This window comes from Pseudomonas sp. RIT623, from assembly GCF_004519305.1.
GTDB lineage: Bacteria > Pseudomonadota > Gammaproteobacteria > Pseudomonadales > Pseudomonadaceae > Aquipseudomonas.
The window spans coordinates 1-57,671 of record NZ_SOZA01000026.1 but is presented as its reverse complement, the minus strand read 5'-3'; the positions used below and the strand labels follow the sequence as shown (position 1 = coordinate 57,671).

The 57,671-nt window shown below is 64.6% G+C and carries 49 protein-coding genes and 1 pseudogene; 20 read left to right on the top strand and 30 right to left on the bottom strand.

Translation table 11 applies throughout. The annotated features are described in order from the left end of the window. Positions 1-70: 70 nt before the first annotated feature. Positions 71-811, bottom strand: coding sequence for a two-component system response regulator OmpR (ompR, locus tag E3U47_RS17345; protein WP_134692901.1), 741 nt, complete (start codon positions 809-811; stop codon positions 71-73). 229 nt (positions 812-1,040) lie between these two features. On the opposite strand from ompR, the gene E3U47_RS17340 reads away from it, so the two are divergent. The 4 genes from E3U47_RS17340 to E3U47_RS17325 all read left to right on the top strand — a co-directional run bounded on the left by E3U47_RS17340 (position 1,041) and on the right by E3U47_RS17325 (position 6,160). Beyond that, positions 1,041-3,365, top strand: coding sequence for a Tex family protein (locus E3U47_RS17340; protein WP_134692900.1), 2,325 nt, complete (start codon positions 1,041-1,043; stop codon positions 3,363-3,365). After that, positions 3,365-3,748, top strand: coding sequence for a PaaI family thioesterase (locus E3U47_RS17335; protein WP_134692899.1), 384 nt, complete (start codon positions 3,365-3,367; stop codon positions 3,746-3,748). The genes E3U47_RS17340 and E3U47_RS17335 overlap by 1 nt, the downstream gene beginning before the upstream one ends. Before the next feature lie 202 nt (positions 3,749-3,950). After that, positions 3,951-5,528, top strand: a complete 1,578-nt coding sequence (gene gshA, locus E3U47_RS17330) for a glutamate--cysteine ligase (protein WP_372239519.1) — start codon at positions 3,951-3,953, stop codon at positions 5,526-5,528. Next, positions 5,528-6,160: a TetR/AcrR family transcriptional regulator gene (locus E3U47_RS17325; protein WP_134692897.1), complete on the top strand. Its 633-nt coding sequence runs from the start codon at positions 5,528-5,530 to the stop codon at positions 6,158-6,160. The genes gshA and E3U47_RS17325 overlap by 1 nt, the downstream gene beginning before the upstream one ends. A 123-nt stretch (positions 6,161-6,283) precedes the next feature. Here E3U47_RS17325 and E3U47_RS17320 read toward each other — a convergent pair whose 3' ends face one another. The 8 genes from E3U47_RS17320 to E3U47_RS17280 form a co-directional block, all read right to left on the bottom strand. After that, on the bottom strand, positions 6,284-6,499 hold the full coding sequence (locus tag E3U47_RS17320) for a molybdopterin-binding protein (RefSeq protein ID WP_008095172.1): 216 nt from the start codon (positions 6,497-6,499) through the stop codon (positions 6,284-6,286). A gap of 30 nt (positions 6,500-6,529) precedes the next feature. Then, entirely contained in the window at positions 6,530-7,342 is an 813-nt protein-coding gene (ssuB, locus tag E3U47_RS17315) for an aliphatic sulfonates ABC transporter ATP-binding protein (RefSeq protein ID WP_134692896.1), read from the bottom strand. Next, positions 7,342-8,139, bottom strand: coding sequence for an aliphatic sulfonate ABC transporter permease SsuC (gene ssuC, locus E3U47_RS17310; RefSeq protein ID WP_134692895.1), 798 nt, complete (start codon positions 8,137-8,139; stop codon positions 7,342-7,344). The genes ssuB and ssuC overlap by 1 nt, the downstream gene beginning before the upstream one ends. A gap of 10 nt (positions 8,140-8,149) precedes the next feature. Next, the gene (gene ssuD / locus E3U47_RS17305) at positions 8,150-9,298 is read right to left on the bottom strand and encodes an FMNH2-dependent alkanesulfonate monooxygenase (RefSeq protein ID WP_134692894.1); all 1,149 of its coding nucleotides are present in this window, start codon (positions 9,296-9,298) and stop codon (positions 8,150-8,152) included. 59 nt (positions 9,299-9,357) lie between these two features. After that, positions 9,358-10,323 carry a sulfonate ABC transporter substrate-binding protein gene (locus E3U47_RS17300; RefSeq protein WP_134692893.1) on the bottom strand — a complete coding sequence of 322 codons (966 nt, stop codon included), beginning with the start codon at positions 10,321-10,323 and terminating at the stop codon, positions 9,358-9,360. A gap of 92 nt (positions 10,324-10,415) precedes the next feature. Next, entirely contained in the window at positions 10,416-11,009 is a 594-nt protein-coding gene (ssuE, locus tag E3U47_RS17295) for an NADPH-dependent FMN reductase (RefSeq protein WP_134692892.1), read from the bottom strand. A gap of 344 nt (positions 11,010-11,353) precedes the next feature. Next, positions 11,354-11,992: a peroxiredoxin gene (locus E3U47_RS17285; protein ID WP_134692890.1), complete on the bottom strand. Its 639-nt coding sequence runs from the start codon at positions 11,990-11,992 to the stop codon at positions 11,354-11,356. A 165-nt stretch (positions 11,993-12,157) separates the two neighbouring features. Next, positions 12,158-13,498 (bottom strand): OprD family porin, encoded by a 1,341-nt coding sequence (locus E3U47_RS17280; protein WP_134692889.1) that lies wholly within the window; start codon positions 13,496-13,498, stop codon positions 12,158-12,160. 564 nt (positions 13,499-14,062) lie between these two features. Between E3U47_RS17280 and tauA the strand changes: the two genes are divergently transcribed. The 4 genes from tauA to tauD are packed head-to-tail and all read left to right on the top strand — an operon-like array spanning position 14,063 to position 17,559. Further along, positions 14,063-15,034, top strand: a complete 972-nt coding sequence (gene tauA / locus E3U47_RS17275; protein ID WP_134692888.1) for a taurine ABC transporter substrate-binding protein — start codon at positions 14,063-14,065, stop codon at positions 15,032-15,034. Positions 15,035-15,052: 18 nt separating this feature from the next. Next, positions 15,053-15,847, top strand: coding sequence for a taurine ABC transporter ATP-binding subunit (gene tauB, locus E3U47_RS17270; RefSeq protein ID WP_134692887.1), 795 nt, complete (start codon positions 15,053-15,055; stop codon positions 15,845-15,847). Beyond that, the gene (tauC, locus tag E3U47_RS17265) at positions 15,844-16,680 is read left to right on the top strand and encodes a taurine ABC transporter permease TauC (RefSeq protein ID WP_134692886.1); all 837 of its coding nucleotides are present in this window, start codon (positions 15,844-15,846) and stop codon (positions 16,678-16,680) included. The genes tauB and tauC overlap by 4 nt, the downstream gene beginning before the upstream one ends. A gap of 45 nt (positions 16,681-16,725) precedes the next feature. Then, entirely contained in the window at positions 16,726-17,559 is an 834-nt protein-coding gene (gene tauD, locus E3U47_RS17260) for a taurine dioxygenase (RefSeq protein ID WP_134692885.1), read from the top strand. 120 nt (positions 17,560-17,679) lie between these two features. Here the strand turns inward: tauD and betT are convergent, their stop codons facing one another. Beyond that, positions 17,680-19,641, bottom strand: a complete 1,962-nt coding sequence (gene betT, locus E3U47_RS17255; protein ID WP_167659503.1) for a choline transporter BetT — start codon at positions 19,639-19,641, stop codon at positions 17,680-17,682. 330 nt (positions 19,642-19,971) lie between these two features. After that, positions 19,972-20,904, bottom strand: coding sequence for a serine O-acetyltransferase EpsC (gene epsC / locus E3U47_RS17250; RefSeq protein ID WP_134692925.1), 933 nt, complete (start codon positions 20,902-20,904; stop codon positions 19,972-19,974). A 294-nt stretch (positions 20,905-21,198) separates the two neighbouring features. Here epsC and tcyJ point away from each other — a divergent pair, with 294 nt between their 5' ends. The 3 genes from tcyJ to tcyN are packed head-to-tail and all read left to right on the top strand — an operon-like array spanning position 21,199 to position 23,434. Further along, positions 21,199-22,005, top strand: a complete 807-nt coding sequence (gene tcyJ / locus E3U47_RS17245) for a cystine ABC transporter substrate-binding protein (RefSeq protein WP_134692883.1) — start codon at positions 21,199-21,201, stop codon at positions 22,003-22,005. Beyond that, positions 22,002-22,670 carry a cystine ABC transporter permease gene (gene tcyL / locus E3U47_RS17240; protein ID WP_134692882.1) on the top strand — a complete coding sequence of 223 codons (669 nt, stop codon included), beginning with the start codon at positions 22,002-22,004 and terminating at the stop codon, positions 22,668-22,670. The genes tcyJ and tcyL overlap by 4 nt, the downstream gene beginning before the upstream one ends. Positions 22,671-22,672: 2 nt before the next feature. Further along, entirely contained in the window at positions 22,673-23,434 is a 762-nt protein-coding gene (gene tcyN / locus E3U47_RS17235; protein WP_134692881.1) for an L-cystine ABC transporter ATP-binding protein TcyN, read from the top strand. 18 nt (positions 23,435-23,452) lie between these two features. On the opposite strand, the gene E3U47_RS17230 is transcribed toward tcyN, so the two are convergent. The 5 genes from E3U47_RS17230 to trxA all read right to left on the bottom strand — a co-directional run bounded on the left by E3U47_RS17230 (position 23,453) and on the right by trxA (position 28,930). Then, positions 23,453-24,103, bottom strand: coding sequence for a gamma-glutamylcyclotransferase (locus E3U47_RS17230; protein ID WP_134692880.1), 651 nt, complete (start codon positions 24,101-24,103; stop codon positions 23,453-23,455). A 298-nt stretch (positions 24,104-24,401) separates the two neighbouring features. Then, positions 24,402-25,370, bottom strand: coding sequence for a CDP-6-deoxy-delta-3,4-glucoseen reductase (locus E3U47_RS17225; RefSeq protein WP_134692879.1), 969 nt, complete (start codon positions 25,368-25,370; stop codon positions 24,402-24,404). Further along, positions 25,370-26,836, bottom strand: coding sequence for a 4-hydroxy-3-polyprenylbenzoate decarboxylase (gene ubiD / locus E3U47_RS17220; protein WP_134692878.1), 1,467 nt, complete (start codon positions 26,834-26,836; stop codon positions 25,370-25,372). The genes E3U47_RS17225 and ubiD overlap by 1 nt, the downstream gene beginning before the upstream one ends. Before the next feature lie 194 nt (positions 26,837-27,030). After that, the gene (rho, locus tag E3U47_RS17215; protein WP_011536308.1) at positions 27,031-28,290 is read right to left on the bottom strand and encodes a transcription termination factor Rho; all 1,260 of its coding nucleotides are present in this window, start codon (positions 28,288-28,290) and stop codon (positions 27,031-27,033) included. A 310-nt stretch (positions 28,291-28,600) separates the two neighbouring features. Next, complete coding sequence (gene trxA, locus E3U47_RS17210) at positions 28,601-28,930, bottom strand: thioredoxin TrxA (RefSeq protein ID WP_046857535.1); 330 nt, start codon at positions 28,928-28,930, stop codon at positions 28,601-28,603. 242 nt (positions 28,931-29,172) lie between these two features. Here trxA and ppx point away from each other — a divergent pair, with 242 nt between their 5' ends. After that, positions 29,173-30,675 carry an exopolyphosphatase gene (gene ppx, locus E3U47_RS17205; protein WP_134692924.1) on the top strand — a complete coding sequence of 501 codons (1,503 nt, stop codon included), beginning with the start codon at positions 29,173-29,175 and terminating at the stop codon, positions 30,673-30,675. A 123-nt stretch (positions 30,676-30,798) separates the two neighbouring features. Here the strand turns inward: ppx and ppk1 are convergent, their stop codons facing one another. Beyond that, entirely contained in the window at positions 30,799-33,030 is a 2,232-nt protein-coding gene (gene ppk1 / locus E3U47_RS17200; RefSeq protein WP_134692877.1) for a polyphosphate kinase 1, read from the bottom strand. Between the two features lie 19 nt (positions 33,031-33,049). Continuing rightward, positions 33,050-34,060, bottom strand: coding sequence for a porphobilinogen synthase (gene hemB / locus E3U47_RS17195; RefSeq protein WP_134692876.1), 1,011 nt, complete (start codon positions 34,058-34,060; stop codon positions 33,050-33,052). 208 nt (positions 34,061-34,268) lie between these two features. Here hemB and E3U47_RS17190 point away from each other — a divergent pair, with 208 nt between their 5' ends. After that, on the top strand, positions 34,269-34,913 hold the full coding sequence (locus tag E3U47_RS17190) for a DedA family protein (protein ID WP_167659502.1): 645 nt from the start codon (positions 34,269-34,271) through the stop codon (positions 34,911-34,913). A gap of 501 nt (positions 34,914-35,414) precedes the next feature. Here E3U47_RS17190 and E3U47_RS25260 read toward each other — a convergent pair. Continuing rightward, positions 35,415-35,972, bottom strand: a pseudogene (locus E3U47_RS25260) (sterol desaturase family protein); the annotation flags it as partial. Between the two features lie 182 nt (positions 35,973-36,154). Here E3U47_RS25260 and elbB point away from each other — a divergent pair. Then, positions 36,155-36,820, top strand: coding sequence for an isoprenoid biosynthesis glyoxalase ElbB (gene elbB / locus E3U47_RS17180; protein WP_134692874.1), 666 nt, complete (start codon positions 36,155-36,157; stop codon positions 36,818-36,820). A gap of 155 nt (positions 36,821-36,975) precedes the next feature. Here the strand turns inward: elbB and E3U47_RS17175 are convergent, their stop codons facing one another. Both E3U47_RS17175 and E3U47_RS17170 read right to left on the bottom strand, forming a co-directional pair. Continuing rightward, the gene (locus E3U47_RS17175; RefSeq protein WP_134692873.1) at positions 36,976-37,428 is read right to left on the bottom strand and encodes a YaiI/YqxD family protein; all 453 of its coding nucleotides are present in this window, start codon (positions 37,426-37,428) and stop codon (positions 36,976-36,978) included. A gap of 137 nt (positions 37,429-37,565) precedes the next feature. Then, positions 37,566-39,497 (bottom strand): cytochrome c/FTR1 family iron permease, encoded by a 1,932-nt coding sequence (locus E3U47_RS17170; protein WP_134692872.1) that lies wholly within the window; start codon positions 39,495-39,497, stop codon positions 37,566-37,568. A 289-nt stretch (positions 39,498-39,786) separates the two neighbouring features. On the opposite strand from E3U47_RS17170, the gene E3U47_RS17165 reads away from it, so the two are divergent. Genes E3U47_RS17165 through E3U47_RS17150 form a run of 4 tightly spaced genes read left to right on the top strand, consistent with a single transcriptional unit; the run spans position 39,787 to position 42,918 of the window. Continuing rightward, entirely contained in the window at positions 39,787-41,178 is a 1,392-nt protein-coding gene (locus E3U47_RS17165; protein WP_134692871.1) for a COG3014 family protein, read from the top strand. Between the two features lie 15 nt (positions 41,179-41,193). Continuing rightward, complete coding sequence (locus E3U47_RS17160) at positions 41,194-41,562, top strand: YcfL family protein (RefSeq protein ID WP_134692870.1); 369 nt, start codon at positions 41,194-41,196, stop codon at positions 41,560-41,562. Between the two features lie 21 nt (positions 41,563-41,583). Continuing rightward, a complete protein-coding gene (gene lpoB / locus E3U47_RS17155) occupies positions 41,584-42,171 on the top strand; it encodes a penicillin-binding protein activator LpoB (protein ID WP_134692869.1) in 588 nt (195 codons plus the stop codon). Positions 42,172-42,174: 3 nt separating this feature from the next. Next, entirely contained in the window at positions 42,175-42,918 is a 744-nt protein-coding gene (locus E3U47_RS17150; RefSeq protein ID WP_134692868.1) for a penicillin-binding protein activator LpoB, read from the top strand. A 138-nt stretch (positions 42,919-43,056) separates the two neighbouring features. Here E3U47_RS17150 and E3U47_RS17145 read toward each other — a convergent pair whose 3' ends face one another. The 6 genes from E3U47_RS17145 to E3U47_RS17120 form a co-directional block, all read right to left on the bottom strand. Continuing rightward, a complete protein-coding gene (locus E3U47_RS17145; protein WP_134692867.1) occupies positions 43,057-44,475 on the bottom strand; it encodes an efflux transporter outer membrane subunit in 1,419 nt (472 codons plus the stop codon). Beyond that, complete coding sequence (locus tag E3U47_RS17140) at positions 44,472-45,347, bottom strand: HlyD family secretion protein (protein ID WP_134692866.1); 876 nt, start codon at positions 45,345-45,347, stop codon at positions 44,472-44,474. The genes E3U47_RS17145 and E3U47_RS17140 overlap by 4 nt, the downstream gene beginning before the upstream one ends. Continuing rightward, the gene (locus E3U47_RS17135) at positions 45,344-45,556 is read right to left on the bottom strand and encodes a DUF1656 domain-containing protein (RefSeq protein ID WP_016392395.1); all 213 of its coding nucleotides are present in this window, start codon (positions 45,554-45,556) and stop codon (positions 45,344-45,346) included. The genes E3U47_RS17140 and E3U47_RS17135 overlap by 4 nt, the downstream gene beginning before the upstream one ends. Continuing rightward, on the bottom strand, positions 45,553-47,640 hold the full coding sequence (locus tag E3U47_RS17130; protein ID WP_134692865.1) for an FUSC family protein: 2,088 nt from the start codon (positions 47,638-47,640) through the stop codon (positions 45,553-45,555). The genes E3U47_RS17135 and E3U47_RS17130 overlap by 4 nt, the downstream gene beginning before the upstream one ends. Next, a complete protein-coding gene (locus tag E3U47_RS17125; RefSeq protein ID WP_134692864.1) occupies positions 47,637-48,074 on the bottom strand; it encodes a MarR family winged helix-turn-helix transcriptional regulator in 438 nt (145 codons plus the stop codon). The genes E3U47_RS17130 and E3U47_RS17125 overlap by 4 nt, the downstream gene beginning before the upstream one ends. Positions 48,075-48,332: 258 nt before the next feature. After that, positions 48,333-49,145 carry a tetratricopeptide repeat protein gene (locus E3U47_RS17120; protein WP_134692863.1) on the bottom strand — a complete coding sequence of 271 codons (813 nt, stop codon included), beginning with the start codon at positions 49,143-49,145 and terminating at the stop codon, positions 48,333-48,335. Positions 49,146-49,352: 207 nt separating this feature from the next. Here E3U47_RS17120 and E3U47_RS17115 point away from each other — a divergent pair, with 207 nt between their 5' ends. After that, a complete protein-coding gene (locus E3U47_RS17115; RefSeq protein ID WP_134692862.1) occupies positions 49,353-49,910 on the top strand; it encodes a WYL domain-containing protein in 558 nt (185 codons plus the stop codon). A gap of 133 nt (positions 49,911-50,043) precedes the next feature. Here E3U47_RS17115 and E3U47_RS17110 read toward each other — a convergent pair whose 3' ends face one another. The 3 genes from E3U47_RS17110 to E3U47_RS17100 are packed head-to-tail and all read right to left on the bottom strand — an operon-like array spanning position 50,044 to position 54,947. Then, positions 50,044-51,402 carry an HlyD family type I secretion periplasmic adaptor subunit gene (locus E3U47_RS17110; protein WP_177414250.1) on the bottom strand — a complete coding sequence of 453 codons (1,359 nt, stop codon included), beginning with the start codon at positions 51,400-51,402 and terminating at the stop codon, positions 50,044-50,046. A 7-nt stretch (positions 51,403-51,409) separates the two neighbouring features. Beyond that, positions 51,410-53,566: a type I secretion system permease/ATPase gene (locus E3U47_RS17105; RefSeq protein ID WP_134692860.1), complete on the bottom strand. Its 2,157-nt coding sequence runs from the start codon at positions 53,564-53,566 to the stop codon at positions 51,410-51,412. Positions 53,567-53,609: 43 nt separating this feature from the next. Next, positions 53,610-54,947 carry a TolC family outer membrane protein gene (locus E3U47_RS17100; RefSeq protein WP_134692859.1) on the bottom strand — a complete coding sequence of 446 codons (1,338 nt, stop codon included), beginning with the start codon at positions 54,945-54,947 and terminating at the stop codon, positions 53,610-53,612. 348 nt (positions 54,948-55,295) lie between these two features. On the opposite strand from E3U47_RS17100, the gene E3U47_RS17095 reads away from it, so the two are divergent. Continuing rightward, positions 55,296-57,671: retention module-containing protein (locus E3U47_RS17095; RefSeq protein ID WP_134692858.1), on the top strand; the 2,376-nt coding region annotated here is incomplete at its 3' end.

Below are 57,671 nucleotides of genomic sequence, written 5' to 3'. Positions count from 1 at the left end.
CCGGCCGCCACAGACGAAAACAGGGCGACTCGCATGAGCCGCCCTGCTGCACCCGGACGCACCGACAGACTCATTTGCCGGCGTTTCCGTCCGGCACGAAGACGTAGCCCACACCCCAGACGGTCTGGATATAGCGGGGTTTGGACGGGTCGGGCTCGATCATCCGGCGCAGGCGCGAGATCTGCACGTCGATGGAGCGCTCCAGGGCGTCCCACTCGCGGCCACGGGCCAGGTTCATCAGCTTGTCGCGGGTCAGCGGTTCGCGGGCATGCATGACCAACGCCTTGAGCACGGCGAACTCGCCGGTGGTCAGCATGTGCACTTCACTGCCGCGCTTGAGTTCGCGGGTGGCCAGCGACAGTTCGTAGTCGCCGAAGGTGACGGTCTCGTCCTCGCTGCCCGGCGCACCCGGCACGGCCGGGGCCTGGCGGCGCAGCACGGCCTTGACCCGGGCCACCAGCTCGTCGGGGTTGAACGGCTTGGCCAGGTAGTCGTCGGCACCCAGCTCCAGGCCCTTGATGCGGCTGAGCTCATCGCCCTTGGCGGTGAGCATGATGATCGGGATCTGGTTGTTCGAGGCGCGCAGGCGCTTGCACGCGGACAGGCCGTCCTCGCCCGGCAGCATCAGGTCGAGCACGACCAGGTTGAACACCTCACGGGCCAGCAGGCGATCCATCTGTTCGACATTGGGCACGGTACGGACACGGAAGCCCTTGCTGGTGAAGAAACGGTCCAGCAGGCTGCTCAGGCCCGGGTCGTCGTCGACGATGAGAATCTTGTCGCCATCTGCGGCGTTTGCGGTGCTGGTCATGAATTACTCCTCTGATATCGCTGCGCATTATGGCGTAGCCATTGCCGCGCGTGCCGTGTGCATTGTTAGCAGATTTTTCCCGGGGCGCCACTGCCGCGCCATCGACGGCTGGCGCCAGGCCATCACCGCAAGCCCGGCACGATGGGTATAATGCGCGCCTTTCACCCAGCGCCGCCGGGGCCGAACGCCCGCCTGCGGCCTTGCATTCACTATTTTTCAGGTGGTTTTCATGGACAGCATCAACAGCCGTATCGCCGAGGAACTGGGCGTGCGCCCACAACAGGTCGAAGCGGCCGTGGGCCTGTTGGACGAAGGATCGACCGTGCCCTTCATCGCCCGTTACCGCAAGGAAGTGACCGGCAGCCTGGACGACACCCAACTGCGCCACCTGGAAGAGCGCCTGCGCTACCTGCGTGAACTCGACGAGCGCCGTGCCAGCATCCTGGCCAGCATCGAGGAGCAGGGCAAGCTGACCCCGGAGCTGGCCCGCGAGATCAAGCTGGCCGACACCAAGACCCGCCTCGAAGACCTCTACCTGCCGTACAAGCAGAAGCGCCGCACCAAGGGCCAGATCGCCCTGGAGGCCGGCCTCGGCGAGCTGGCCGACGGCCTGTTCAACGACCCGCAACTGAACCCGGAAAGCGAAGCCGCGCGCTTCGTCGACGCCGAAAAGGGCGTGGCTGACGTCAAGGCCGCCCTGGAAGGCGCCAAGTACATCCTCATGGAGCGCTTCGCCGAAGACGCCGGCCTGCTGGACAAGCTGCGCAACTTCCTCAAGCAGGAAGCGGTACTCACTGCCCGCGTAGTCGCCGGCAAGGAAGACGAAGGCGCCAAGTTCCGCGATTACTTCGCCCACGACGAACTGCTGCGCAGCGCGCCCTCGCACCGTGCCCTGGCGATCTTCCGTGGGCGCAACGAAGGCGTACTGAGCGCATCCTTGAAGGTCGGCGAAGAGCTGCCGGGCACCCTGCACCCGTGCGAGGTGATGATCGGCAACCATGTCGGCATCGAGAACCGCAGCCGCCCCGCTGACAAGTGGCTGGGCGAAGTGGTGCGCTGGACCTGGAAGGTCAAGCTCTACACTCACCTGGAAACCGACCTGTTCGGTGAGCTGCGCGACAACGCCGAAGGCGAGGCGATCAACGTCTTCGCCCACAACCTGCACGACCTGCTGCTGGCCGCCCCGGCCGGCCCACGCGCCACCCTGGGCTTCGACCCGGGCCTGCGCACCGGCTGCAAGATCGCCGTGGTCGATGCCACCGGCAAGCTGCTCGACCACACCACGGTCTACCCGCACGCGCCGAAGAACGACTGGGACCGCACCATTGCCATCATGGCCGCGCTGTGCGCCAAGCACTCGGTGGAGCTGATCGCCATCGGCAACGGCACCGCCAGCCGCGAGAGCGACAAGCTGGTGGCCGAGCTGGTCAAGAAGTATCCAGCGTTGAAGATCACCAAGATCATGGTCTCCGAGGCTGGCGCCTCGGTGTATTCGGCCTCGGAGCTGGCCGCTCGCGAGTTCCCCGACCTGGACGTGTCGATCCGTGGTGCGGTGTCGATCGCCCGTCGCCTGCAAGACCCGCTGGCCGAGCTGGTGAAGATCGACCCGAAATCCATCGGCGTCGGCCAGTACCAGCACGATGTGTCGCAAGTGAAGCTGGCCCGGGGCCTGGACGCCGTGGTCGAGGACTGCGTGAACGCCGTGGGCGTGGACGTCAACACCGCCTCGGTGGCGCTGCTGACCCGCATCTCGGGTCTCAACGCGACCCTGGCGCAGAACATCGTCGCCCACCGCGACGCCAACGGCCCGTTCGCCACCCGCGCCGCGCTGAAAAAAGTCAGCCGCCTGGGCGAGAAAACCTTCGAGCAGGCCGCCGGCTTCCTGCGTGTGATGAACGGCGACAACCCGCTGGACGCCTCGGCAGTGCACCCGGAAGCCTACCCACTGGTGCAGCGCATCGCCGCCGACACCGACCGTGACATCCGCTCGCTGATCGGCGACAGCGGCTTCCTCAAGCGCCTGGACCCGAAGAAATTCACCGACGAGTCCTTCGGCCTGCCGACCGTCACTGACATCCTGCAAGAGCTGGACAAGCCCGGCCGCGACCCACGCCCCGAGTTCAAGACCGCCACCTTCCAGGACGGCGTCGAGGACCTCAAGGACCTGGAGCCGGGCATGATCCTCGAAGGCGTGGTGACCAACGTCACCAACTTCGGTGCCTTCGTCGACATCGGCGTGCACCAGGACGGCCTGGTGCACATCTCGGCGCTGTCGGAGAAGTTCGTCAAGGACCCGCGCGAAGCGGTCAAGGCCGGCGACGTGGTCAAGGTCAAGGTCATGGAAGTGGACATCCCGCGCAAGCGCGTCGGCCTGTCCATGCGCATGAGCGACACCCCGGGCGAAAAGGTCGAGGGCAACCGCGGCGGCAACCGTGGCAATGGCGGCAACCGCCAGCAGCAGGCCCCGCGCCAGCGCGAGGCCACCGCCGCCGCGCCGGCGAACAACGCCATGGCGGCGCTGTTCGCCAACGCCAAGCAGTTGAAGAAGAAGTGATGGACGTTCCCGAGGAGTACGTCGAAAGCGCCTTCAGCCAACTGCTCGGTTGCCGCCTGCAACGCCTGGACAGCGGCGTTGCCGAGGTCGCCCTGGCGCTGGCGCCGCACCTGCGCAACCGTGGCCAGAAGCTGCACGGCGGGGCGATCTTCAGCCTGGTCGACATCACCATGGGCCTGGCCTGCTCGGCCAGCCATGGCTTCGACCAGCAGAGCGTGACCATCGAGTGCAAGATCAACTACCTGCGCGCGGTCGGCGAGGGCGAGGTGCGCTGCACTGCGCGGGTGCTGCATGCCGGCCGGCGCACGCTGGTGCTCGACGCCGACGTGCTTCAGGACGACAAGCTGGTGGCCAAGGCCCAGGGAACCTTCGCGGTTATCTAGCTGACAGGCCTCCATCTGCGGTATTTTCGACGTATTGCTGTACACCTGATCGCGGGGCGAGCCCGCCCCGCGATCAGACGCCTACAGGCCAGCGTCGGAACCGCGTAAACCAGGCGACAACGCCAGTTCCTTTCCCAACTACCCTTGTAGACCGTCATCTCTACCCCCATATTGGGCCGACTGACGCGTGAAGGAATCCATCTTGAGCGACCTCCTCAACCGCCGCCTGAGCCTGCTCGGCGACAATATCGACCTGCTCAAGCAGTGCCTGCACGGCATTGAGCGCGAATGCCTGCGCGTGACCAAAGAAGGTCGCCTGGCCCAGACCCCGCACCCCGAGGCCCTGGGTTCGGCGCTGACCAACGAGCAGATCACCACCGACTATTCCGAGTCGCTGCTGGAGTTCATCACCCCAGCCCTGGCGGACCCTGCCAAGGTGCTCGAAAGCCTCGAACAGACCCACCGCTTCGTCTACAGCAAACTGGGCGACGAACTGCTGTGGAGCCCGTCGATGCCCTGCGCACTGCCGGCCGAAGAAGACATCCCGATCGCCGAGTACGGCAACTCGAACATCGGCAAGCTCAAGCACGTGTACCGCAAGGGCCTGGCCCTGCGTTACGGCCGCACCATGCAGTGCATCGCCGGCATCCATTACAACTTCTCGCTGCCCGAGGCGCTGTGGCCGCTGCTGCGCGATGCCGAAGGCGGCGAGCAGGACGACCGCGACTACCAGTCCTCGGCCTATATTGCGCTGATCCGCAACTTCCGCCGCTACAGCTGGCTGCTGATGTACCTGTTCGGCGCGTCCCCGGCCCTGGACAAGGGCTTCCTGCGCGGCCGCCCGCACCAGCTCGAAGAACTCGACGGCGAAACGCTGTACCTGCCCTACGCCACCAGCCTGCGCATGAGCGACCTGGGCTACCAGAGCAACGCCCAGGCGGGCCTGACGCCCTGCTACAACAACCTGGCCAGCTACACCGATAGCCTGCGCAAGGCCGTGGGCACGCCCTACCCGCCCTATGTCGAGGTTGGCACGCACGTCGATGGCGAGTGGGTGCAGTTGAACACCAACATCCTGCAGATCGAGAACGAGTACTACTCGAACATCCGCCCCAAACGCGTCACCTACACCGGCGAGCGGCCGATCCAGGCCCTGACCTCGCGGGGCGTGCAGTACGTGGAAGTGCGCTGCCTGGACATCAACCCGTTCCTGCCAGTGGGCATCGACCTGACCGAAGCCCGTTTCCTCGACGCCTTCCTGCTGTTCTGCGCCCTCGAAGAAAGCCCGCAACTGGACAACGGCGAGTGCGGCCAATGCACCGACAACTTCCTCACCGTGGTCAAGGAAGGTCGGCGCCCGGGCCTGGAGCTGCGCCGTGACGGCCAACCGGTCGCATTGAAGGAGTGGGCAAGCGAACTGATCGAGCGGATCGGCCAGCTGGCCGGGCTGCTCGACCGTGCCCAGGGTGGCAATGACCACGCCAAGGCCCTGGAAGCACAGCAGGCCAAGGTCGACGATCCCGAGCTGACGCCATCGGCCCAGGTGCTGGCGCGCATGACCGAACATGACGAGACTTTCGTCCAGTTCTCCCTGCGCCAGAGCCGTCTGCACGCCGAGAGCTTCCGCGAGCAGCCATTGAGCAGCGCACAGCAACAGGCCTTCGAAACCCTTGCGCGCGAATCGATCGCCAAGCAGTCCGAGCTGGAACAAGAAGAAGTCGGCGACTTCGACCTGTTCGTCGGCGCCTACCAGGCCAGCATCCTGGCGATCAGCAACTGATGAACCGCGTCGTCGCCCCGCGCAAGCCCCGCGCCAGCAGCCAGGCCCGCATCGAGGCAATCCTCGCCGCGGCCCGCGAACTGCTGGCTGGGCAAGGGGTGGCGGGGTTGTCGATCTACAGCGTGGCCGAACGGGCGCAGATTCCACCGTCGTCGGTGTATCACTTTTTCGCCAGTGTGCCAGCCTTGCTCGAGGCGCTGACCGCCGATGTGCACCGGGCCTTTCGCGAAGCGCTGAGCGCGCCGATCGACAGCACCGCCTTCAATACCTGGCACGGCCTGTCGCGGCTGGTGGAGCGGCGCATGCTCGACATCTACAACGAGGATGCCGCGGCGCGCCAGCTGATCCTCGCCCAGCATGGGCTGAGCGAAGTGGTCCAGGCTGACCGTCAGCATGACCTGGAGCTGGGTGAGCTGATGCACAAGCTGTTCGACCAGCATTTCCAGCTGCCGGCAATGCCGCGAGATGTCGATGTGTTCGCCTTGGCCATGGAGTTGAGCGACCGGGTGTACGCCCGCTCGATGCAGTTGCATGAAGCGATCACGCCGCGCATGGCGGAAGAAGGAATGCGGGTGTTCGAGGCGTATCTGGGGTTGTACCTGCCGCCTTATCTGGCCAAGCGTTTGGCGTGAGATCCTTGGGGCCGCTTTGCGGCCCAATCGCGACACAAGGCCGTTCCTACAGGAGATCGCATAACCCCTGTAGGAGCGGCCTTGTGTCGCGGCTGGGGCGCGCAGCGCCCCCTCTCCAGGCCATCACAACTTGGCGATGGACACCTCGGTCGATTTCACGAAGGCGATCACTTCACTCCCCACCTGCAGCTCCAGCTCCTTCACGGAACGGGTGGTGATGACCGAAGTGACGATACCGGAGGCGGTCTGCACGTCGATTTCCGACAGTACCGGGCCTTCAAGAATCTCCTTCACGGTGCCTTTGAACTGGTTGCGAACGTTGATGGCTTTGATAGTCATGGCGTCATTCCTTTTGCGGTCTTCGTAGGTTCAGTGGGCCCAACGCAACTGCGTGGGCAAAGGGGCTACAGGTTCCGGCTCGGGCGGGGTGCCCGGCACGGACAGAACACGGTTGAGCACTTCGCTTTCCAGCGCCGCCAGGCGCTGCGAACCCCGCGCGCGCGGGCGTGGCAGGTCGATGGTCAAGTCCAGGCCGACAGCGCCGTCCTCGATCAGGATCACCCGGTCGGCCACGGCGACAGCCTCACTGACGTCGTGGGTGACCAGCAGCACGGTGAAGCCGTGCTGGCGCCACAGGCGCTCGATCAGTTGCTGCATCTCGATGCGGGTCAGCGCATCCAGCGCGCCCAGCGGCTCGTCCAGCAGCAGCAAGCGCGGCTGATGGATCAGTGCGCGGGCCAGCGCCACGCGCTGCTTCTGGCCGCCGGACAGCGCCGCCGGCCACTCGTCGGCACGCTCGGCCAGGCCGACCGCCTCCAGGGCTTCGAGGGCGCGACGGCGCCAGTTGCCAGCCAGGCCCAAGCCAACGTTGTCGATGACTTTCTTCCACGGCAGCAGGCGCGCGTCCTGGAACATCAGTCGGGTATCGTCGCGGGCCTCAGCCAACGGCGCGGCCCCCGCCAGCAACTCGCCGGCACTGGGCTGGTCGAGGCCGGCCAGCAGGCGCAGCAAGGTGCTCTTGCCGCACCCGCTGCGACCGACGATGGCGACGAATTGGCCAGCCGGTATGTGCAGGTCGATACCGCGCAGCACTTCGCGCTGGCCGAAGGTGCGGCGCAGGCCGTTGGCGGCGAGCGGGATGCCGGGCAGCAGGCGCGGCGGGCGTTGCGTGAGCACACTCATCATGCACCCTCCTTCCTGGCGACCTGATACGCCGGGTGCCAACGCAACCACACACGCTCCAGGCCACGGGCCGCAAGGTCGGCGAGCTTGCCGAGCAGCGCGTACAGCACGATCGCCAGCACCACCACGTCGGTCTGCAGGAACTCCCGGGCGTTCATCGCCAGGTAGCCGATGCCGGCGTTGGCCGAAATGGTCTCGGCGACGATCAAAGTCAGCCACATGAAGCCCAGGGCGAAACGCACACCTACCAGGATCGACGGCAACGCACCAGGCAGGATCACCTGGCGGAACAGCGCGAAGCCCGACAGCCCATAGCTGCGCGCCATCTCCACCAGGGCCGGATCGACATTGCGAATACCGTGGTAGGTGTTGAGGTAGATGGGGAACAGCGTGCCCAGCGCCACCAGGAAGATCTTCGCCGACTCGTCGATACCGAACCACAGGATCACCAGCGGGATCAGCGCCAGGTGCGGCACGTTGCGGATCATCTGCACCGAGCTGTCGAGCAGGCGCTCGCCCCAGTTCGACAACCCGGTGATGAAGCCCAGCACCAGGCCGATGGCGCCGCCGATGACAAAGCCCAGGCCGGCGCGCCAGCCACTGATGGCCAGGTGGGTCCAGATTTCGCCGCTGCGCACCAGCTCGACGCCGGCCGCGACCACCGCGCTCGGCGCCGGCAGAATGCGCGTCGACAGCCAACCGGCGCTGACCGCCAGCTGCCATACGGCCAGCAGCAGCACCGGCAGGGCCCAGGGGGCCAGGCGCTGGCGCCAGGTGCTTGAGGGTGCATGACTCATGGCCGGGCCCTCAGCTCTGCGCCACGGACTTGGGCAGGATGTCGTTGGCCACCATTTCCCCGAATGGGCTCACATAGCCGCCGCTGTGCACCGGTTCCGGGCGCTGCACGTCCAGGTGCGGGAACAACAGCTCGGCGACGCGGTAGGACTCTTCGAGATGCGGGTAGCCGGAGAAAATGAAGGTGTCGATGCCCAGCGCCGCGTACTCCTTGACCCGCTCGGCGACGGTCGGGCCATCGCCGACCAGCGCTGTGCCGGCCCCGCCACGCACCAGGCCAACCCCAGCCCACAGGTTCGGCGCGACCTCCAGCTTGTCGCGCTTGCCGCCATGCAGCGCGGCCATGCGCTGCTGGCCGACCGAGTCGAAGCGCGCCAGCGAGGCCTGGGCCCGGGCGATGGTGTCGTCGTCCAGGTGCGAAATCAGTTTGTCGGCCGCGGCCCAGGCTTGTTCGTTGGTTTCCCGCACGATCACATGCAGGCGAATGCCGAAGCGCACTTCACGGCCCTGGGCAGCGGCCTTCTCGCGCACCTGGGCGATTTTCTCGGCCACGGCGGCCGGTGGCTCGCCCCAGGTCAGGTACAGCTCGACCTGCTCGGCGGCGAGGTCCTGGGCGGCGTCGGACGAACCGCCGAAGTACAGCGGCGGACGCGGCTGCTGGATCGGCGGGTAGAGCAACTTGGCGCCCTTCACCTGGATGTGCTTGCCGTCGTAGTCGACCACTTCGCCTTCGAGCACCTTGCGCCAGATGCGGGTGAACTCCACCGAGGCTTCGTAGCGCTCCTGGTGGTTCAGGTGCAGGCCATCACCGGCCAGTTCGTCCGGATCGCCACCGGTGACCAGGTTGAACAGCGCACGGCCATTGGACAGGCGGTCCAGGGTGGCCGCCTGGCGCGCGGCGACGGTCGGCGAGATGATCCCTGGGCGCAGCGCCACCAGGAACTTCAGGCGTTCAGTCACGGGGATCAGCGAGGCGGCGACCAGCCAGGAGTCCTCGCAGGAGCGCCCGGTGGGGATCAATACGCCGCCAAAGCCCAAGCGGTCGGCGGCCTGGGCGATCTGCGCCAGGTAGCCGTGGTCGACGGCGCGAGCGCCTTCGGTGGTGCCCAGGTACTTGCCGTCACCGTGGGTGGGAAGGAACCAGAAGATGTTCAGGCTCATTGGAGTTGTCTCCTCAAGGGTGGCAGGGCCGGAGCGAGGCCCCGGCACGGGCGATGCGTTCAAGGCGCGCTGGCGACCTTGGCCGGGGGTGTCCAGATCACGTCCTTGATGCTCAAGGGCTTGGGTATCAGCTTCAGAGCCTGGAAGGTGTCGGCGATCTTCTGCTGCGCGGCGACCACCTCCGGGGTCAGCGGCGCGGCGCCGTAGCCCTGGCGCTTGACCGAGGTGAGGGTGATGTCGGCCGGCAGGCCAAGCAGCGGCGCGACCTGGTCGGTGACCTGCTGCGGGTTGGCCTGCGACCATTGGCCGACGGCGCGCACTTCCTCGACCAGGGTGTTGATCACCGCCGGGTGCTGGGTCGCGTAGCTACGGGTGGCCAGGTAGAACTGGTGGTTGTCGACCAGGTCCTTGCCGTCGCGCAGGGTGCGGGCCTGCAGCTGTTGCTCGGCCGCGGCCTGGTAGGGATCCCAGATCACCCAGGCATCCACGCTGCCGCGCTCGAAAGCGGCGCGGGCGTCGGCCGGCGGCAGGTACACCGGCTGGATATCGCTGTACTTGAGGCCGGCGTCTTCCAGGGCGCGGACCAGCAGGTAATGCACGTTGGAGCCTTTGTTGAGGGCGACCTTCTTGCCCTTGAGCGCCTTGACCGACTGGATCGGCGAGCCCTTGGGCACCAGGATCGCCTCGCTGTGCGGGGCGGGCGGCTCATAGGCGACATAGAGCAGGTCGGCGCCAGCGGCCTGGGCGAACACCGGCGGGGTCTCGCCGGTGACGCCGAAGTCGATCGAGCCGACGTTCAACCCTTCGAGCAGTTGCGGGCCACCGGGAAACTCGGTCCATTGCACCTGGATGCCCTGTTCGGCCAGGCGCTTCTCCAGCGAGCCCTTGGCCTTGAGCAGCACCAGGGTGCCGTATTTCTGGTAACCGATGCGCAGGCTCTGGGCCTGGGCCTGGGTGATGGCGCCGAACGATACAGCCGCCGCGAACAGGGCGACCAGACCGCGACGCAAGAAGACTGTGCGCATGGCGCTCTCCTGTGCGAGTGGGTTCGGGTAGCACCTGCTTGCCTCGTTGGCGGGCGAGTAAGGTGGGAACAGCGATGAAACGTCAGGGTTGCTCAGATACTCCAGCGGGCACTGAGCAGGCGTTCGTTGAGCAGGCCGGGGGCGACAGGTTGGGGCCGGCGCGCCATGGCGCCGTGGAAGGTCTCCAGTGCGCCCAGCAGGCGCTGCTCCAGTGCCTCGTCCAGGCGTGCAGGCCGATCGCCGTCGGCATAGCTGATCTGGCTGTCGTCGGCGAAGATCCCTTGCAGTGTCTCCTGCGCCTTGAGCGCCGAAAGCACTGGCTTGAGGGCATAGTCCACCGCCAGCATGTGGGCGATGCTGCCGCCGCTGGCGATCGGCAATACCACCTTGTGTTCCAGGGCACGCTCGGGCAGCAGGTCGAGCAAGGTCTTCAGCGCGCCGGCGAACGATGCCTTGTACACCGGGGTGGCGACCAGCAGGCCGTCGGCCTGGGCCACCAGCTCGTTGAAGTGGCGCACCTGGGGGCTGTCGAAGCGGGCGTGCAGCAGGTCCTCGGCGGGGAACTCCCGCACCTGGAAGGTGACGACCTCGACACCGCGCTGTTGCAACCAATCGCGCGAGCGTTCGAGCAGCACGCCGGAGCGTGAACGAAGACTGGGGCTACCACCGACAGATACAACCAGCATTGAAAGCGCTTCCTTCGAATCAATTCAGGGCCGCGAGGGGTTGGCCCCGCTGGATGGAAATGACATTAACAGCTCGTCACATATATCCATAAATCATATTTTTTCATTTGTTTATTCCATAAATTACTATTGGATGCTCTTCTCTGTAGGAGCGGCCTTGTGTCGCGAAAGGGCTGCGCAGCAGCCCCCGGATTTGCCCAGTGATACAGAGAATGCCGGGGCCGCCTTGCGGCCCTTTCGCGACACAAGGCCGCTCCTACAGGGAACACGGAGGCATAAAAAAGGGCCGTCGAAACGGCCCGAAGATCCCTGCTATGGCTAAGAGCAATGCAACGAGGAATTCATCAGCGGTTTGGCTGCGGGGTCAGGCGCAGGTAGGGTTTGACCGCGCGGTAACCTTTGGGGAAGCGCTGCCGGATCTCGTCCTCGTCCTTGAGCGACGGCACGATCACCACCTCGTCGCCGTCCTGCCAGTTGGCGGGGGTGGCGACCTTGTGGTTGTCGGTCAGTTGCAGCGAGTCGATCACCCGCAGGATCTCGTTGAAGTTGCGCCCGGTACTGGCCGGATAGGTGATGGTCAGGCGCACCTTCTTGTTCGGGTCGATGACGAACAGCGAGCGCACCGTGAGGGTATCGCTGACATTCGGGTGGATCAGGTCGTACAGGTCAGAGACCTTGCGGTCGGCATCGGCGATGATCGGGAAGTTGACCACGGTGTTCTGGGTCTCGTTGATGTCATCGATCCACTTGTGGTGCGAGTCCACCGGGTCCACCGACAGGGCGATGGCCTTGACCCCGCGCTTGGCGAATTCGTCCTTGAGCTTGGCGGTCAGGCCCAGCTCGGTGGTGCACACCGGGGTGAAGTCGGCCGGATGAGAGAACAGCACGCCCCAGCTGTTGCCCAGCCATTCGTGGAAGCGGATCTTGCCGGCGCTGGAATCCTGTTCGAAATCGGGGGCGATGTCGCCGAGTTTGAGGCTCATGGAAGCGGCTCCTGTGCTGTGTCTGGCCTTGTGGGTTCAATGTGCCTGCTTCCAGATAAAAACAAAAAGAATAAATATCGATTTATTTATAACCAGAACGAATACGAATGCGCAGGCACAAAAAAGCCTCGCATCAGGCGAGGCTTTCTTGCGTAGCGCTACGACTTACAGGAAGTTGTAAGTGTAGTTCACGATGAAGCGGGTCTGATCCGTGTCCTTGGTGAACTCGTTGGTGTTGCCGTTGGTACCACGGTAGACACCTTGACGCAGGCTGAAGCCCAGCCCCTTGAGCGTGCCTTCCTGGATCACGTAGTCGATACGCGCGTCTCGTTCCCACTCGCTGTAGGTGCCATGGCCGGATGCGTAACGCACATCGGTACCGCGCAGGTACGAAACAGACGCCTTCAAGCCCGGTACCCCGAGGCGTGCGAAATCATAGGAGTACTGGCCGAAGGTGGTGTTCTCGCCCGCACGCGCGAACTGGTTGATCATGCTGTCGGTGAACAGGTAGAAGCTGGACCCTGCCGCACCTTCCGAACGACCATTACCGTCAACGACGCCACCCTGGTTCAGCCAGACGAACGCGCCGTCATCGCTCACACGCTGATGGCCGAGCAGGAACGCGTGGCCGCCCAGGGTGTAAGTGAACATGGCCGACCAAGTCTTGTTGTCGACCTCGCCTTTGTTCTTGGCGTAGCCCTTGTTGTTGTCGAAGGCATAGTTGGCATCGTGACCGTTCTTGCCATCGCTGCTGCTGTCAAAGTAGCGCAGGTCAGTCTTGAAGGACTGATCGTCGGCGATCTTGAAGACATGAGTGGCGCCGAGGAAATGCTGCTTGTAGAAGTCTTCCAGGTTCGAGTAGTAGTACTGCAGCGTCAGGTCTGGAGTGAGCTTGTAGTCCAGACCGCCGTAGCGGAACTTGTTGCTGTCAGCAGGCGCACCGGAAACCGACAAGCCTGTGCGGTTGCTCGAAGCGCGGCCCATGGCGTGCGTCAGCTGACCAGCGTTGATGGTCAGATTGTCGATTTCCTTCGAGGTGACGGTAGCACCTTCAAAGGTTTGCGGCAGCAGACGGCCATCATTGGAGACCAGGATCGGAAGCATCGGTGCGAGGGCACTACCGAAGTGAGCTTCGGTCTTGGAGAAGCGCGCCTTGGCATTGGCACCGAAACGGGTCCATTGGTCCACCGCCGAGCCGTTGGTCTCGCTAGGGAAGAACGAGCTGCTGTTCGGGTGTTTGCCACGACCACCATCCAGGTGGATACCCCACAGGGCCTGAGCGTCAACGCCGAAACCTACGGTGCCTTCGGTGAAACCGGAGATATAGTCGAGCTTGAAGCCCTGACCCGACTCGCGGTTGTCGGCACCTTTGGCACGGTTGTCGTTGTTGAAGTACATGGTGCGCGAGCTCACGGACAGCTTGCTGTCCTCGATGAACCCTGCAGCGCCTGCTTGTTGGGCGATAACCCCCAGTGCCACGGCCAGGGCCAGGCTGGACTTGTACATGTTTTGCTCCTCTACGTTCTAATTTTTGTGCGTCTCAAGTGGTGGGATCTGCTGCCCCACTCACCCGGATCGGCGATTTAGCACCAAAGCGTGACCGCCAAGTCAACCACAACAGGTCGATTCGCGACTTTCGTCTAAGGCCGCCTCCTGCGCTACAGGATAATGACAATCCTATAAATCCAAAATGACCGTTTTATGAATCTGTAAGATTTTTACGGAATAACTTTGGAACCTTTACTGCCAAAAGTTGTATCGACGACGTCAATCATACCTTTAGGTTATTTGCAAACGTTTGCCGGTGGACAGACCGACGGCCCGCAAGCGGAACCGAAAAAGGCTAGCAGCCCCCTGCGATTACGCCAGCCGGGTGGTCCTGCCCTGTAGGAGCCAGCCTTGCTGGCGAAGCAGGCACCGCGATGTTCGCCGCAAAACCAGCGCTGGCGCTGTTCGCCGGCAAGTCCGACACCGACTAAGCTAATGCAAAAAAGTTATTTATTTTCATTTTCTTAGATCACTTAGGCTTCTCGCCATCCATTCCCCCGAATGCCTGACGAGAGGTTCACCATGATCCCGCACGCTCCGCTGCGCCTGTTCGCCGCCCTGACCCTCGCCAGTGCCAGTTGGCTGGCCCAGGCCGCCGACCTGACCGTGGCCTACCAGACCACCGTCGACCCGGCCAAGGTCGCCCAGGTCGACGGCGCCTATGAAAAAGCCAGCCAGGCCAGCATCGACTGGCGCAAATTCGACAACGGCGCCGATGTGATCACCGCCGTGGCCAGCGGCGACGTGCAGATCGGTTACCTCGGCTCCAGCCCGCTGGCCGCCGCCGCCACCCGCAAGCTGCCGGTGGAAACCTTCCTGATCGCCACCCAGATCGGCGCCGGCGAGGCGCTGGTAGCCCGCGACAGCATCAAGACCCCGCAGGACCTGGTCGGCAAGAAGATCGCCGTGCCGTTCGTATCCACCGGCCACTACAGCCTGCTGGCCGCACTGAAGAACTGGAACATCGACCCGGCCAAGGTGCAGATCCTCAACCTGGCGCCACCGGCGATCATCGCCGCCTGGAAGCGCGGCGACATCGACGCCACCTACGTCTGGGACCCGGCCCTGGGCGTGGCCAAGGAAAACGGCAAGGTGCTGATCACCTCGGGCGAACTAGCCACCAAGGGCGCGCCTACCTTCGATGCCTGGATCGTGCGCAAGGACTTCGCCAGCAAGCACCCGGAGATCGTCAAGGCCTTCGCCAAGGTCACCCTCGACGCCTACGCCAACTACCGCAACGACCCGCAAGCCTGGCTGGCCGACCAGGACAACGTCGCCAAGCTGGCCAAGCTGTCCGGGGCCAAGCCCGCTGACATCCCGGTGCTGCTGCAGGGCAACGTCTACCCGCTGGCCGCCGACCAGGCCAGCGCCCTCGGCGCGCCGACCACCCAGGCGCTGCGCGACACCGCGACCTTCCTCAAGCAGCAAGGCAAGGTCGACGCGGTACTGCCGGACTACGCGCCCTACGTCAGCGCCCAGTACCTCCCCAACTGATACCGCACGGAGCCCGTCATGGCCTTGCTCGAACTGGAGCGCATCAGCGCACAGTACCCCGGCGCCAGCACCCCGGTGCTGGCCGACATCAACCTGAGCCTGGGGCCGCGCCAGTTGCTGGTGGCCCTCGGCCCTTCCGGCAGCGGCAAGACCTCGCTGCTCAACCTGATCGCCGGCTTCGTCGCCCCCAGCGGCGGGCGCATCAGCCTCGACGGCGTGCCGGTGCAAGGCCCGGGCGCCGAACGCGGCGTGGTGTTCCAGGACGATGCCCTGCTGCCCTGGCAGGATGTGCTGGGCAATGTCGCCTTTGGCCTGGCCCTGGCCGGCGTGCCGCGCCCACAGCGTGAAGCCAAGGCCCGCGAGATGCTGGCCCTGGTCGACCTGGCCGGCTTCGGCGAGCGGCGCATCTGGCAACTGTCCGGCGGGCAGAAGCAACGCGTGGGCCTGGCCCGGGCACTGGCCGCCGACCCTCGGGTGCTGTTGATGGACGAACCGTTCGGCGCCCTCGACGCCTTTACCCGCGAACAGATGCAAGAGCTGCTGCTACAGGTGTGGCAGCGCACCGCCAAACCGGTGTTCCTGATCACCCATGACATCGAGGAAGCGGTATTCCTCGCCACCGAGCTGGTGCTGTTGGCGCCCAACCCAGGTCGGGTGGTCGAGCGCTTGCAACTGGGCTTCGGCCAGCGCTATGCCGCCGGCGAGTCGGCCCGGGCGATCAAGTCCGATCCACGCTTCATCGAGACCCGCGAGCACGTGCTGGCGCGGGTGTTCTCGCAACGCCAGACGGCACCACAGGAGGCATCCGCATGAGCAGCCTGGACCTGCCGGTCGCCGCCAAGCGCCCGATCAAACCCACCACGGCCAAGCCCCGCCGTCCCTTGCCTACGCGCTGGATCAGCACCCTGACCCTGGTCACCCTGCTGCTGGCCTGGTGGCTGGTGACCGCGGCCGGTTGGGTCGAACCGCTGTTCCTGCCCGCCCCCGCCGATATCCTCGCCAAAGCCTGGACCCTACTGACCCAGGGCTACATGGACGCCAGCCTGTGGCAGCATCTGGGCGCGAGCCTGGGGCGCATCGGCCTGGCGCTGCTGGCCGCCACCCTGACTGCCATCCCGGTGGGCATCGCCATCGGCTACAACCGCGTGGCCCGGGGCATCCTCGACCCGCTGATCGAGTTCTACCGGCCGATCCCGCCCTTGGCTTACTTGCCGCTAATCGTGATCTGGTGCGGCATCGGCGAGCTGTCCAAGGTGCTGTTGATCTACCTGGCGATCTTCGCCCCGATCGCCATCGCCACCGCCACCGGCGTGCGCACCGTCGACCCGGCCAAGCTGCGCGCCGCGCAGTCGCTGGGGGCGAGCAAGGCGCAACTGATCCGCCACGTGATCCTGCCCAGTGCCCTGCCCGACATCCTCACCGGCATCCGCATCGGCCTCGGCGTGGGCTGGTCGACCCTGGTGGCCGCCGAGCTGATCGCCGCCACCAGCGGCCTGGGCTTCATGGTGCAGTCGGCGGCGCAGTTCCTGGTCACCGATGTCGTGGTGCTGGGGATCCTGCTGATCGCCCTGATCGCCTTCGCCCTGGAGATGGGCCTGCGTGCCCTGCAGCGCAGGCTGGTGCCCTGGCACGGCCAGAGCCACTGATGACTGACCACGCCGGCAGCCCGGCGCCTGATTGAAGAGACCGACATGAGCCTGACCATCACCCCCATCAGCCCGGCCCTGGGCGCGCAGATCAGCGGCGTGGACATCAGCCGCGATATCACTGCCGAACAGCGTGACACCATCGAGCAGGCGCTGCTCGAGCACCAGGTGCTGTTCTTGCGCGACCAACCGATCACCCCCGAGCAGCAAGCGCGCTTCGCCGCCCGCTTCGGCGACCTGCACATCCACCCGATCTACCCCAACGTGCCGGAAACGCCCCAGGTGCTGGTGCTCGACACCGCCGTAACCGATGTGCGCGACAACGCCGTGTGGCATACCGACGTCACCTTCCTGCCGACCCCGGCACTGGGCGCGGTGCTCAGCGCCAAGCAGTTGCCGGCCTATGGCGGCGACACCCTGTGGGCCAGCGGCATCGCCGCGTTCGAGGCGCTGTCGGCACCGCTGCGCGAGATGCTGGACGGTTTGACCGCCACCCACGACTTCACCAAGTCGTTCCCGCTGGAGCGCTTCGGCACCACCGCCGAGGACCTGGCGCGCTGGGAAGCGACCCGACGCAACAACCCGCCGCTGTCGCATCCGGTGGTGCGCACCCATCCAGTGAGCGGACGCAAGGCGCTGTTCGTCAACGAAGGGTTCACCACGCGCATCAACGAACTGAGCGATCTGGAAAGCGAGGCGCTGCTCAAGCTGCTGTTCGCCCATGCGACGCGGCCGGAGTTCAGCATTCGCTGGCGCTGGCAGGAAAACGACGTGGCGTTCTGGGACAACCGCGTGACCCAGCATTTCGCGGTGGATGATTACCGGCCCAACCGGCGGGTGATGCATCGGGCGACCATCCTCGGGGATGCGCCGTTCTGACAGGCAGCAGGGAGGCCTTTGGCCTCCTTTCGCGCCACAAGGCCGCTCCTACAGGGGACAGCATTTTCATGTAGGAGCGGCCTTGTGTCGCGAAAGGGCCGCGAAGCGGCCCACAGCGGTCTATCTGACCAGATGCAGGAACTGCATGTGCCGTTCGTACTGGTCGAGGATGTCGTTGATGATCTGCTCCTTGCTGTAGCCGACCAGGTCGTAGTTCTGGCTACCCTCGGACAAATGCACCTCCGCCCGGTAATAGCGGCGGTTCTTCAACTCCTGCGTACCCAGGCCACCCAAGGCGAACGATGGGGTGAAATACCCGCGCATCTGCACCTGGTAGATGAACGGCTGCTCCTCGCCATGGCCGATCTTCAGGCTGACGTTGTCGTGGCTCGGGTCGTCCTGGGTGATCAGCACCAGGCCCTTCTGCTCGAACACCTCACGCACGTCGGCAATGGCCGGGCGCACCACGTCGTCCATGAAGCGATACACCTCATCGCGTGACGGGAAGTGCACCGCCTGGCTCAGGCGCTGGCGCCAGCCGCCACGACCACGCCGGGACTGGGCGAACGGCGCCAGCGAGTGCATCTGCGCGATCTGCCGCTGCGACTCGAGGTAGAAGGCCTTGTGCAGCCCCCACATCATGCACAGCAGGATCAACGAGAACGGCAGCGAAGTGAGCACCACCGCCGACTTCAGCGAATCGATGCTGCCGGCGAACAACAGCCCGCTGGTGACCAGCGCGGTCATCGCACCCCAGAAGATCCGCAGCCAGTTCGGCCCGTCTTCATCCGCACCACCGCCCTTGGCCGACAAGGTCGACAGCACCACGGTGCCGGAGTCGGCCGAGGTGACGAAGAACACGAAGCTGATGAACACCGTCACGGCGATCACCGTCTTGCTCCACGGATAGGTCTCCAGCAGCAGGTACAGGCTCATCGACGGGTTGTCGAGGGCCGACTGGCCTAGGGCGGTCATGCCGTGGTTGATCACCTGGTCCAAGGCGCTGTTGCCGAAGATCGACATCCACGCCAGGGTGAAGCCCAGCGGGATCAGCAGCACGCCGAAGACGAACTCGCGGATGGTGCGCCCGCGCGAGATGCGCGCGATGAACAGCCCCACGAAGGGCGCCCAGGCAATCCACCAGGCCCAGTAGAACACCGTCCAGCCGCCCAGCCAGTCACGCTGCTCGCCGTAGGCGTAGACGTCGAAGCTCTTGCGCGGCAAGGCGCCGAGGTAGTCGCCAAGGTTCTGGATGAGCGTGTTGAACAGGTGTTGGGTGGGCCCGGCGAACAGCACGAACAGCAGCAAGGCGCAGGCCAGGAACAGGTTGATGTCGCTCATCACCCGCACGCCCTTCTCCACCCCGGCGACCGCCACGGCCACCGCCGCGCCCATCATCAGGGTGATGAGGATCACCTGGATCCACTGGCTGTGGCTGATGCCGAACAGGTAGTCGAGACCGGCGTTCAGGTGCAGCACACCGAAGCCCATGTCGGCGCCCAGGCCGAACACCGTGGCGATGATGCCGAAGCCGTCCACCGCGTAGCCGATCGGGCCGTTGATGCGCTTGCCGATCAGCGGGTACAGCGCCGAGCGCAGAGCCAACGGCAGGTTGTGGCGGTAAGCGAAGTAGGCCAGCGCCATGCCGACGAAGGCGAACACGCCCCAGCCATGCAGGCCCCAGTGCAGGAACAGGATCTGCATCGCCTGGCGCCCGGCCTCGGCCGTGCCCGCCTCGCCCTGGGGCGGCTGCAGCATGTGCGTCAGGGGCTCGGAGACGCAGAAGAAGAACAGCGTGATACTGATGCCGGCGGCGAACAGCATGCCGGCCCAGGACAGGTAGCTGAACTCGGGTTCGTCGTGGTCGGCACCGAGCTTGATCTTGCCGTAGCCGGACAGCGCGGTGACCACCACGAAGACCAGGTACAGGGTCATGGCCAGCATGTAGTACCAGCCGACCGTGTTGGCCGCCCAGTTCTGCGCCGCCAGCAACCACTCGCCCGCCGCTTGCGGGTAGGCGATGACCACCAGGCCGAAGATGAGGATGAAACTTGCCGCGAAGTAGAACACGGGGGGGTTCATGCGGATCTTGCCGTTGGCAAGGTCGGGGGTCGGTGCACTCATGAAACGGGCACCTCGTCACGGAGCGTGAGGTTCGGATTGAACGGGTTCAGCAAAGGCAATCCCTCCTGATGAACACCGGCAATGGACCAGCGTTTTTCGTTGAACAAGCGTTCAAGTTAACCATGGATCGGCTTTCAATGCGACCCGATGCCGCTGGGTGGGCCACGATCGAAGCTGCGTCGCAGCCCATCGCCGGCAAGCCGAATCCTACGCTCTAGACGGTTTGCGCTACAGAGTAGGAGCCTGCTTGCCGGCGAACAAATCAGAAAAGCCAACAGCAATTCGTGATCAGTTCTTGTCCTGGCAATCGAGCTGCAAGTTGGCCTGGGTGATATTGCTGTCGGCCGGCACGCTGCGGGTCAGCCATACGTTGCCGCCGATGGTCGAGCCCTTGCCGATGGTGATGCGCCCCAGGATGGTCGCGCCAGCATAGATCACCACGTCGTCCTCGACGATCGGGTGCCGTGCCAAGCCCTTGTGCAGGGTGCCCGACTCGTCGCTGGGGAAGCGCTTGGCGCCAAGGGTCACGGCCTGGTAGATGCGCACCCGCTCGCCAATGATCGCGGTCTCGCCGATGACCACGCCGGTGCCGTGATCGATGAAGAAGCTCGGGCCGATTTGCGCGCCGGGATGGATGTCGATGCCGGTGGCCGAATGCGCCAGCTCCGAGCTGATCCGCGCCAGCAGCGGCAGGCCGGCGCGATACAGGTGGTGAGCCAGGCGATGGTGGATGATGGCGAGGATGCCCGGGTAGCACAGCAGCACCTCGTCGACGCTGCGCGCCGCCGGGTCACCGTGATAGGCGGCCAGCACATCGGTGTCGAGCAGCACGCGCAGCGCCGGCAAGGCCGCGGCGAAGTCCTGGATCAGGCGCAGGGCATGGCTGTCGACATCGGTGACATCGGTCTTGCCATGGCGCGCGACGTAGCGCAGTTCCAGGCGCGCCTGGGCCAACAGCGCGGTCAGCGCGGCATCGAGGGTGTGGCCGACGTAGAAGTCCTCGCTTTCCTCGCGCAGGTCCACCGGGCCCAGGCGCATCGGGAACAGCGCGCCGCACAACTGCTCGAGGATCTGCCGCAGCGCCTCGCGCGACGGCAACTCGCGCCCGCCCTGCTCGCCGCTGCTGCGGCCATTGCTGCTGCGCCATTGCTCACGGGCGCCGCGCAGGCCACTGACGATGCCCTGCAATTGCCAATGCCCGATTGATGGTTGTTCGCTCACGGTGTTCTCCTGCCCGGCGGCTTTCTCGATATGCATGCGTCCCCTGTAGGAGCGGGTGTGAACACGATACGGCATATCCCCCTCTTGGAAAAAACAACGCTTTATTCCATCCTGCGCTAAGTCGGGCATAAGCAGTGCTGACGGGCCCTCCATTCCTGGCTACCCTCAATGCTGCCGATGCATGCTAAAAGGCAAAATAGGAATAACAAACAGTTTTTTTATTATTTCCCAGCCTATGCAGCCCACCTCTATAGTCGCCACCCACCACTTCCACAACAAGCGCGGGGCCAGCCAATGACCAGATTCACCAAACCCCTTCTCAACGCCAGCCTGGCGCTGCTGCTCGGTACCGGCCTGCTCGGCCAGGCCTTCGCCGGCGAGCAGCTGAAGACCATCCAGGAAAAGGGCGTGATCAACGTCGGCCTGGAAGGCACCTATCCACCGTTCAGCTTCCAGGACGAAAACGGCAAGCTGACCGGCTTCGAGGTTGAGCTGTCCGAGTTGCTTGCCAAGGAGCTGGGGGTCAAGGCCAAGGTCCAGCCGACCAAGTGGGACGGCATCCTCGCCGCATTGGAATCCAAGCGTCTCGACGTGGTGATCAACCAGGTGACCATCTCCGAGGAACGCAAGAAGAAGTACGACTTCTCCGAGCCCTACACCGTTTCCGGCATTCAGGCCCTGGTACTCAAGGGCAGTGACAACGAGAAAAACATCAAGACTGCCGCCGATCTCGGTGGCAAGAAGGTCGGTGTCGGCCTGGGCACCAACTATGAGCAATGGGTGAAACAGGATGTGCCGACAGCCGATGTGCGCACCTACGAAGATGACCCGACCAAGTTCGCCGACCTGCGCAACGGTCGTATCGACGCCATCCTGATCGATCGCCTGGCTGCACTCGAGTACGTCCAGAAAACCGCCAAGGACAAGAAACCGACCGCACTCGCTGGCGAGAAATTCTCCAAGCTGGAATCGGGCGTGGCCTTGCGCAAAGGCGAACCTGAACTGCTCGATGCGCTGAACAAGGCCATCGACAAGCTCAAGGCCGACGGCTCGCTGGCCAAGCTGTCCGAGAAATACTTCGGTGCCGATGTCACCAAATGATCGCTGAAAGCCTGCAACTCGTTGTCGATTCCGCGCCCTTCCTGCTCAAGGGCGCGGGCTATACCGTGGTGCTCAGCGTCGGCGGCATGTTCTTTGGCCTGGTGCTGGGCTTTGCCCTGGCGCTGATGCGCCTGTCAAAGATCCTGCCGCTGGACTGGCTGGCGCGCATCTACGTGTCGTTCTTCCGCGGCACGCCACTGCTGGTGCAGCTGTTCGTGATCTACTTCGGCCTGCCACAAATCGGCATCGAGCTCGACCCGATCCCGGCCTCGCTGATCGGCCTGTCGCTCAACATGGCGGCGTACATCTGCGAAATCCTCCGCGCGGCGATTTCTTCGATCGACCGTGGCCAGTGGGAAGCCGCCGCCAGCATCGGCATGACTCGCACCCAGGCCATGCGCCGGGCGATCCTGCCGCAGGCGCTGCGCACCGCCTTGCCGCCGCTGGGCAACAGCTTCATCTCGCTGGTCAAGGACACCGCCCTGGCGGCGACCATCCAGGTGCCCGAGCTGTTCCGCCAAGCGCAGTTGATCACCGCACGGACCTTCGAAGTCTTCACCATGTACCTGGCTGTCGCCGTGATCTACTGGATTCTCTGTAGCATCCTGGCGCACTTGCAGAACCGCATGGAAGCGCGGGTCAACCAGCACGACCAGGAGCACTGAAGATGATCGTAGTAGAAGGCCTGACCAAGCAGTTCAAGGGCCAGACCGTGCTCAAGGGCATCGACCTGACCGTGCAGCCCGGCGAGGTGGTGGCCATCATCGGCCCCAGCGGCTCGGGCAAGACCACCTTCCTGCGCTGCCTGAACCTGCTGGAGACACCCGATGCCGGGCGGATCCAGATTGGCGAGATCAGCATCGACGCCAACCGTCCGCTGGGAAGCCAGCAAGGGGCGATTCGGCGCCTGCGCCAGCAGGCCGGGTTCGTGTTCCAGAACTTCAACCTGTTCCCCCACCGCACCGCCCTGGAGAACGTCATCGAAGGGCCGGTGATCGTCAAGAAGACCCCACGGGACAAAGCCATCGAGCTGGGCAAGCGCTTGCTGGCCAAAGTCGGCCTGGCGGGCAAGGAAGACGCCTATCCACGGCGCCTGTCCGGCGGTCAGCAGCAGCGGGTGGCCATCGCCCGCGCCCTGGCCATGGAGCCGGAGGTGATCCTGTTCGACGAGCCCACCTCGGCGCTCGACCCCGAGCTGGTGGGTGAAGTGCTGGCGACCATCCGCGGCCTGGCCGAGGAGCAGCGCACGATGATCATCGTCACCCACGAGATGAGCTTCGCCCGCGACGTGGCCAACCGGGTGATCTTCTTCGACAAGGGGGTGATCGTCGAGCAAGGCGAGGCCAAGGCGTTGTTCGCCAACCCGCAGGAAGAACGCACGCGACAGTTCCTGCGCAAGTTCCTCGGCACCGCCGCCGCCCAGGACTGACCGGCAGCCGCGCGGGGCTCAGGCCTCGCGCAGGTTGTGGCACCGGCGAAAGCGCGCTTCCAGGTTGCGATCGGGCATCTGGTGGCTGCGCAGGGCGCTGAGGGTCTGCTCCACATAATCCCGGGTACTGCCATAGCGCCCCTTGGCGCTGGCGAGAATCTGGCTGAACAGGGTATCCGGCAGATTGCCGGCGTAGCACGGCAGGTGCCGCTCCAGCACGAAGCCCAACGCCTGCACCTTGCTACCATCGCCCAGGCGGCAGCTGAGCCAGTGCGGACGATAGGCCGGGTACGGCATTTCGCGCTGCCACAGGGCCATGAGCGAGTCGTCGAGGTTGCTTTCATCCAGGCGGTAGGCGAAACCGCTGCAGGAACCACCGCGGTCCAGGCCGAACACCAGGCCCGGGCACTCTGGGGTGCCACGGTGCTCGTGGGACCATAGGTACAGGCCACGGTGGTAGCCATGCACCCGTGCCCGCTGACGCTCGATCGAGTTGCATTCGGGGCGCCAGATCAACGAACCGTAGGCGAACAGCCAAACTGGGCCGCCCTCATGCTGGGACATGGTGTCCTGCATCGAGCGCTGCAGTTGTTCGGCGGTGAGTTGTTGGCCGAAGTCGAGCGACGGCGGATAGGAGACTTGCCAGGATGAACTTTCAAGTGTCGACATGAGCTGCCGCCATTATTTCCTGTGAACTACCAAAGTGCAGGTATTGCCGTGTCTGTTCGGCGGCTATCGCGGGGGAGCGGGCTTGCCCCGCGATGGGCGTTGCGCCTAACGTAAGGCAGAACGTACTTTGCACTCAACCCCGAAAACAGGATTTCATTAAAGCATCCGCTGAACGGAAACTAATAGTCCGAGTATAGCGAAACTTATTACCCGCACCGGTAACAATCCCCGCCATATAATCAACCGGAAAACGCTTGGTTATTAAACCCGGCACCCCCTCGCGGCGTGCCGAGTTGTTTCAACCCCGCGGCGCGTAAGCGAATACGTCGGCGCGCATGCGATGGGCATCCATACCCGCCTCGACCAGGGCATCGAGGGTGGCATAGACCATGTTCGGCGAGCCGCTGGCATAGACATGCACCTGGTTGAGGTCGGCGATGTCTTCGCACACCGCTTCGTGCAACAGACCGCAACGCCCTTCCCAACCGCACAGGTCGCTGACCACCTTGTGCAGGAACAGGTTCGGCAGGCGCTCCCACTGGTCCCAATGCTCGATCTGGTAGAAGTCCTCGGGCCGGCGCACGCCCCAGTACAGGTGCACCGGGTGCTTGAAGCCCTTGGCCCGGCAGTGCTCGACCAGGCTGTGCATCTGGCCCATGCCAGTGCCGGCGGCGATCAGCACCAACGGGCCATCGGGCAGTTCGGCCAGGTGGGCGTCGCCAAACGGCAGCTCGACCCGGGCGATGCCATCACGCTGCAACTGCTTGATCAACTGCACCGCGCTGCTTTCGCGGGCCAGTACATGCAGCTCCAGGTCGCGCCCGCCATGAGGCGCCGAGGCCAGGGAGAACGCTGCCTTGTCCATGCCCTCGCGCTCGATCATCAGGTATTGCCCGGCGTGGTAGCGGGGCGGCTTGCCGGCCGGCGCGCGCAGACGCACGCGCCAGACGTCGCCACCGACCTCGCGGCACTCGCTCAGGGTACAGGCCAGCTTGCGCACCGGCAGCTCGCCCAGGGCCAGCACACCATCCCACAGCAACACGCAATCCTCCAGCGGCTCGGCGATGCAGGTGAACAGCTCACCGTGATCGCGGACCTGGCCTTCCTGGCGCACACGGCCTTCGACCAGCAGCGCGGCACACACATGGCAGTTACCGTTGCGGCAGCTGCTCGGGCAGTCGTAGCCCAGGCGCCGCGCGGCATCCAGAATCCTTTCACCCGGTTCGACCGCCAGTACCGCCCCGGAAGGCTGCAAGGTTACCTGCATCAATCTATTCCCAACTGGTCCCACAACTCATCGATACGGCGGGTGACGGCCTCGTCCTTGACGATGACCCGACCCCATTCGCGTGTAGTCTCGCCCGGCCACTTGTGGGTGGCATCCAGGCCCATCTTCGACCCCAGCCCCGATACCGGCGACGCGAAGTCGAGGTAGTCGATCGGGGTGTTGTCGATCATCACCGTATCACGCTTGGGGTCCATGCGCGTGGTGATGGCCCAGATCACATCGTTCCAGTCGCGGGCGTTGATATCGTCGTCGGTTACGATAACGAACTTGGTGTACATGAACTGTCGCAGGAACGACCAGACACCGAGCATGACGCGCTTGGCGTGGCCCGGATACTGCTTCTTCATGGTCACCACCGCCATGCGGTACGAACAGCCTTCCGGCGGCAGGTAGAAGTCGGTGATCTCGGGGAACTGCTTCTGCAGGATCGGCACGAATACTTCGTTCAGCGCCACGCCGAGAATCGCCGGCTCATCCGGCGGCCGGCCGGTGTAGGTGCTGTGGTAGATCGGCTTTTGCCGGTGGGTGATGCGTTCGACGGTGAACACCGGGAAGCTGTCCACTTCGTTGTAGTAGCCGGTGTGGTCGCCGTACGGGCCTTCCGGGGCCATCTCGCCGGGATGGATCACGCCTTCGAGGATGATCTCGGCGGTTGCCGGTACCTGCAGGTCGTTGCCACGGCACTTGACCAGTTCGGTGCGGTTGCCACGCAACAGGCCAGCGAAGGCGTACTCGGAAAGCGTGTCCGGGACCGGGGTCACGGCACCGAGGATGGTCGCCGGGTCCGCGCCCAACGCCACAGCTACCGGGAACGGCTGGCCAGGATGCTTCTCGCACCATTCGCGGTAGTCCAGCGCCCCACCGCGGTGGCTCAGCCAGCGCATGATCACCTTGTTGCGGCCAATCACCTGCTGGCGATAGATGCCCAGGTTCTGGCGGTCCTTGTTCGGCCCGCGAGTCACGGTCAGGCCCCAGGTAATCAGCGGCGCAACATCGCCAGGCCAGCAGTGCTGGATCGGCAGCTGGCCGAGGTCAACGTCATCGCCTTCGACCACGATTTCCTGGCATACCGCGTCCTTGACCACCTTCGGTGCCATGGACACGACCTTCTTGAAGATCGGCAGCTTCGACCAGGCGTCCTTCAGGCCCTTCGGCGGCTCGGGCTCCTTGAGAAACGCCAGCAGCTTGCCGATCTCGCGCAGTTCTGCGGTGGACTCGGCGCCCATGCCCATGGCCACGCGCTCGGGGGTGCCGAACAGGTTGCCCAGCACCGGGATGTCGAAGCCGGTGGGCTTTTCGAACAGCAAGGCCGGGCCCTTGGCGCGCAGCGTGCGGTCGCAGACTTCGGTCATTTCCAGTACAGGGGAGATGGGAACCTGGATGCGCTTGAGTTCACCGCGCTGTTCCAGGCCGCGGATGAAGTCGCGCAAGTCGCGATACTGCATGCAAGGGCCTCGTGTTGGGCGTATCGGTCGGGGTGCAGAGTGTAGCGCCGTTCACGCCTTGTTTGGGGGCAAAAATGAACTGGGGCCGCTTCGCGCCCCATCGCCGGCAAGCCGGCTCCTACAAGGTTCGTGTAGGAGCCGGCTTGCCGGCGATGGGCTGCAAAGCAGCCCCATTCAATGCCTGGTCGGGAAGCTTACTTGCGCTTCATCGACAGGAAGAACTCATCGTTGGTCTTGGTCTGCTTGAGCTTGTCGACCAGGAACTCGATGGCGGCGATCTCGTCCATCGGGTGCAGCAGCTTGCGCAGGATCCACATGCGCTGCAGTTCGTCGTCGGCGGTCAGCAACTCTTCGCGACGGGTACCGGACTTGTTGATGTTGATGGCCGGGAACACACGCTTCTCGGCGATGCGGCGGTCCAGCGGCAGCTCCATGTTGCCGGTGCCCTTGAACTCTTCGTAGATCACTTCGTCCATCTTCGAGCCAGTTTCGACCAGCGCGGTGGCGATGATGGTCAGCGAACCGCCTTCCTCGATGTTACGAGCGGCGCCGAAGAAGCGCTTGGGCTTTTCCAGGGCGTGGGCGTCGACACCACCGGTCAGCACCTTGCCGGAGCTCGGGATCACGGTGTTGTAGGCACGGGCCAGACGGGTGATGGAGTCGAGCAGGATGACCACGTCCTTCTTGTGTTCGACCAGACGCTTGGCCTTCTCGATGACCATCTCGGCGACCTGTACGTGGCGGGTCGGCGGCTCGTCGAAGGTCGAGGCGACCACTTCGCCGCGCACGGTGCGCTGCATCTCGGTCACTTCTTCCGGGCGCTCGTCGATCAGCAGGACGATCAGGTGGCACTCGGGGTTGTTACGGGTGATGTTGGCCGCGATGTTCTGCAGCATGATGGTCTTGCCGGCCTTGGGCGGCGCGACGATCAGGCCACGCTGGCCCTTGCCGATGGGGGCACACAGGTCGATGACACGACCGGTGAGGTCCTCGGTGGAGCCGTTGCCCGCTTCCATCTTCAGGCGCTTATTGGGGAACAGCGGCGTCAGGTTTTCGAACAGAATCTTGTTCTTGGCGTTTTCCGGACGGTCGAAGTTGATGGTGTCGACCTTCAGCAGCGCGAAGTAACGCTCGCCTTCTTTCGGTGGGCGGATCTTGCCGACGATGGTGTCGCCGGTGCGCAGGTTGAAACGGCGGATCTGGCTGGGCGAAACGTAGATGTCGTCAGGGCCGGCCAGGTAAGAGGCATCCGCCGAGCGCAGGAAACCGAAACCATCCTGGAGAATCTCCAGCACGCCGTCACCCGAGATCTCTTCGCCGCTTTTCGCGTGCTTTTTCAGCAGGGCGAAAATCACGTCCTGTTTGCGCGAACGGGCCATGTTTTCGATGCCCATCTGTTCGGCCATTTCCAAAAGATCGGTAATCGGCTTTTGCTTGAGTTCTGTCAGGTTCATAAGGGGAGTGACGTAATCATGTAAGGAAGGGAAAAATTAAGCATGTGGCTTAATGAGGCCGCGCCGCTAGATGGCGACAGGATCGCGTACTGATTCGAATTAGGGATGCTTCGGCGACGGCGTGCAGAGGGCACTGGAAAAGCAGTGCGAGGCCGAATGTAACACTTGCTTTTTTCGACGTCTAGTGGTTTTGCCCATTGATTTCCGGGGCTATCCGCCTGGATAGGCCAGAGCCCGCGGCACGCCGCACAACAGGGAATTTGCCTACGACAGGTAAAGAAAAGCCCCGCTTTTGCGGGGCTTGTTCACATCACAGGCTGGCGTCGAGGAACGCCTTGAGCTGCGATTTGGACAGCGCGCCGACCTTGGTCGCCTCAACGTTGCCGTTCTTGAACAGCATCAGCGTCGGGATACCGCGTACGCCGTGCTTGGCCGGGGTTTCCTGGTTTTCGTCGATGTTCAGCTTGGCGATGGTCACCTTGCCTTGATACTCAGAGGCGATGTCGTCCAGAACCGGCGCGATCATCTTGCATGGGCCGCACCATTCAGCCCAGTAGTCGACCAGCACCGCGCCTTCAGCCTTGAGTACGTCGGCTTCGAAGCTGGCGTCGGTGACGTGTTTGATAAGATCGCTGCTCATGGATATCTCCAGGTCGTAAGCAAAAAAACGTTGCCCATCATAGCTGCACCCTCGTCCTACAGGAAGCCACAGACGATTGAGTGTATCTATAGTTGTGCAAGACGCCACGAATCGAAACCGTCATGTCACGGTCATAACATCGCTATGACATTGCCATGCATCAAGCCTTGCAGTGCCGCGCGTTGGCGTATGCCCATGATCGTGGCACGATTGCCGGGTTAACGACCGAGAACTTGCAGATCATGCCGCAAACCACCGCGAAGAACCTGTCCCTGATCGCCGCCATCGACCTTGGCTCCAACAGTTTCCACATGGTCGTGGCCAAGGCCCATCACACGGAAATCCGCATTCTCGAGAGGCTCGGGGAAAAAGTGCAGCTGGCCGCCGGCATCGACGACGAACGCCGGCTCAGCGAAGAAGCCATGCTGCGCGGGCTCGAATGCCTCAAGCGCTTCGCCCAGCTGATCAACGGCATGCCGGCCGGCTCAGTGCGTATCGTCGGCACCAACGCCCTGCGTGAAGCGCGCAACCGCAACGAGTTCATCCAGCGCGCCGAAGCCATTCTCGGCCACCCGGTGGAGGTCATCTCCGGCCGCGAAGAGGCGCGCCTGATCTACCTGGGGGTCTCGCACACCTTGGCCGACACCCCCGGCAAGCGCCTGGTCGCCGATATCGGCGGCGGCAGCACCGAGTTCATCATTGGCCAGCGTTTCGAACCGTTGCTGCGCGAAAGCCTGCAAATGGGCTGCGTGAGCTTCACCCAGCGTTACTTCCGCGACGGCAAGATCACCCCGGCGCGTTATGCCCAAGCCTACACCGCCGCGCGCCTGGAGCTGATGAGCATTGAAAATGCCCTGCACCGCCTGACCTGGGACGAGGCCATCGGCTCGTCCGGGACCATCCGCGCCATCGCCGCGGCGATCAAGGCCATGGGCCAAGGCAGCGGCGAGGTCAACGCCGAGGGCCTGGCAGCGGTAAAGCGCAAGCTGTTCAAACTCGGCGAGACCGACAAGATCGACTTCGAAGGGGTCAAGCCCGACCGCCGCACCATCTTCCCTGCAGGCCTGGCGATCCTCGAAGCGATCTTCGATGCCCTGGAGCTGGCGCGCATGGACCACTGTGACGGCGCCCTGCGCGAGGGCGTGCTGTTCGACCTGCTGGGCCGCCACCACCATGAAGACGTGCGCGAACGTACCCTGAATTCGCTGATGGAGCGTTACCACGTCGACCAGGGCCAGGCGGCTCGGGTCGAGCGCAAGGCGCTGCATGCCTTCGACCAGGTGGCCAAGGCCTGGGACCTGGAGGAGGGAAACTGGCGCGATCTACTAGGTTGGGCGGCGAAAATTCACGAAGTCGGGCTGGATATCGCCCATTACCATTACCACAAGCACGGCGCCTACCTGATCGAGCACTCCGACCTGTCCGGCTTCTCCCGCGAGGACCAGCAGATGATGGCCTTGCTGGTGCGCGGCCACCGCCGCAACATCCCCAAGGACAAGTTCGCCGAGTTCGGCGACGAAGGCATCAAGCTGATCCGCCTATGCGTGCTGCTGCGCTTCGCCATCCTGTTCCACCATATCCGCGGTACCCAGCAGATGCCCAAGGTGGTGTTGCAGGCCGGCGACAACAGCCTGGACGTGGTCTTCCCCGAGGGCTGGCTGGAGCAGCACCCGCTGACCCAGGCCGACTTCGCCAACGAGGCGGAATGGCTGACGCGGGTCAACTTCGTGCTTAGCGTGCACTGAAGGGCCCATGGGGCCGCTACGCGCCCCTTTCGCGACACAAGGCCGCTCCTACAGCCGATCGCGATTCCCTGTAGGAGCGGCCTTGTGTCGCGAAAGGGCCGCAAAGCGGCCCCAGCAATCCATCTAGCGTACGTTCAACACCGGGTTGCTCAGCCGCTCCAGCAGCGTCGCCTGGGCGCTGCGCGGGTTCTGGTTGCCGGTCGGGGTGCTGCGCACATAGCGCCCGTCCGGCTGCAAGGTCCAGGCCTGGGTGTTGTCGGTGAGATAACCCTCCAGCTCCTTCTTCACCCGCAGCAGCAACTTCTTGCCCTCCACCGGGAAGCAGGTCTCCACGCGCTTGTCGAGGTTGCGCTCCATCCAGTCGGCACTGGACAGGTAGATCTGCTCCTCGCCGCCATTGAGGAAGTAGAACACCCGGGTGTGCTCGAGGAAGCGACCGATGATCGAACGCACGTGGATGTTGTGCGATACCCCGGCGATGCCCGGGCGCAGGCAGCACATGCCACGCACCACCAGGTCGATGCGCACGCCCGACTGGCTGGCCTTGTACAGCGCCTTGATGATCTTGGCGTCGGTCAGCGAGTTGAACTTGGCGATGATGTGCGCAGGTTTCCCCTCCAGGGCGAACTGGGTCTCCCGGGCGATCATGTCGAGCATGCCCTTCTTCAGGGTGAAGGGGGCGTGCAGCAGCTTCTTCATGCGCAGGGTCTTGCCCATGCCGATCAGCTGGCTGAACAACTTGCCGACGTCCTCGGTGAGGGCGTCGTCGGAAGTCAGCAGGCTGTAGTCGGTGTACAGGCGGGCATTGCCGGCGTGGTAGTTGCCTGTACCCAGGTGCGCGTAACGGACGATTTCGCCCTGCTCGCGGCGCAGGATCAGCATCATCTTGGCGTGGGTCTTGAAACCGACCACACCGTAGATCACCACCGCGCCGGCGGCCTGCAGGCGGCTGGCCATCTGCAGGTTGGACTCTTCGTCGAAGCGCGCGCGCAGTTCGATCACCGCGGTGACCTCCTTGCCGTTACGCGCCGCATCCACCAGGGCGTCGACGATTTCCGAGTTGGCCCCGGAGCGGTACAGGGTCTGGCGCACGGCGAGCACGTGCGGGTCCTTGGCGGCCTGGCGCAGCAGGTCGATCACCGGGGTGAAGGACTCGAACGGGTGCATCAGCAGGATGTCCTGCTTGCCGATGACGCTGAAGATGTTGTCGGCGTTCTGCAGCAGCTTGGGGATCGCCGGGGTGAAAGGCGTGTATTGCAGCTCCGGGTGGCTGTCGAGCCCGGTGATGCTGAACAGGCGAGTGAGGTTGACCGGACCGTTGACCTGGTACAACTCGCTCTCGCTCAGGCTGAACTGCTTGAGCAGGTAGTCCGACAGATGTTTCGGGCAGGTGTCGGCTACCTCCAGACGCACTGCATCGCCGTAGCGACGGGAGAACAATTCGCCGCGCAGGGCCCGGGCGAGGTCGTCGACCTCCTCGGAATCCAGCGCCAGGTCGGCGTTGCGGGTCAGGCGGAACTGATAGCAACCCTTGACCTTCATGCCCTGGAACAAGTCGTCGGCGTGGGCGTGGATCATCGACGACAGGAACACATAGTTGTCGCCGGGGCCGCCGACCTCTTCCGGTACGCGAATCACCCGCGGCAGCAGGCGCGGCGCGGGGATGATCGCCAGGCCCGAGTCGCGGCCGAAGGCGTCGACACCCTCGAGCTCTACGATGAAGTTCAGGCTCTTGTTCACCAGCAGCGGGAACGGGTGGGTCGGGTCGAGGCCGATCGGGGTGATGATCGGCGCGATTTCGTCGCGGAAGAAGCGCCGCACCCAGGTCTTGAGCTTGGGCGTCCAGTAGCGGCGACGGATGAAGCGAATGGCGTGCTTCTCCAGCTCCGGCAGCAGCACGTCGTTGAGGATCGCGTACTGGCGGTCCACCTCCAGGTGCACCAGCTCACTGATCCGCGCCAGCGCCTGGTGCGGCTGCAAGCCGTCGGCGCCGGCCTGTTCGCGGGCGAAGTTGATCTGTTTCTTCAGGCCCGCCACGCGGATCTCGAAGAACTCATCGAGGTTGCTGGAGAAGATCAGCAGGAACTTCAGGCGCTCGAGCAGCGGGTAGGACTCGTCCAGCGCCTGTTCCAGCACACGGATGTTGAACTGCAGCTGCGAGAGCTCACGATGAATGTACAGGCTGCTGTCGTCCAGGCTCGGCACGGCGATCGCCGGAGCTGGCGTCGGTGCGGGCGCGGCGGGCTCTACCACCGGCTCCGGGGCCGCAGGCAGGTCGGGCGGGGTCTGTACCAGCTCTTCGGGCACGGCCTGGGCGTCCTTGATCTCGACAGGGGTTAGCACTTCGTTATTCATCTGACGTTCCTGGAGGGCGTTACTGCCCTCTCATCAATTGAGCGGCACGCACGGCGAAATAGGTCAGGATGCCATCGGCGCCTGCCCGTTTGAAAGCGGTGAGGGATTCGAGGATCACGGCCTCGCTGAGCCAGCCGTTCTGGATCGCCGCCATGTGCATGGCGTACTCGCCGCTGACCTGGTAGACGAAGGTCGGCACCTTGAACTCGGTCTTGACCCGGTGAACGATGTCCAGGTACGGCATGCCCGGCTTGACCATGACCATGTCGGCGCCTTCGGCGAGGTCGGTGGCCACTTCGTGCAAGGCCTCATCGCTGTTGGCCGGGTCCATCTGGTAGGAGGCCTTGTTGGCCTTGCCCAGGTTCAGCGCCGAGCCGACCGCGTCGCGGAACGGGCCGTAGTAGGCGCTGGCGTACTTGGCCGAATAGGCCATGATGCGCACGTTGACGTGGCCGGCCAGTTCCAGGGCTTCGCGGATCGCGCCGAGGCGGCCGTCCATCATGTCCGAGGGGGCCACCACCTGGGCGCCGGCGTCGGCATGGGACAGGGCCTGGCGCACCAGAGCGTCGACGGTGATGTCGTTCTGGACATAGCCCTCTTCATCGAGGATGCCGTCCTGACCGTGGGTGGTGAATGGGTCGAGGGCGACGTCGGTGATCACCCCCAGTTCCGGGAAGCGCGCACGCAGGGCACGAGTAGCGCGCTGGGCGATGCCGTCCGGGTTCCAGGCTTCGGCGCCGTCGAGGGATTTCTTCTCGGTCGGGGTCACCGGGAACAGCGCCAACGCCGGAATACCCAGCTCCACCCAACCCTGCGCGGCCTCCAGCAGCAGGTCGATCGACAGGCGCTCGACGCCCGGCATGGAAGGCACTTCTTCGCGGCGGTTCTCGCCGTCGAGGACGAATACCGGGAGGATCAGGTCATCGACGGTCAGGGTGTTTTCGCGAACCAGACGACGGGAAAATTCGTCCCGGCGGTTGCGACGCAGACGGGTAGCAGGAAACAGACGATTGGCGGGGGTAAAGCTCACGGCAGACTCCTGAGCCCGCGCAGGCGGGCTAGCGCGACAGTTATAAGCGGCCATTATGACGCCTGTGTTACGCCCTGAGGCAACCCTGCGACTTGTGGCCGCAGTCATTGTCCTTGTAGGAAATGTTCACGTCGAGACACATTTGGACACTTTCCCCAACGCGCCCGAAGGGGTAGGCTGCGCGTTCATTTCGCCAGCACGCCAGAAAATGCTTCAACAATTCCTGAACGATTTCGGCTACTTTGCCCTTTTTCTCGGCACGTTCTTCGAAGGCGAGACCATCCTGGTGCTCGCTGGATTTCTTGCGTTCCGCGAGTACATGGATATCAAGCTGGTGGTGCTGGTGGCCTTCTGTGGCAGCTACGCCGGCGACCAGCTGTGGTACTTCATGGGCCGCCGCCACGGGCGCAAGATCCTCGCCCGCAAGCCACGCTGGCAGGCCATGGGAGACCGCGCGCTGGAACACATTCGCCGCCACCCGGATATCTGGGTGCTGAGCTTCCGCTTCGTCTATGGCCTGCGCACGGTGATGCCGGTGGCCATTGGCCTGTCCGGCTACCCGCCACGCCGCTACCTGCTGCTCAACGGTATCGGCGCCGCGGTGTGGGCGCTGGCGCTGGGCCTGGCCGCCTACCACTTCGGCGCGATCCTCGAAGGCATGCTGGGCAGCATCAAAAAGTACGAGCTATGGGTGCTCGGCGGCCTGCTGGTGCTGGGCCTGCTGCTGTGGCTGCGCCGGCGTTTTCGCAACAGCCGCGCCGAGCGTCGCGCGGCGGCACAGAGCCAGGCCGCCGAGGCTGAGCAAGCTATAGCCCAGGAGCAACAGCCAGAACAGGGGCGTGACCAGCGCTAAGCCCAACGCGCCGGCCAGGTACAGCGCCGGCGCATTCGACAGCAGCCGCGCCAGCTCCAGCCACCGCGCCCAGGGCCGGTCCTCCAGCGCCGCGCCAAGCACGAACAAGCCGAACGCCATCAGCGTCCAGCCCAGTACCAGGGCCGCGGGTGACAGCCGCTCGGCCGAATCCATCAAGTAACTGCCCAACGCCACATAGACCGCGAACTGCGCGGTCACGTACAGCTGCTGCGCGCCGCCCAGCGGGATGGCGAACTTGCGAAAACCTGCCAGGTCCTGCTTGGCCTGTGGATAAGCCGCCGCCACGTCCGCCGGGCGCCAGCCGGTGGGCATGAACCAGATACGCAGCTTGTCCCACCAGCTGTTGGCACGCCGGGCGTCGTGCCACAGTTGGGCATAGAACTGCAGGTTGGCCCACAAAGGGTTCCAGCTGGCCAGCGGCGTGGTCACGCCGAAGATCACCGGCTCGCGTTCGTCTTCTTCCTGGAAGGTGCCGAACAGCCGATCCCAGATTATGAACACCCCACCGTAATTGCGATCCAAGTACACAGGATTCTGCGCATGGTGGACGCGATGGTTGGACGGCGTGATGAAAATCCATTCAAGCCAGCCCAGCTTGGGCACGTGCCGGGTGTGCACCCAGAACTGGTACAACAGGTTCAGCGAGGCCACGGTGATGAACACCAGCGGCGGCACGCCCAACAGCGCCAGCGGCAGGTAGAAGATCCACGAGAAGATGAAGCCGCTGCTGGTCTGGCGCAGGGCGGTGGTGAGGTTGTATTCCTCGCTCTGGTGGTGCACCGAGTGCGCCGCCCACAACACGTTGCGCTCGTGACCGAGGCGGTGCAGCCAGTAGTAGCACAGGTCGTAGAGCACGAAGGCCAACAACCAGGTCCACCAGGCATCGGCGGGCAGGCGCAGCAGCGCCAGGTGCTCCCAGGCCACGGCATAGGTGACCAGGCCCACCCCTTTGGTCAGCAGCCCGGTGCTGGTGGACAGCGCGCCGGTGCTCAGGCTGTTGATCGAGTCGGCGAGCTGGTAGTTACTGCGCCCGCGCATGCGGTCGGCGAGCAGCTCCACCGCGATCAGCACGAAGAAGAACGGCACGGCCAGCAGAATCAGGTCCATGAACGGCCACCTCCAAGGTTATCCAGGAAGATTAGGCCCGACGCAGGGCAAATCCCATGGATACATCTGCCAAACTAGAGGACATTTAGCGCCTCGACACTGGAGTATTGAGCATGACGAAAAAAGTTGCGGTGATTCTGTCCGGTTGCGGCGTATACGACGGCGCCGAAATCCACGAAAGCGTGATCACCCTGCTGCGCCTGGATCAGCGCGGCGCCCAGGTGCAGTGCTTCGCGCCGAACATCGCGCAGATGCATGTGATCGACCACCTCACCGGTGAAGAGATGCCCGAGGCGCGCAACGTGCTGGTGGAGTCGGCGCGCATTGCCCGTGGCGAGGTGAAGGACATTCGCGAAGCCAAGGCCGAGGACTTCGACGCGCTGATCGTGCCCGGCGGTTTCGGCGCGGCGAAGAACCTGTCGAACTTTGCCGTCGAAGGCGACAAGTGCAGCGTGCATCCGGATGTGCTGGCCCTGGCCGAAGCCTTCGCCGATGCCTGCAAACCGGTCGGCCTGATCTGCATCTCGCCTGCGCTGGCGGCGAAGATCTACGGGCCAGGCGTGGTCTGCACCATCGGCAAGGACGCCAGCACCGCGGCGGCCGTGGTGAAGATGGGCGGCACCCATGAAGAATGCGATGTGCATGACATCGTCGAGGATGTGCAGCGCAAGCTGGTGACGACCCCGGCTTACATGGAGGCGAAGTCGATCAGCGAAGCCGCCAGCGGCATCTACAAGCTGGTGGACCGGGTGCTGGAGTTGACCCACGAGAACGACTGATAAACGCTGGTGTAAGGGCAACTGTCTTGTGCTGCCCGTACCGGCCTCATCGCCGGCAAGCCGGCTCCTACAAGTAAAGCGCAGGCCCATGGCTGCTACGGTCCCTGTAGGAGCGGCCTTGTGTCGCGATGGGCTGCGCAGCAGGCCCGGGGCAGCTAGAGCTTGGACAGCCGGGTCAGGATCCGATCCAGCGCATTGGCGAACGCCTGTTTTTCACGCTCGCCATAAGGCGCCTGCCCGCCTCCGACCTGGCCCTGCTCGCGCAGCTCGGTGAACAGGTTGCGCACCGCCAGGCGCTCGCCCATGTTGCGCTCGTCGAACTCGCGGCCACGCGGGTCCAGCGCGGCCACGCCCTTCTTGATCAAGCGATCGGCCAACGGCACATCGCTGCAGATCACCAACTCGCCAGGCTCGGCGTTTTCCACCAGGTAGTCGTCGGCCGCGTCCATGCCGCTGGGCACCACGATCAGCCGCACGCAGGCGAAAGCCGGCTTGATCTGCGGCTGGCCGGCGACCATCACCACCTCCAGCTTGCGCTTGAGGGCGAACTTGACGATCTGGTCCTTGGCCGCCTTGGGGCAGGCGTCGGCATCGATCCATACACGCATGGGATTAATCCTGTACTTCGGGCAGTGACGGCGTGGGAGCGGGCTTGCCCCGCGATAGCGCCTGAACAGGCGGACATTATGCCAGCCTCATCGCAGGGCGGGGGCGACGGCGAACCGCCCCTTCCCCCTGCACGGACTCAGTTGGCCGCCGCCCGGCGCTTCTCGGCCAAGCGGCTGCGTCCATAGAGAAACACGATAGCCAGCAACGCCACCGCCTGCGCGCTCAGTGAGTAGAGATCGGCGTGGATCCCCAGCCAGTCGAACTCGAAGAACGCCACCGGCCGCGTACCCAGCACGCCGGCCTCTTGCAGCGCTTTCACGCCATGCCCGGCGAACACCACCGACAACGCGCAGAGCAAAGCTGCGTTGATGCTGAAGAACAGCGACAACGGCAACTTGGCCGAGCCGCGCAGGATCACCCATGCCAGGCCCACCAGCAGCACCAGTGCCGTGGCGCCACCGGCCAGCACCGCCTGGTGCCCGGCGGGCCCTGCCTGCAGCCACAGGGTCTCGTAGAACAGGATCACCTCGAACAGCTCGCGGTACACCGAGAAGAACGCCAGCACGGCAAAGCCGAAACGCCCGCCGCCGCTGACCAGGCTGCTCTTGATGTAGTCCTGCCAGGCCGCGGCGTGGCGGCGGTCGTGCATCCACACGCCGAGCCACAGCACCATCACCGCGGCAAACAGGGCCGTGCATCCTTCGAGCAACTCACGCTGCGCGCCACCGACATCGATCACGTAGGCCGCCAGGGCCCAGGTAGCGAAGCCGGCGACCAGCGCCAGGCCCCAGCCGATGTTGACGCTGCGCACCGCCGACTGCTGGCCGGTGTTGCGCAAGAAGGCGAGGATCGCCGCCAGCACCAGGATCGCCTCCAGACCCTCGCGCAGCAGGATCAGCAGGCCGGAGATGTAGCTCAACGACCAGCTAAGGCCATCGCTGCCCAGCAGCTTCGAGGCCTGTTCGAGCTTGACCTTGGCTTCGGCCAGGCGCTGTTCCGCCTGGGCCACCGGCAGGCCGTCCTGCAGCGACTGACGGTAGGCCATCAGCGACTTCTCGGTGTCCTTGCGGGCCTGGGTGTCGATGTTGTCGAGCGAGCTTTCAACCAGCTCGAAGCCTTCCAGGTAGGCCGCCACCGACAAGTCATAGGCCTGGTCGTGGTCGCCGGCGCGGTAGGCCGCCAGGCTCTTGTCCAGGGTGCTGGCGGTGTACTCGAGCAGTTGTGCCGGACCACGCTTGGCCTGCGGCGGCTGCGCGCGCTGGGCACGGAACGCGGCCACGGCATCGGCGCCTTCGCTGGTGGCGACCTCGGCTGGGGTCTGCCGGGCCAGGTCGGCGAGGTTCCAGGTCTTGTCGCTTTTGGCTGCCTGCGGATCGACGGTGAAGCTGGCGATGTAGGCAGCCACGTCCCAGCGCTGGCGCTCGTCGAGCTGGTCGGCGAACGAGGGCATTTCGGTGCCTTCGATGCCCAGGCCAAGGGTGTTGTACAGGTCGAACAGGCTCAGGTGGTCGAGCCGCTCGACACTGCGCAGGTTGGCCGGCGGCGGCTCAAGGCCGGTACCGGCCGGGCCGTCGCCCAGGCCGCTGTCGCCATGGCAGATCGAGCAGTTCTGCGCGTACAACGTGGCGCCGCGGGCCGGATCCGGGGTGATCACCGGGGCCTGGCTGACCTCGTAGGCCACGGCCAGGCGGGCGCCCAGCTGGCGTGCCTGACGCGCCACCCCGGCGCCATCCTGGCGCTGGTCGATGGCCTGGCGCAGGTCTTTCACGCCCTGCTGCAAGGCGTCCCGCTCGGGGTTGTCCGGCAGGCCCTTGATCAGCTCGGCAAGCACGCCGCTGAACTCCTGCTGCTCGTGGTATTCGCCATCGTCCACCACCTTGCCGTCGCGCACGGTAGGTGGGTAGTCGGCACCGATGTAGTCCAGCAAGTGCAGGGCCTTGGTCGCATCGGCAGGGGCTTCGGCCTGCGCCAGGGCACTGCACAACGCCAACACCGGAGCGAGCACCAGGGCTAGCAGACAAGAACGGGAATTCATGGCCAATCTCGACGTAAACACGAAAGAGAACATTGTTCACTTCCACTCCGCGCCACTCAAGGCTCGGGGGCAGATTTCATGAAAAATCCCGTGACAAATTCACCGAGCGACGCCTTTCCACCGGGCTTTCCGGCTGATGGCAAACCTGCATAAGTTGCGAAGCAATTCGCCATCACCGAGCTACTACTTTGGGTATAATCCCGCGCCGCCGTAATAGCCATTAGCAATCAAGGCGCCTCCATCGAGAGGATCTGGCGATAAACAGAGGGATCTGCCGCCCCCGCCCGCGCGGCTCATTTGTTTCAGGGAAAGAAGAAGTCCGATGGTATCCCGCGCTTTGACCCTGGCGACCTTGCTCGCCGCCGTGCAGCTCACCGGCTGCTCGGTCTTTCGCAGCTACGACAGTGAATTGCAGGAGACCAACAAGCAGTTGGCCGCTGGCAACGTCGATGCCGCCCTCGCCCTGCTGGAAAACCACAACAAGGGCGAGCAGAAAGACCTGCTCTACTACTTCGAAAAAGGCGAGCTACTGCGCTCCAAGGGCGATCTCAAGGGCAGCCAGGACGCCTGGCGCGCCGCCGATAGCGTGGTGTTCCAATGGGAAGAGTCGGTCAAGCTCGACACCGACAAGTACCTCAGCCAGTTCGGCAGCTACCTGGTCAACGACAAGGTCCGCCGCTACGAAGGCTATGACTACGAAAAGGTCATGCTGACCACGCAGATGGCCTTGAACCTGCTGGCGCAGAACGATTTCGACGGTGCCCGCACCGAGATCAAGAAGACCCACGAGCGTGAAGCGGTGATCGCCGAGCTGCGCGACAAGGAGTACCTCAAGCGCGAGGAAGCCGCCGAGCAGGAAGGCATCAAGACCGAATACAAGGACCTGCAAGGCTACCCGGTCGCCAGCCTCGATGCACCGGAGGTGGTCAGCCTGAAGAACAGCTACCAGAGCGCCTTCAGCCACTACCTGTCCGGTTTCGTCTATGAAGCCCTGGGCGAAAAGGGCCTGGCCGCCCCCGGCTACCGCAAGGCCGCCGAACTGCGCCCGAACACCCCGCTGCTGGACCAGGCCCTGCTCGAGCTGGACAAGAACAGCGCCAAGGCCACTGAAAGCGACGTGCTGATCGTGGTGCAAAGCGGCCTGGCCCCGGCCCGTGACTCGATCCGCATCCCACTGCCGCTGCCGATCGAGGACAACCTGGTGATCACCCCGCTGTCGTTCCCGATCATGCGCGAGGACACCTCCACCGCGCACCTGGGCGAGATCCGCCTGGACGACCGCGCCCTGGCCCTGACTGCGCTCAACAGCACCAGCGCCATGTCGCGCCGGGCGCTGCGCGACGACATGCCGGGCATCATCCTGCGCACCAGCGTGCGCGCCATCAGCCGCGGCGTGGCACAGAAGAACCTGAACAAGGCCAACCCCATGGCCGGCCTGGTGGTGGGCATCGCCTCCACCGTGCTCGAAGGCGCCGACACCCGCACCTGGCGTACCCTGCCAGACCAGACCCAGGTGGCGCGGGTCCGTCTCAAGCCCGGCGAGCACCAGCTGAACCTGCCGTCGAACCTCGGTGGCACCCAGGTCAAGGTGAAGATCGACCGGCCCTACCAGGTGGTGAGCCTGCGCGTGGTCGGCAACCGTGTATTCGCTGGCGGCCCGGCCGTCGAAGTCACCCTGCAGGCCCCGGCGCAAGCCGTCGCCAGCCTCAAGTAAGCACAAGGATCGCACATGCGCAAAACATGCCTCGCCCTGGTCGCCGTCGCCCTGCTGGCCGGCTGCGCCACCCCGCCTCCCGCCCCCGGCAGCGCCGCCAGCAAGGTGGTGACCATGGGCCAGCTGGATGACATCGAGATCGGCCAGATGCGCTTCGCCCGGGAAAACGGCTTCCTCACCGTCAACGTGGCGCTGAACAACACCAGCCGCAGCAACCAGACCCTTTACTACCGCTTCGCCTGGCTGGGCGACGACGGCTTCCCGGTGGCCGACGAAGAAAGCTGGAAGGCCCTGCCGCTGTACGGCAAGCAGGCCAAGTTCCTGCCGGCCATTGCCCCCACCCCTGCCGCCCGCGACTTCCGCCTCGAAGTCCACACCCGGTAACCCCTTTCAGGAGCACGTTCCATGTTTGCACGCCTTTCCCTCGCCGCCATCGCCATTGCCCTGGTCAGCGGCTGCAGCACCCCATCGCCGGTCCTCGGCGGCAAGAACATCAGCTACGGCGACAGCAAGGCCGTCGAGCTGGTCACCAACGAGTTCGGTTCCACCGACCTGCAGATGATCGCCGAGAGCATGACCCGCTCCCTGGCCCAGTCCGGCGTGCTGCACGGCCGCCCGGTGGTGCAGGTGTACGACGTGAAGAACAAGACCAGCGAGTACATCGATACCCGCGAGATCACCACCTCGATCAAGACCCAGCTGATGAAGTCCGGCGTGGCGCGCTTCGCCAGCGACAACACCGACATGCAAAGCCAGGTCGACCAGCTCAAGCTGCAGAACCAAAGCGGCCTGTACAAGAAGAAGACCGTGGCCAAGACCGGCAACATGATTGCCGCCAAGTACCGCCTGGAAGGCTCGATCAGCTCCATCGTCAAGCGCAGCAGCGACTACAAGGACGTGTTCTACAAGTTCAGCCTGCAGCTGATCGACGTGGAAAGCGGCCTGGCCGAGTGGATGGACGAAAAAGAAATCCGCAAGACCACGGAGCGCTGATCGATGCGTGCATGGATGGCAATCATCGGCCTGGCCTGCGCCTTCGGTGCGCAGGCGGCCCCCAAGGTGGCGGTGACCGACCTGGCCTACCAGGCGCAGGTGGAGGAATACATCCACACCGTCAACGCCCAGAGCAGCGGCCAGGCCGGCATGTACCACGCCAGCGGCCAATCGAGCTACAGCGAGTACGAGAGCCTCAACAGCTATATCGAGCAGACCGAACTGCGCAAGTTCGGTGGCGACATCAAGGGTGAGATCCTCAAGACCGGCATGTTCCAGCTGGTCCAGGGCCGCCCCTATACCGCCGACTCGAAGGAAGACGTGTACGACGTGATCCGGCGCATCAAGAACGGCGCGTTCAAGGGCGCCGACTACGTGCTGTTCGGCACTCTGTCGGACATCGACTTCCAGCAGGACATCAACTCGCTGGACCACACCGACAGCTACTCGGCGGTGCTGGGCCTGACGGTGGTCGCCGACTTCAGCCTGATCAACACCCGCACCTACGAAATCACCTCGGCGTTCACCGCCATGGGTGAAGGGCAGGATACCAAGCTGGTGAAGGGCCAGGACCGCCGCGTGACGCTGAACCGCCCGCGGGTGGTGCGGGAGGTGTCGAAGGCGCTGGGCGAGGATGTGGCGCAGCAATTGGCCGAACAGCTCGGTGGCTCGGTGCCCGGGCAGCCGAAGCAGCCGCGTGGGCGGGACAACCTGCCGCCGGATGAACCGGCGCGGGTGTTGAACTAAGTACGCATTCCCTGTAGGAGCGGCCTCGTGTCGCGAAGCGGCCCCAGGGATTCAGCCGTGATGCACAAATCGCAGGGGCCGCTTTGCGGCCCTTTCGCGACACAAGGCCGCTCCTACAGGGGGCCGTATTCGCAGCCATCAAGGCCTGGCGCTGTTCTTCCAGCCGCCACCCAAGGCCAGGAACACCCCGATCTGCCCCATCGCCACCTGGCTGTTGGCCGCCGCCAGTTGCGCGCGGACATCGGTGTAGGTGCGGGTCGCCTGCAAGTCCGCCAGGAACGACTCGCGCCCGACCTGGTAGCGCAGGTGGGTCTGGTCCGCCGACTCTTTCGCCGAACGCTCGGCATCGGCCAGCGCATCACGCCGATCCAGCAGCGCGCTGTACTGCGCCAGGCGAGTCTGGGTCTCGCGAATGGCGTTGAGCACCACCCCGTCGAAATGCGCCAGCGCCGCCTGGGTCGAGGCCTCGGCCATGCGAATGCGCGCGCGGGTACCGTTGGTGGGGATGTTCCAGCTGATCTGCGGGCCAAAGCCCCAGCGATTGGTCGAAGGATCGCCAAGGTTCTTGGCCAGGCCGATGGTGCCAACCTGCGCGCCGATGCTGATATCCGGATACAACGCGCCAGTGGCCACGCCGATGGTCGCGGTGGCGGCGGCCAGCTGACGCTCGGCCTGGCGCACGTCGGGGCGGCGCTTGAGCAGCGCGGCGCCGTCGCCGATCGGGATCAGCTGCGTCAATTGTGGCAGCTCGGCGCAGTCGGTGGTGCCCGCCGGCAGTTGCTCGACCGGCTTGCCCAGCAGCGCGGCCAAGGTATACAAGCCGGCCTCGCGCTCTGCCTTGAAGCGCGGCAACTCGGCGCGCAGCGACTTGAACTGGGTCTGCGAACGGGTCACCTGGGTCTCGTCGCCACGGCCAGCGTCGCGCAGGCGTTGGGTCAGTTGCACGCTCTGCTGCTGCAAGTCCAGCGACTCATGGGCGATATGGTATTCCTCGTTGGCCGAGCATACCTGGGTATAGGCCTTGACCACGTCGGCCACCAGGGTGATGCGTGCGGTGTCGGCCGCGGCCTGCACAGCGTCGGCGTTGGCCTTGGCGGCCTCGGTGCCACGCTTGAAAGTGCCCCACAGGTCGAACTGGTAGCTGGCGCTGACAATGGCCTCGCCGATGTTGCCCACCGGCACCTTCTCTGGCAGCAGGAAGGCTTCGCCGGACTCCTGCAGGCGCTGGGCGGCCAGCTTGACGCCACCGTTGAAGCCGCCTTGCGACTCGGCCACTTCCACCTGGGCACGGGCCTTGGCGATGTTGGCGGCAGCCACGCGCAGTTCGGTGTTGGCGCTCAGCGCCTGGCGCACCAGCTCGTTGAGCCGTTGATCCTGGTACAGCTGCCACCAGTCCTCGGGCACCGGCGCCGAGACCACGCTGTCGGCGTCCTGGCGCAGCGGGCCATTGAGGTCATCACGCTGCACCGCGGCGTCCTTGGGCAACTGGTAGTCGGGGCCGACCATCATGCAGGCGCCGAGGGACAGGCACAGCCCCGCCAGGATCAGCTGTTTCATGGACGTTGCCCCTCGATGATCGACACCGTGGCGGTACGCCCGGCGATCATGCGGAAGTCTTGCGGCACTTCATCGAAGGCGATGCGCACGGGGATGCGCTGGGCCAGGCGCACCCAGCTGAACGCCGGGTTGACGTTGGGCAGCAGGTTGGCGCCGCTGCTGCGGTCGCGGTCCTCGATGCCGGCGGCCAGGCTCTGCACGCGGCCACGCAGGCGGGTGGTGTCGCCCATCACGCGGATGTCCACGGCATCGCCGATATGAATACCGCCCAGCTTGGTTTCCTCGAAGTAGCCATCGACATGGTAAGAGGCGCTGTCTACCACCGACAGCACGGGCCGCCCGGCGCTGACGAACTCGTGGGCGCGCGGCGCGCGATCGTTGAGGTAGCCGTCCACCGGGCTGCGCACCACCGAACGGTCGAGGTTGAGCTGGGCGACGTCGACCTGCACCTGGGCCTCGTTGACCGCCGAGCGGGCGCGGGCCTCGCGGGACTGGCTCTCTTCCAACTGCTCGGCCGCCACCAGGTTGCCCAGCTTGCGATTGCGCTGCGCCTCGCGGGAAGCCTGGGCCAGGGTTTCCTGGCGCTCGGCCAGGGTCGCCTTGGCCTGGCGCAGGGCCAGGGTGAAGCGGTCCTGGTCGATGGTGAACAGCACATCGCCACGCTTGATGGTCTGGTTGTCGCGCACCTCGACCTGCTGGATCAGCCCAGACACATCGGGGGCGATCTGGATCACATCCGCGCGGATATGGCCGTCGCGGGTCCAGGGGGCGAACATGTAGTACACCACCATCTGCCACACGAGCACGGCGGCGAAGGTCACTACCAGCAGGGTCAGGACCACGCGGCCCAGGGTCAGCAAAGGTTTTTTCATGGCAGCATCAGGCTTCGGCAAAAGTGGTCCACCGCGCCAAGCAGCACGGCATACAGGGCAACGTTGAACAACGCCCGGTGCCAGACCAGGCGGTAGAAGTGCAGGCGCACCAGCACCGCGTGCACCCCAAGAAACAACAGGTAGGTGCCAAACATCATCACCAGCAGCGTGGGCAGGAACACCCCGCTGATATCCAGTTCACCGATCACAGGGGCGCTCCGTCGAGGCCGGGGGGCAGTTGCGTTTGTTCGGCAGGCTCGAGCATCACTTCCACGCCCGGCAACAGCGCCAGGCGCAGGCCGCTCAGGGCATGCAGCAGGTGGGTGCGGGCATCGCCGCGTTCATGCAGCTCATCGAGGTTCAGCGCCAGGCGTGCGCGCTCCATGTTGCGCAGCAACGCCGCCGGGGCGTGCAGGCGTTCGCCTTGGCGCAGGCAGGCGGCGTAATGGCCGCCGACTTCCTCGATCACCGTCTGCAGGCGCTGGCGGGCCTGTTGGCCGGCACGCGGCAGGTAGGCCAGCAGATCGAGCAGGTTCAAGCCCACGCGCAGGTCGCGCAGCGCCACGCCGCTGTCCTGGCCGGTCTGCGACAGCCGCGGCAGGTGCTGCATCAGGCGATCGAGCAACTGCACGCCAACCTGGCGGTGCTCGGCCAGGGTCGCCGGCTCGGTCATCTCGACGATGTCGCGCCAGACGAAGCGGGTCATGCGCTTGGCCGCCAGTTCGACGCCGAACGGGCGCACCACCAAGGTCCAGATGAAGGCGAACAGCAGCCCCACCGGCCCCGCCAGGTTGGCGTTGATGAAAGTGAAGAAGTCGGCGTCGTAGGCGCCCTGGATACTGATGAAGGTCGAGGTGTTGACGATGGTCAGCAACGTTCCCAGGTAGAAACGCGGCTGTACGGTCAAGGTGCCGATGCAGATGAACGGCACGGCGAAGGCCAGCACCAGCATCGGGAAGTCGTGCAGGTTGGGCAGCACCAGGAACAGGTACAGACTGGAGAAGATCACCGACATCAAGGTCCAGAAGAAGAACCGGTAGATCTGCGGGGCCGGGTCATCCATGGCGGCGAAGAAGCTGCACGACACCGCGGCGAGGATCACCGCGCTGGCGCCGTCGTTCCAGCCCAGGCCGATCCACAGCCCGCAGGCGACGATGATGGCGGTGACGGTGGAAAACACCGAGTAGAGCATCAGGCCACGGTCGAAGAACGGCGTCAGCCGGCCCAGGCGCCAGTGGCGGTAGACCGCGCGCCAGGGTGTGGCGTCGTCCTTGCGCAAGGCATGCTGCAAGGTGCAGCAGTCCTGCCACAGGTCGACCCATTCGGTCAGCCGGTAGAGGGCGTTGGACAGCAGCAACTGATCGCGCTGGTCGAGCGCCGCGGCGCCAGGCTGCAGGCGGTCGATCTGCTCGTGCAGGGCGGTCCAGCGTGCCACCGAGGCGCTTTCGGCAGTACCCTTGAGCCATTCGCGGGCCTGCCCGAGCACTGGCTGCAACAGGGCGAACTGCGCCGGCGCGCGGCTTTCCAGGGCCACCAGGGCGTCGTCCAGGGCGTCGATCACCGGCAGCAGGTGGATCATCCGCCCACGCAGTTCGCGGGCATTCTTCAGCGTGTGCGGGCCGGCACCTTCATGGCTGAGCTGGCCGATCATCGGTTCCAGCGTATTGAAGGTGGCGACCATCGCACCACGCATGCCGCCAACCTTGTCGGCGCTGACTTCACGGGCAAGATAGGTGTCGCTGTAGCGGATCGCCTCGGCGAACCAGTTGCTGGCCGAGCCCAGCACCACCGGTGCCAGCCGTCGTGGCCAGAATACCGCGCCGACCACTGCGGCGCAGACGATCCCCAGGCAGATCTCCTGGGCCCGGGAAGAGGCCACATCGAACACTGCCAGCGGATTGTCGACCACGGCCAGGGCGATCATCGGCAAGGTGTAGCCGGCCAGCATCAGCACGTAGTTGTTGGCGGTGCGCAGGTTCAGCGAGAGGAACAGCAAGGTGCCGGTCCACAGGGCGATGGCGATGCTCAGCAGCAATGGCGACTGCACCAGCGGCGGGACCAGCAGGATCGCCCCGCCGGCCCCAAGCAAGGTGCCCAGGGCGCGATACAGGGCCTTGGAGGTGGTCGGACCGAGGAACGGGCTGGAGACGATGTACACCGTGGCCATGGCCCAGTACGGGCGCGGCAGCTGCATCAGCAAGGCGATGTACAGGGCAATCATCGAGGCGGCGAAGGTTCGTACGCCGTAGAACCAGTCGCGGGCCGGGGGCACCGAGCTGAAGAAGCCGTTCATGCTGGCAGGCCCGCCTCTTCGAAGGCGCGGATCACCCGCAGGGTGGCTTCCAGGTCGGCCTGGTCGATGCCGGCGAGCACGTCGCGGCGCAAGCGCACCAGCTCGCCTTCGATCGACTCGGCAAGCACGCGCCCTGTCGGGGTCAGGCTCAGGGCCTTGGCCCGACGGTCCAGCGGGTCTTCGCTGCGACACACCAGGCCGGCCTTGCACAGCTGGTCGAGCAGGCGCACCAACGACGGGCTCTCGAGGCCTGCGGCCTGGGCCACGGCCACCTGATGTACGCCATCGCCAAGACGCACGATCATCAGTAGCGGCACGGCACAGGCTTCGGAAATGCCATAGCCGGTCAGGGCCCCCTGGCACAGGCGACGCCAATGCCGGGCGGCCACGACCATGCCGCTGCTGATTTTCAGGTGCAGTGCGTCGAGTGACATATGGGAACCGAAGATATTCATAGTTTGCTAACTATCAATATACGCCCTGCCCTCCCCCCTTCGTCAACCGGGGGCGACGGAGGGACAAGATGAAAGGTTGTTCATCAAGCCATGCGCGAACTTTGTAGGAGCGGCCTTGTGCCGCGAAAGGGCCGCGAAGCGGCCCCAGCGATTTCAGGTTAATGCGCGAACACGGGGCGCTTCGCACCCCTTTCGCGGCACAAGGCCGCTCCTACAGGGAACGCATCGCACCTTGCCTCACGGCTGGATCTGGTCTTCCAGCTTCATGGTCAACGCCAGTTTACTGCCCAGCTTGATGGCCTGGTCACGCCAGCCTAGGTAGCGCACCGCGTCGCGGCTGCTGAAGTACACCGCCAACTCCTCGGCGGCATGCATCACCCCGGTCGCCGCTGCCAGCTCCAGCCAGTACAACCCGGCCCGGGTCTCCGCCTCCACGTTCACACCGTGCAGCAAGCGATAGCCCACCTCGAAACGGCAGCGTTTCTCACCACGCTGGGCGCCACGCAGGAACCACTGGTAGGCCTCGAGCGGGTCGACCTGCCACACCTGGTCACCATCGCAGACCTCTTCCTCGTACAGGTCGCCCAAGGCCGCCGCGGCATGCACCATGCCGCGCTCGAAGGCATGCCGGTAGTACTCCGCCGCATTGGCGTAGCTGACCTGCACGCCCTTGCCGAAGTAGTGCTGCTGCCCCAGGTTGAACCAGGCCGCTGCATTGCCCTGCAAGGCCGCCATGCGCAGCAGGTGGCCGGCCAGCGAAGTGTCGCCGCGCCAGTACTTGCCATTGAGCCAGATCCAGCCCAGGTCATTGAGCGCCGCCACGTTGCCCAGCAGGGCCTGGCGACACAGGTCGTGGTACACCGCCTGCAAGTCGACTGCTTCATCCAGGCGATCGATCAGGCCGAAACGCTCCCCGGGCAGTGCCTGCTGGCTGGGCATGCCGACCCCGGCGAACAGCCGGTGACGCTGGCCCGGGCGCGCCGGCGCCGGGACGATCCGCTCGGGAAGCAGCCGGGCAAGCAGCGAATGGATATTGCTGGCGGCAGACATGTTCATCCTCATTGAACGACCCACAGCTCCAACCTCCACTGTGTTGAGGCGTGATTCTGCGCGATGGCACGACAAAACCTGTCGCGAACGATTCAAAGCCAGGCAACCAATTGCCGCTTCCTTGATCTGAGCAGGGCTGTGGCCAATTGCCATGCCCCGCCCGTGCCGCCATCCTATGCCGGCAAGCCTAGACAAGGACGTTTCCTTTTGCCGTTCGCCACCACCCGCGCCACCCTCAGCCGACAATGGGCGCTGCTGCGCCAGTTGCCCAGTCGCTCCCCCGGGATCACCAGTGCCGAACTGGTGTGGCGCCTGCGTGACGTGGGTTTCAGTGTCAGCAAGCGCACGGTCGAGCGTGACCTCAACGAGCTGTCGTTGATCTTCCCGCTGGAGCGCAACGACAAGAGCATTCCGTTTGGCTGGCACTGGTCGGCCACTGCCGGCAGCGAGTTGCGCGGCAATTTCGACCTGCACGGTTACCTGCGCGGCGACACGTTGCAGCCTGGGCAGGAGGACGGTATCGAGTTGCGGGCGTGGATCAGCGACCTGCTGGCGCGGCGCCTGCGCGAGGCACCGCTGACCGGCGACATGCAGCTGACGGCCCTGGAGCAGGGCCACAGGCTGCGCGCGACCGTGGCCGACGGTTGGTCGTTGCGCTGGTGGCTGCTGAGCCAGGGGGATGGGCTGGTGGTGGAGGCGCCGCAGGCGCTGCGCGAGGAGATCGCGCGTACCCTGGCCTCGGCGGCCGCGCAGTACCTGAAATAATCGCAGGCAAGCCCCGCCAAGGCTGGCGCCTGCGGACAAAGACCGGGCAATCCCCCTTAAGCCGTAGGCGCCAGCTTGCTGGCGAACCAGGCGACGCAGCGGCTGCCACCTACGGCGGGGAACCTAATCCCCATCAGCGCTCGCGCAGCGCCTCGCTACGGGCCTTGATGATCGGCTTGAGCAGGTAACTCATGATGGTCTTCTTGCCGGTCATGATGTCCACCGTGGCGACCATCCCCGGGATGATCAGCAGCGGCTTCTCCTCGGTGCCCAGGTGGCTCTTCTCGGTGCGCAGCTTGATCACGTAGTAGGTGGTCTTCTTGTCCTCGTCGGTGATGGTGTCGGCACCGATCTGCTCGAGCTTGGCCTTGAGCCCGCCATAGATGGTGTAGTCGTAGGCGGTGAACTTGACCGTGGCTTCCTGGCCAGGGTGCAGGAAAGCGATGTCCTTGGGCAGGATCTTCGCCTCCACCACCAGGGTGTCGTCCAGCGGCACGATCTCGATGATGTCGCTGCCCGGCTGGATCACCCCGCCGATGGTGTTGACCAGCAACTGCTTGACGATGCCACGCACCGGCGAGGTGACCATGGTGCGGTGCACCCGGTCGTCCAGGGCCTTGCTGGTGGCGGTGGCCTTGTTCAACTCGGTCCGGGCCTCGTTGAGCTGGGTCAGCGCCTCGCTGCGGAACTTGCCGCGGGTCTCTTCGATCTTGCTTTGGACTTCCTTGATCGCCGCCTCGGCACGGGGAATGGCCAGGGCGGTGGAGTCCATCTGGCCACGGTTCTCGACCTCGGCGCGGCGCAGGCGCAGCACCTCGACCTGGGAGATCGCGCCCTGGGCCACCAGAGGCTCGGACATGGCGATTTCCTGGCGCAGCAGCTGCAGGCTGTTGGCGTACTGGGCGCGCTTGGAGTTGAACTCACGCAGTTCCTGCTGCTTCTGCACCAACTGCTGTTGCAGGCCACCGATCTCGTCCTGCAACTGCTGGCGTCGGCTCAGGTACAGCGACTGTTCGTTGGCCGCCTGGCTCGGCGCGGCCTTGCGCAGCTCCTCGTCGATCTGCAGCGGCTTGTCCTCGACCTCGGCGTTCAGGCGCTGCACGCGCAGGGCCATGGCCAGACGCGAGGCCTCGGTCTCGTCGACGTTGGAGGCGAAGCGGGTTTCATCCAGGCGCAGCAGCGGCTGGCCAACTTCGACGACCTCCCCTTCCTTGGCGAAGATCTCGGCGACGATCCCGCCCTCGAGGTTCTGGATTTTCTGCACCTTGGACGACGGGATCGCCTTGCCCTCGCCGCGTGTCACTTCGTCGATGGGCGCCACGCTGGCCCAGACGATCAGGAACAGGAAGAACGCGATCACGCCCCAGATGGTCAGGCGCACCACCCGTGGCGCGTCCTCGATCAGCGCCTTGTTGACCTCGGGCAGGGGCTGCCCGGCCAGCGACTCGGAGCCTTTGAAATAACGGCGCAGGCTGTCCTTGAAACGCCCCATATCCAGCTTATGCAACACTGATCTGCCCCTTCTTCAGCGCATCCATGACGGCGGCTTTCGGGCCATCCGCGACAATCTGTCCACGATCGATGACGATCAGCCGGTCCACCAGCGACAACAGCGAGGCGCGGTGGGTGACCAGCAACACGGTCTTGCCTTCGACAACCGCCGCCAGGCGCTGCTTGAGGCGCTCCTCGCCGGTGTTGTCCATGGCGCTGGTGGGTTCGTCGAGCAACAGGATCTGCGGGTTGAGCAACAGCGCCCGGCCCAGGGCGACGTTCTGCCGCTGGCCGCCGGAGAGGTTCTGGCCCCGCTCGCCAACCTGCAGCTCGTAGCCGTCGGGGTGCAGGCGGGCGAATTCGTGCACGCCGGCCAGCTCGGCGGCCTGCAGGATCAGCTCATCCTCGATGTAGCGAGCACCGCTGACCAGGTTGTCACGCAGGGTGCCGGCCAGCAGCTGGATGTCCTGGGGCACGTAGCCGATGTTGTGGCGCAGTTCGCTGACGTCGATCTGGCGAATGTCCACGCCATCGACCAGCAGCGAGCCGTTGTCCGGCTCGTACAAACCGACGATCAGCTTGGCCAGCGAACTCTTGCCCGAGCCGCTGCGGCCGATGATGCCGACCTTCTCGCCTGGGCGAATGCTCAGGTTGATGCCCTTGAGCGCCTGGTTCTGCTGGTTCGGGTAGGTGAACTCGACACCGCGGAACTCAATGGCGCCCTGCAGCACCTGACGGCTCAGCGGGCGTTCCTCGAAGTTGCGCTCCTGGGGCAGCTCCATCATCTGGTCGGTGGCGACCATGGTCACCTTGGCTTGCTGGTAGCGGGCCAGCAGGCCGTTCAGCGAGCCCAGCGGGCCGAGGGCGCGGCCGCTGAGCATGTAGCAGGCCACCAGGCCGCCCATGCTGAGGTTGCCGTCGATGATCAGGTACACGCCCACGCAGATCATCGCCACGCCGGCCAGTTGCTGGATCAACGCGGTGATGTTCATGGCCAGGCCCGACAGCACCTTGACCCGCAGTTCCAGGCGGCTGAGGGTGCCGAGGGTCTGCTCCCACATGTACTGGCGCTCGCTTTCGGCGTTGTTGACCTTGACCGCGTCCAGCCCGGCGAGGGTTTCGATCAGGCTCGACTGGCGCTCGGAGGCCAGCGCCATGGTGCGTTCCATGGTCGCCATCAACGGTTTCTGCAGGGCATAGCCGATACCCAGGGCCAATGGGAAGGCCAAAATCGGGATCCACACCAGGTGCCCGCCGATAATGGCGATGACCATGAGGATCAGGAAGGTGAACGGCAGGTCGATCAGGCTGGTCAGGGTCAGCGAGGCGAGGAAGTCGCGCAGGCCCTGGAACTCGTGGATGTTCTGGGCGAAGCTACCGACCCGCGCCGGGCGGTACTTCATGGCCATGCCGACGATGCGCTCGAACAGCGTCGCCGAGATGATCAGGTCGGTCTTCTTGCCGGCCAGGTCCAGGCACAGGCTGCGCAGGCCCTTGAGGATCAGGTCGAAGACGTAGGCGCCGGCGATGCCGACCGCCAGCACCCACAGGGTCGAGGTGGCCTGGTTGGGCACCACGCGGTCGTACACGTTCATCACGAACAGCGGCGCGGCCAGGGCGATCAGGTTGATCACCAGACTGGCGGCGATGGCATCGATGTACAGCCACTTGCTGCGCAGCAGGGTGTCACGGAACCACGAGCGCGCCCGTGGAATCAGGTTGCCGTGGTTGACGTCGAACTTGTGCTGCGGCTGGGCGAAGAACACCTTGCCGCTATAGTCGCCCTGCAAGGCTTCGCGGGTCACCAGCACCTCGCCGCCGTCGCTTTCGCTGAGCAGCAGGCGCGCGGTGTCGTCGTTCTCCCAGCCCAGCAGGACGGCGCAGCGGCCTTCCTTGAGCAGCAGCATGGCCGGCATGGCGATGCCCGGGATCTGCTCCAGCTTGCGCTGCAGCAACCGCCCCTGCAGCCCGGCGCGAGCGGCGGCACGGGGTAGCAGCTCGGCGGTCAGGCGCTGGGAGGGCAAGGGTAGCCCTGTGGTCAGCATGGCCCGGCTGGCGGGCTTCTGATGCAGGACACACAGGGTCAGCAGACTGTCCAGCAGCGGGTCGTCATGCTGACTGCGTGGATCGTGGCTGAGTTGGACTCGACTGACTTCGGATTCCACGCGGCGCTCTCTTCATCCTTGCGGGGTTGGTTCAAGGCGCCTTTCAGTTCATGCCTGGCAGGTTCACCTTGGGTTTCAGGTCGTTCTGCACAACGGCGGCCATCGGGGCTACGACACCCTGGCTCTTGAGCAGTTGGCCAATGGTCGCCTTGATTCGGTACTGAGTAAACATTTGCGTGTTCTTCACCTCTACCAGACGACGCTGGGCAGTGAAGGTTTCATTCTCGCTGTCGAGCAGATCGAGCAGGGTTCGCTCGCCCAGGCTGAACTGCTGCTGGTAGGCGCTGCGCACGCGGTTGCTGTGATCGACGTACTGCTGGGCGATCGGCACCTGGGCGTTGGCGTTGTCCAGAGCATTCCATGCCAAGCCTAACTCCTCATTGAGCTGGCGCAAGGCGTTGTTGCGAATATCCAGGGCTTGGTTGGCCAGGTACGACTTCGACTCGAGGTCGGCCTTGTTGCTGCCGCCGGCGTACAGGTTGAAGTTCATGCGCAGCATGGCCTGCCACTCGTTGTTGTGGCCGACGGCGCCGTCGAGGTTGTTGTCGGCGGTACGGCCGAGCTCGGCGTCGAAGCGCGGGTAGAAGGTGGACTTGGCCGCGTCGTACTGTTTCTCGGCGGCGGCGATGTCCGACTCGGCCGAACGCAGTATCGGGCTGAACTCGATCAGTTGGTGACGCGCTTCGTCGAGGGTCGCCGGCAGCAGGTCGACAAATGGCGCAGGCGTGCTTAACTCGTCCGGCATTTGCCCGACGACGCTGAGGTAGTTGGTGTTGGCGTCGGCCAGGTTGGTCTGCTCGGTGATCAGGTTGTTGCGTGCCTGGGCCTGGCGCGCCTCGGCCTGGTCGAGGTCGGCCATGCGCCCCACCCCGCGGCTGGTACGCAGCTTGATCTGGTCGAGGATGCGATCATGGTTGCGCAGGTTGTCTTCGGCCAGGCGCACCATCTCGCGACGGGCCAGCACATCCAGGTAGACCTGAGCAACGGTCAGCGCGGTGCGCTCGGAGGTACCCAGCAGCGAATAGGCGCGGGCATTGACGGTGGCTTGTTGACGCCCGACTTCGCTGGAGGTGGCAAAACCGTCAAAAACCATTTGCCGCAGGCGAATGGCCGACTCGCCACGGGTGAGCGTTTCCCAGCGGTTGCGGGTGCTGGGGCTGTCGGTGCCTTCCCGACCGTAACCGGCTGTCACATCGACCCGCGGCAAATAGCCGCCCTGGGCAGCACGCAATTGGTAATCCGCAGCCGTGCGGGCGTTCACCCCGGCCTGGATTTCCGGGTGCACCTCGAGGGCTTTTTGCATGGCTTCGGGCAAGGATTGTGCTTGAACGAATGTGGCGGCGAGAGCGAAAGGAAGAGCGGTGAACAGTGACGCACGCATGTTTGCTGGTTCCCGAGAGAGCTGTTGTCCTAAATCACAGCCGAAGCTGTCCCTGCCTTGGAAAATGGCAAGCCCTGATCCTGTGGGTAGGAAACTTCCGAATAGGCAGTGCGATTAATACGAAAGAGAGGGCTGTGGCTGGCCAAATATCAATGTGACATTACCTCGACGATTGTTTAGGATGGCAGCCAGAAGGTCAATAGTTTGGCATAAACTTAATAGCCATAAATTATAGACGTAAAATTGACGCAAGTCAGCGTCAAAAACATTATTGAAACATTCCATCAGTCGCCGCCTCACGCGCGAGCAGGCATGGAAGCCAACTGAACGGGTAGTCCGGAGAGTCCAATGAGCACTGTTGTTGCCATCGTCAAAAGCATTGTTGGCCAAGTCATCGCAGTTTCCCCAGAAGGCATCCGGCGCGTACTCATCGAAGGCGACCGTCTGTTCGCCGGCGAGCAGGTAGATACCGGCGCCGGTGGCGCGGTGTCCTTGGAATTGGCCGACGGCCGCGTGCTCGACCTGGGCCGCGACACCCAATGGAGTGCCGACACCCCCGACAGCAGCACCGACCTGAGCCAGGCCAGCGCCCAGGCGGCGCCTTCGGTCGAAGAGCTGCAGCAGGCCATCGCCGCTGGCGTCGACCCCACCACCGAACTGGAAGCCACCGCCGCGGGCCCATCCGCCGCGGGTGGCGGTGCGGCGGGTGGCGGCCACAGTTTCGTGATGCTGCAGGAGACCGCCGGCGTGGTCGACCCGAGCATTGGCTTCCCGACCGGTCCGATCGGTTTCGGCAACGGCCAGGGCAGCGAAGAAGTGGGCGGGCTGGACGCCAACGGTACCAATACCACCAGCAATGCCCCCAGCGTCACCGGCCTGACCCTGAACGCCACCCCCACGATCACCGAGGCGGGTGGCGTGATCGTCTATACCGCCACCGTCGGCCAGCCACCGCTGAGCAACCTGACCGTCACCTTGTCCAACGGCGCGGTGATCGTCATTCCAGCGGGCCAGACCACCGGTAGCGTTAACGTCACCATTGCCCCGAACGACACACCCTATATCGACGGCGGCCAGATCTCCGCCAACATCACCGGCACCACGGGCGGCAACGGCCTGGTCATCACGCCGAACACCACCCCGGCAGTGACCCAGGTCACCGACACCATCGACACCACCACCGCCACCCTGACCGCGACCCCGAGCGTCACCGAAGGCGGCGTGATCACCTACACCGTGACCCTGACCAACCCGGCGCAGACCCCGGTGACCGTCACCCTGTCCAATGACCAGACCGTCACCATCGAAGCCGGCAAGTCGTCGGGCAGTGTCGATTTCCAGACCCCGCCCAACGATGTCTACAACAATGGCAGCACCGTCAGCACCACGATCACGGGGGCAACGGGCGGCAACTTCGAGAATCTGGTGGCGAACCCGACGCCAGCGCAAACCGTCATCAGCGACTCGGTGGACACCACCAGCGCCACCCTGACCGCCACCCCGAGCGTCACTGAAGGCGGCGTGATCACCTACACCGTGACCCTGAGCAATCCGGCCCAGACCGAGGTGACCGTCACCCTGTCCAACGGCCAGACCGTCACCGTCAAGGCCGGCGAAAGCACCGGCAGTGTAGAGTTCCAGACCCCAGCCAACGACGTGTTCGTCAATGGCAGCACCGTCAGCACCACCATTACCGGCGCCACAGGCGGCAACTTCGAGAGCCTGGTGCCGAACAAGACGCCAGCCCAGACCGAAATCAAGGACAGCATCGATACCGTGACGGTCAATATCGCCAGCAACGGCGATGTGAGCGAAGCACAACAGCCGACCTTCACCGTGTCGGTTAGCCAGAAGCTCGACCACGACCTGACCGTTACCCTGTCCAACGGTGACAAGGTGGTGATCAAGGCTGGCCAGACCGAAGCGACCTACAGCCTGCCGGCCCAGGGCGACGACGTGTTCAAGGACGGGGGTTCCGTGACCCTTGGCGTGACCGATGCCAGCGTCTCGGGCAAGACCTTCGAACACCTGGAGCTGGGTGGCGATGCCACCGTGCAGATCACTGACACCATCAGTGAAGTGGTTGCAACCCTGACGGCGGACAAGACCACCGTCTCCGAGGGTGGCCAGATCACCTACACCGTGACTCTGACCAACGGCCAAGGTTTGTCGGTCGTCGGCCACAATGGCCTGACTTTCACCTTGAGCGATGGCACCAAAGTCACCATCCCCGCTGGCAGCGCCACCGGTACCATTACCGTCAATGCGCCTGATGATGTGTTCGTCGGCGGTCAACCGACCATCGTCAACAAACTGGAAGGTGTCACTGGCGCGGATAACTTCGAAAAACTCACCCTCGGCAAAGAGGAAGTGAAGACCGAAGTCACCGACGAGCCAGGCACCGGCACTCCGGGCACCGACAACCAGGGCGACAAAGTCTCGGTCACTATCGTCAGCAAAGGCGATGTCACCGAAGACCAACAGCCGGCCTTCACCGTCAAAGTCAGCCAGAAACTGGATCACGACCTGACCGTCACCCTGTCCAATGGCGACAAGGTGGTGATCAAGGCTGGTGAAACCGAAACCGAGTACAAGGCCAAAGCCCAGGGCGATGACGTCTTCAAGGACGGCGACACCCTGACTGTCGGCATTACCGATGCTGTAGTGGATGGCAAGACCTTCGAGAATCTGGAACTGGGCGGCGACGCCAGCGTGCAGATCACC

Bases quoted from the DNA above. Each gene is read 5' to 3' on its own strand.
- ubiD (WP_134692878.1), bottom strand. From the start codon at position 26,836: ATGCAGTATCGCGACTTGCGCGACTTCATCCGCGGCCTGGAACAGCGC.
- E3U47_RS17285 (WP_134692890.1), bottom strand. From the start codon at position 11,992: ATGAGCCTCAAACTCGGCGACATCGCCCCCGATTTCGAACAGGATTCC.
- E3U47_RS17140 (WP_134692866.1), bottom strand. From the start codon at position 45,347: ATGAAAAAACCTTTGCTGACCCTGGGCCGCGTGGTCCTGACCCTGCTG.
- E3U47_RS17165 (WP_134692871.1), top strand. From the start codon at position 39,787: ATGGTATCCCGCGCTTTGACCCTGGCGACCTTGCTCGCCGCCGTGCAG.
- E3U47_RS17150 (WP_134692868.1), top strand. From the start codon at position 42,175: ATGCGTGCATGGATGGCAATCATCGGCCTGGCCTGCGCCTTCGGTGCG.
- E3U47_RS17230 (WP_134692880.1), bottom strand. From the start codon at position 24,103: ATGTCGACACTTGAAAGTTCATCCTGGCAAGTCTCCTATCCGCCGTCG.
- tauA (WP_134692888.1), top strand. From the start codon at position 14,063: ATGATCCCGCACGCTCCGCTGCGCCTGTTCGCCGCCCTGACCCTCGCC.
- E3U47_RS17160 (WP_134692870.1), top strand. From the start codon at position 41,194: ATGCGCAAAACATGCCTCGCCCTGGTCGCCGTCGCCCTGCTGGCCGGC.
- E3U47_RS17125 (WP_134692864.1), bottom strand. From the start codon at position 48,074: ATGTCACTCGACGCACTGCACCTGAAAATCAGCAGCGGCATGGTCGTG.
- E3U47_RS17120 (WP_134692863.1), bottom strand. From the start codon at position 49,145: ATGTCTGCCGCCAGCAATATCCATTCGCTGCTTGCCCGGCTGCTTCCC.
- E3U47_RS17110 (WP_177414250.1), bottom strand. From the start codon at position 51,402: ATGGGGCGTTTCAAGGACAGCCTGCGCCGTTATTTCAAAGGCTCCGAG.
- lpoB (WP_134692869.1), top strand. From the start codon at position 41,584: ATGTTTGCACGCCTTTCCCTCGCCGCCATCGCCATTGCCCTGGTCAGC.
- tcyL (WP_134692882.1), top strand. From the start codon at position 22,002: ATGATCGCTGAAAGCCTGCAACTCGTTGTCGATTCCGCGCCCTTCCTG.
- tauB (WP_134692887.1), top strand. From the start codon at position 15,053: ATGGCCTTGCTCGAACTGGAGCGCATCAGCGCACAGTACCCCGGCGCC.
- E3U47_RS17100 (WP_134692859.1), bottom strand. From the start codon at position 54,947: ATGCGTGCGTCACTGTTCACCGCTCTTCCTTTCGCTCTCGCCGCCACA.
- E3U47_RS17280 (WP_134692889.1), bottom strand. From the start codon at position 13,498: ATGTACAAGTCCAGCCTGGCCCTGGCCGTGGCACTGGGGGTTATCGCC.
- ssuB (WP_134692896.1), bottom strand. From the start codon at position 7,342: ATGAGTGTGCTCACGCAACGCCCGCCGCGCCTGCTGCCCGGCATCCCG.
- E3U47_RS17175 (WP_134692873.1), bottom strand. From the start codon at position 37,428: ATGCGTGTATGGATCGATGCCGACGCCTGCCCCAAGGCGGCCAAGGAC.
- E3U47_RS17190 (WP_167659502.1), top strand. From the start codon at position 34,269: ATGCTTCAACAATTCCTGAACGATTTCGGCTACTTTGCCCTTTTTCTC.
- E3U47_RS17325 (WP_134692897.1), top strand. From the start codon at position 5,528: ATGAACCGCGTCGTCGCCCCGCGCAAGCCCCGCGCCAGCAGCCAGGCC.
- ssuD (WP_134692894.1), bottom strand. From the start codon at position 9,298: ATGAGCCTGAACATCTTCTGGTTCCTTCCCACCCACGGTGACGGCAAG.
- tcyJ (WP_134692883.1), top strand. From the start codon at position 21,199: ATGACCAGATTCACCAAACCCCTTCTCAACGCCAGCCTGGCGCTGCTG.
- ppk1 (WP_134692877.1), bottom strand. From the start codon at position 33,030: ATGAATAACGAAGTGCTAACCCCTGTCGAGATCAAGGACGCCCAGGCC.
- rho (WP_011536308.1), bottom strand. From the start codon at position 28,290: ATGAACCTGACAGAACTCAAGCAAAAGCCGATTACCGATCTTTTGGAA.
- ssuC (WP_134692895.1), bottom strand. From the start codon at position 8,139: ATGAGTCATGCACCCTCAAGCACCTGGCGCCAGCGCCTGGCCCCCTGG.
- tcyN (WP_134692881.1), top strand. From the start codon at position 22,673: ATGATCGTAGTAGAAGGCCTGACCAAGCAGTTCAAGGGCCAGACCGTG.
- E3U47_RS17340 (WP_134692900.1), top strand. From the start codon at position 1,041: ATGGACAGCATCAACAGCCGTATCGCCGAGGAACTGGGCGTGCGCCCA.
- tauC (WP_134692886.1), top strand. From the start codon at position 15,844: ATGAGCAGCCTGGACCTGCCGGTCGCCGCCAAGCGCCCGATCAAACCC.
- elbB (WP_134692874.1), top strand. From the start codon at position 36,155: ATGACGAAAAAAGTTGCGGTGATTCTGTCCGGTTGCGGCGTATACGAC.
- E3U47_RS17130 (WP_134692865.1), bottom strand. From the start codon at position 47,640: ATGAACGGCTTCTTCAGCTCGGTGCCCCCGGCCCGCGACTGGTTCTAC.
- trxA (WP_046857535.1), bottom strand. From the start codon at position 28,930: ATGAGCAGCGATCTTATCAAACACGTCACCGACGCCAGCTTCGAAGCC.
- betT (WP_167659503.1), bottom strand. From the start codon at position 19,641: ATGAACCCCCCCGTGTTCTACTTCGCGGCAAGTTTCATCCTCATCTTC.
- E3U47_RS17320 (WP_008095172.1), bottom strand. From the start codon at position 6,499: ATGACTATCAAAGCCATCAACGTTCGCAACCAGTTCAAAGGCACCGTG.
- E3U47_RS17300 (WP_134692893.1), bottom strand. From the start codon at position 10,323: ATGCGCACAGTCTTCTTGCGTCGCGGTCTGGTCGCCCTGTTCGCGGCG.
- ompR (WP_134692901.1), bottom strand. From the start codon at position 811: ATGACCAGCACCGCAAACGCCGCAGATGGCGACAAGATTCTCATCGTC.
- ppx (WP_134692924.1), top strand. From the start codon at position 29,173: ATGCCGCAAACCACCGCGAAGAACCTGTCCCTGATCGCCGCCATCGAC.
- E3U47_RS17145 (WP_134692867.1), bottom strand. From the start codon at position 44,475: ATGAAACAGCTGATCCTGGCGGGGCTGTGCCTGTCCCTCGGCGCCTGC.
- ssuE (WP_134692892.1), bottom strand. From the start codon at position 11,009: ATGCTGGTTGTATCTGTCGGTGGTAGCCCCAGTCTTCGTTCACGCTCC.
- E3U47_RS17225 (WP_134692879.1), bottom strand. From the start codon at position 25,370: ATGCAGGTAACCTTGCAGCCTTCCGGGGCGGTACTGGCGGTCGAACCG.
- tauD (WP_134692885.1), top strand. From the start codon at position 16,726: ATGAGCCTGACCATCACCCCCATCAGCCCGGCCCTGGGCGCGCAGATC.
- E3U47_RS17170 (WP_134692872.1), bottom strand. From the start codon at position 39,497: ATGTTCTCTTTCGTGTTTACGTCGAGATTGGCCATGAATTCCCGTTCT.
- E3U47_RS17335 (WP_134692899.1), top strand. From the start codon at position 3,365: ATGGACGTTCCCGAGGAGTACGTCGAAAGCGCCTTCAGCCAACTGCTC.